Raw genomic sequence first — 57671 nt, 5'->3', positions numbered from 1 at the left:
TCATATAGGATTGGGAGTGGCGACCGGCATAAATAATATCCTGCCACTGTTTTACCATTCCTAAGAAACGGTTATTCAAATTCACTACGACAACCGGCGTATCGTATTGTTTAGCGGTCGAAAGTTCTTGAATATTCATTTGAATACTGCCATCGCCCGTTACGCAAACCACCGTTGCGTCAGGATGGGCAAATTTCACCCCGATCGCTGCCGGTAAGCCAAAGCCCATTGTGCCAAGCCCGCCGGAGTTGATCCAACGGCGAGGGAGATCGAAAGGATAGTGCAAAGCGGCAAACATTTGGTGCTGACCGACATCGGACGCAACATAGGCATCGCCGTTGGTTAATTTGTAGATCGTGCGGATCACCTCTTGCGGTTTAATAACATCGCCTTGTGTGTAAGCCAAACAATTTTTGGCACGCCATTGGGTAATTTGCTGCCACCAAGCGCTTAGATCCGCCTGATTTTTTGCAACATTTTCTTCACTAAGTAGCGCTAAAAATTCCTCTAGCACATTTTTGGCACTGCCGACAATCGGAATATAAGCCGGCACGGTTTTGGAGATAGAGGCGGGATCAATATCCACGTGAATCACTTTCGCATTCGGGCAATATTTTGCCAAATTATTGGTGGTGCGATCATCAAAACGTACGCCAATGCCGAGGATTAAATCGCTTTCGTGCATAGCAGTGTTTGCTTCAAATGTGCCGTGCATTCCGAGCATACCCAAAAATTGCTTGTCTGTGCTAGGATAAGCCCCCAAGCCCATTAACGAGCTGGTTACCGGCAAATTCAGTTTTTGCGCAAATTCGGTAACTTCTTGATGTGCTTCGGCACTGATCACACCGCCGCCAACAAATAAGATCGGCTTTTTTGCCACCATTATGGCTTTTAAGGCTTTTTTGATTTGCCCTTTATGTCCTTGTACAGTCGGGTTATAAGAGCGGAGGGAAATCTCTTTCGGGTATTCATAGTTAAATTTGTTCGCCGGATTAACCACATCTTTCGGCACATCAATCACAACAGGCCCCGGTCGTCCTGTTGCGGCGATATAAAAGGCTTTTTTCACGATTGCCGGAATATCTTCCGCCCGTTTTACCAAGAAGCTATGCTTAACAACCGGACGGGAAATGCCGACCATATCGCACTCTTGGAAAGCATCAGAACCGATCAAGCCTGAAGGAACTTGCCCCGAAAAGATGACTAACGGAATGGAATCGGAATAGGCGGTGGCGATCCCTGTGATCGCATTGGTTGCTCCCGGCCCGGAGGTAACTAATACGCAGCCGACTTTGCCGGTAGCACGGGCGTAGCCGTCTGCCATATGTACCGCACCTTGCTCGTGGCGAACCAAAACGTGTTTAATGCCGCCGTGGGTGTGAATTGCATCGTAAATATCCAACACCGAACCGCCCGGATAGCCGAAAACATATTCCACCCCCTCATCACGCAGGGAGTGAACAATCATTTCTGCCCCTGAAAGTTTTTTCATTTTCTCCTCCAACTCAAAAGAAACGGATTGATAAAGTGCTTTGGATTGTGAAGAAAATTTAGGGGCTTGTCTAGCACTATTTCAAGCCTAAATTGTGATAAATTTAGATAAATAAACTAACATTTCATAAAATTTTAGTTTTTTATAAAGTAAAAAAAGGCTAACTATCGCACTTAATCTATATTTTCTTATATTTTTTGAAACATTAAATCATTTTTAAAATGTTATGATTTTGTGAAATATATCACGTTTTTGTTAGCCTATATCGTATAATAAAACGCCATTATGCAGAAAATGAGGGAATAAAATGGTAGATAAAGAGATAAATTTAGATCGTGCGGACTCGGCTTTAGCTATTTTCTGGATATTTTTAAAATTGGGTTGCACCTCGTTTGGTGGGCCGATTGCCCATTTAGGCTACTTTCATAATGAATTTGTTGTGCGACGAAAATGGTTGGCAGAGCAGGAATATGCCGATTTAGTTGCACTTTGCCAATTTTTACCCGGGCCGGCGAGTAGCCAAGTTGGTATTGCATTAGGGTTATCACGTGCCGGCTATTTGGGGGCATTAGCGGCTTGGGCGGGCTTTACGCTACCTTCTGCCGTGATGTTGATGTGCTTAGCGCAGGGCATTATTGCCTATGGGAATACATTGCCCATCGGTATGTTACAGGGGTTAAAACTTGCTGCTGTCGCTGTTGTGGCTCAGGCAGTATGGGAAATGGGCAAAAAGCTCTGTCCGGATAGATCACGCATAGCGATTATGCTGGCTGCTGCCTGTGGTGCGCTGTTTGTACCGTCAGTGTTGGGGCAAATCGGGGCGATAAGTGTGGCTGCTGTGATCGGTTTTTGCTGTTTTCAACCGCATATAAACACGGAACACCGCAATGTATCCGCTAATAGCAATCGAGTCGCTTTTTGTTGGTTAATCTTATTTTTCATCTTACTGATCGGTTTACCATTGCTGTCAATCCTATTGCCTAATGCGTATCTTACGCAGTTTGACCTCTTTTTCCGCAGCGGATCGTTAGTGTTTGGCGGCGGGCATACTGTTTTGCCGTTATTACAGGCTGAAACGGTTGCCAAAGGAGTCATTGATCACCAGACTTTTTTAGCGGGATATAGCGTGGCACAGGCAGTGCCGGGACCGCTGTTTACCTTTGCGGCATTTCTCGGTACAAGCATTGACGGCACATTCGCCGGTATGATTGCGCTTTTCGGGATTTTTCTTCCCTCGTTTTTGCTAGTATTCGGTGTCTTGCCTTTTTGGCAGCGATTACGTCAGAATATCAGAATACAGGCGGCATTGTTGGGGGTGAATGCGGCAGTTGTCGGGTTATTACTTGCCGTGCTTTATCAACCAATCTGGCTAACGACGGTGAAAGCCCCTCAGGATTTTGCACTTACACTGGTTGCATTCTTTATGTTAAGTGTGCAAAAGCTACCGCCTTGGTTGATTGTCGCTGTTTGCGGTGGCATTGGCTGGGGGATATTTGCCTAGAAAAAGCTCGGCATATCAAATATTCATCAAAATTTAGAACTATGTCACATATCTTTCTTAACATTTACAGTAAAATATTGACACCATTTGTTATCACCGCTTTTGCAAAGGTTGCACTTAATCTGACCGCTTGCAAAAGGGGATATTAATTATTTCTCATCGCGATATAGAAGGACTTTCCAATGGACGATAAAGCGCAATTACGCCAAGCCGCACTTGATTTTCACCAATTTCCAATTCCGGGAAAAATTGAAGTTGCCCCGACAAAATCACTCACCACCCAACGAGATCTTGCCCTTGCCTATTCCCCCGGGGTTGCCGAACCTTGTTTAGAAATTGAAAAAGATCCGGCAGCAGCCTATAAATATACCGCAAAAGGTAATTTGGTGGCGGTGATTTCTAACGGTACTGCCGTGTTGGGATTAGGCAATATCGGCGCATTAGCCGGTAAACCGGTAATGGAAGGGAAGGGGGTGTTGTTTAAAAAATTCGCCGGCATTGATGTCTTTGATATTGAAATCAATGAGCGTGATCCGGAAAAACTGGTAGAAATTATTGCCGCTTTAGAGCCGACATTTGGCGGGATTAACCTTGAAGATATTAAAGCGCCGGAGTGTTTTTATATTGAGCAAAAATTGCGTGAACGGATGAATATTCCGGTCTTTCACGATGATCAACACGGCACGGCGATTATCAGTGCGGCAGCGGTTATCAACGCTTTGCGTATTGTTGGCAAAAAAATCGAAGACGTACGCCTTGTGGCATCAGGGGCGGGCGCGGCTTCCATTGCCTGTTTGAACTTATTGGTTTCGCTTGGAATGAAACGGGAAAATATTGTGATGTGCGATTCCAAAGGGGTGATCTTCAAAGATCGTGATGATCGAATGGACGACACCAAAAAACTGTACGCTATTGAGGATAACGGCTGGCGTACCCTTGGCGATGCAATGCCGAATGCAGATATTTTCCTCGGCTGTTCCGCTGCCGGTGCATTAACGCAGGATATGGTGAGAACAATGGCGGCACACCCGATTATTTTAGCGTTGGCAAACCCAAACCCTGAAATCACCCCGCCGGAAGCGAAAGCGGCACGTCCCGATGCGATTGTGTGTACCGGTCGTTCCGACTACCCGAACCAAGTCAACAACGTTTTGTGCTTCCCGTTTATTTTCCGTGGTGCATTAGATGTGGGAGCAACGGCAATCAATGAAGAAATGAAACGGGCGGCGGTTTATGCCATTGCGGATCTCGCCCTTGCCGAGCAAAGTGATGTGGTTACCTCAGCTTATGGCGGCGAAGGCACCACATTTGGAGCGGATTACATTATTCCACGTCCGTTCGATCCACGTTTAATCGTACGGATTGCACCGGCGGTTGCGAAAGCGGCGATGGAGTCGGGGGTGGCAACCCGTCCAATCACAGATTGGGAAGCCTACCACGAAAAACTCACCCAATTTGTATATAAAAGTAACCTGTTTATGAAGCCGATCTTCACCCAAGCGAAAGCGGATAAAAAACGGATCGTATTGGCGGAAGGGGAAGAGGATAAAGTCTTACACGCCACTCAAGAAATTGTTTCAATGGGGCTGGCTGCGCCGATTTTGGTCGGCAGAACCGCAATTATTGAAGCCAAAATTAAAAAATTGGGGCTACATTTAACCCTCGGGCAAGATATTGAAGTGGTGGATAATGAACAAAATCCACATTATGAAACCTTATGGAAACGTTATTACGATCTGATGAAACGTAAAGGTATCAGTGAAGCGATTGCCAAACGGGTTGCCATTTCAAATACAACGGTGATTGCCGCCCTGTTAGTGGAAATGGGCTATGCGGACGGATTGGTCTGCGGGCTGTTCGGTACTTATAGCCGCCATTTAGAAGCGATTAAAGATATTATCGGCGTAAGAGAAGAGGTAAAAGTGCCGGCAGCATTGAATAGTTTGGTCTTACCAATGGGTAATGTGTTTATGACAGATACCTATGTGAACGCCGATCCAAGTGCTGAAGAGTTGGCGGAAATCACCTTAATGGCGGCGGAAGAGATGAAACGCTTCGGCATTGAGCCTGCGGTGGCGTTGCTTTCACACTCCAACTATGGCGGTTCAAATGCGTTAGGTGCGCCGAAAATGCGTCAAGTGTTAGAATTGGTGCAGCAACGTGATCCGTATTTAATGATTGACGGTGAAATGCACGGCGATTTGGCATTATCGGAAAAACTTCGCCGCGATTATATGCCGGACAGCCCGCTGAAAGGTTCAGCCAATTTATTGGTAATGCCGAATATGGAAGCGGCGCGGATCAGCTATAACTTATTGCGTGCGACCACCACGGCAATTACGGTCGGCCCGATTTTAATGGGAATGAAAAAATCGGCACATATTCTCAATCCGGTCTCTTCCGTCCGCCGCATTATCAATATGGTTGCCTTTGCTGCTGTCAAGGCACAAAGAAAAGCCTAATCACAGCCAATCCCCCTCAGTAATGGGGGATTTTTATTTTACAAGCGGTGGGTTTACTACCGTTTTTTGCAAAAACACCGCATAGCCCAAGCCGAAATGAAATGCTAGAATAGCCTACCTTTTCTGTTTTAAGGAAATTTAGTATGAAAAAACGTCCTTTTTTTGATAATGTTATCGCTTTCTTTTTTATACTGGCAGGGTTATACAACTTGATCGGCATTCTCTATCCGACCCAATTTTTCTTTGACCAAACCATTGCCACGATTGACCCTGTTGTCTTTTCTTGGCTTGGGCAAGGGAATATTGTGTTATGGGGGCTGGCGTATTTAGCGGTGTCCTTTTCATTTTATAAAGTGCCGAAGCTGATTTTCGTTTTCTTCATCGAAAAAATGGTCTATGCGGTAACTTGGGGATTGTGGTATCTGGAAAACAGCGCGGTAATTCAGGAACTGGCAAGCAGTAAACCGCAACTGGCGACCTTTTTCCAATTTTACGGCGTGGGCGATTTGTTTTTCGGGCTATTCTTTTTCGCCGTTGTGGTGCGTTGTTCAAAATCAGCAAAAACGACAGAGAGCGAACCACCAAAGCCACGGATTGAACCGACACTCAACCCTGTTGAACAAAACCACGAGCCACAACCGAACAACCAACCTTAATAATCAACAAATAGGCACACTGCGTGCCTATTTTTCTAGTCAATCTGCCAATTATGATGCAAAGACAGGTGATACGGAAAAGCGGGCTTTTTGCGATGCCTGCCATAAATCATAGTCGGCTTGTTGATGTAGCCAACTTTCAGGGCTTGGACTGTTTTCGCCTAGCCAAGCGTGTAAACGTAACGCCATATCGGCACTAATAGCGGATTTACCGTTTATAAGGCGGGAAAGCGTTACACGATTAACGCCTAGCTGTTTGGCGGCTTGAGTAACGGTTAAACCCAACGCAGGTAAAATATCATCTCGAATAATTTCTGCCGGATGTGGCGGGTTATACATTTGCATAAAAACTCCTAATGATAATCTTGATAGTCAACAATCTCTGCGTGCCCGTTCTCTAACTTAAAGGTTATACGCCAATTCCCGTTCACTTTTACACTCCAATGATTGACAAGATTGCCGCTTAACGGGTGTAAGTTCCAACCGGGAATGTTCATATCTTGGGCAGTTTTACTACTATTTAAACGTGCCAAAATCCGTTTAAGTTTAGCAGAATGTGCAACAATAATGCCGGCAGTTGAACCCGTTTTATAGAATTTTTCCAGCCCTTTATGTTTGAATGACAGTATCATAGGCTAAGTCGTCTTAATAAACGAATAGCATTGTAGTTTTAAACACGACATACATCAATAACTTATTGATCATTTATGCAGGTAATCGCAGAGATTTCGATGTGTGCAAAAAATCCTACCGAACCGACCGCTTGCCTATGTTAGAATAGCAGCCCATTTTGCAAAGGAGTTTTTATGAGCAAGCAAGGTAAGCCTTTTATTTTACATTCTCCCTTTAAGCCATCGGGCGATCAGCCGACAGCAATTGCTAAATTAGTCGAAGGATTGAATGACGGATTGGCCCACCAAACGCTATTGGGCGTAACGGGGTCGGGCAAAACCTTCACCATAGCCAATGTGATTGCCATACTTAACCGTCCGGCGATGTTGCTTGCACCGAATAAAACCCTTGCCGCCCAGCTTTATGCGGAAATGAAAGCCTTTTTCCCTGAAAATGCAGTGGAATATTTCGTCTCTTACTACGACTATTATCAGCCGGAAGCCTATGTGCCGAGTAGCGATACTTTCATTGAGAAAGATGCCTCCATTAACGAACAAATCGAACAAATGCGGCTTTCAGCGACCAAATCCTTTCTTGAGCGGCGAGATACAATTGTTGTGGCATCTGTCTCGGCGATTTACGGTTTGGGAGATGTCGATGCCTATATGCAAATGATGTTGCATTTGCAAGTGGGAGCAATGATTGACCAACGCACGATTTTGGCTCGTTTGGCGGAGTTGCAATATACCCGTAACGATCAAGCCTTTCAGCGCTCAACGTTCCGAGTACGAGGCGAGGTGATCGATATATTCCCCGCCGAATCGGACGAAGTGGCGTTACGGGTAGAACTTTTTGATGACGAGATTGAAAATCTCTCATTGTTTGACCCGCTCACAGGGCATAGCTTAGGTAAAGTGCCACGCTACACCATTTACCCGAAAACCCACTACGTTACCCCACGGGAGCGAATTTTAGAGGCGATCGAGCAGATCAAAACCGAGCTTGCCGAACGCCGTCATTACTTCATTCAAGAAAATAAATTGCTTGAAGAACAACGTATTGCACAGCGTACGCAATTTGATATTGAAATGATGAACGAACTCGGTTATTGCTCCGGCATTGAAAACTACTCCCGCTATTTATCGGGACGAAAAGCGGGCGATCCGCCCCCGACCTTGTTTGATTATATGCCGAGTGATGGCTTGCTGATTATTGACGAATCCCACGTTACCGTGCCGCAAATCGGCGGAATGTATCGGGGCGACCGAGCCAGAAAAGAAACGCTGGTGCAATACGGTTTCCGCCTGCCGTCTGCGTTGGATAACCGCCCGCTACGATTTGAAGAGTTTGAACGTCTTTCTCCGCAAACAATTTATGTGTCCGCCACCCCGGGGGCTTATGAGTTGGAAAAAAATCCCGAAGTAGTCGATCAGGTGGTACGCCCGACCGGCTTGCTCGATCCGATTTTGGAAGTGCGACCGGTAGCCACCCAAATCGATGATTTACTGTCAGAAATTCATAAACGGGTCGCCGTTGAGGAACGGGTACTGGTAACGACACTTACCAAAAAAATGGCGGAAGATCTGACCGATTATCTGGACGAACACGGCGTGCGAGTGCGTTATCTGCACAGTGATATTGACACAGTCGAGCGGGTCGAAATTATCCACGATTTACGAATGGGAATGTTTGATGTATTGGTCGGGATCAACTTATTGCGGGAAGGACTGGATATGCCGGAAGTGTCCCTTGTCGCGATTTTAGATGCCGATAAAGAGGGCTTTTTACGTTCGGAACGCTCGCTAATTCAAACTATCGGGCGGGCGGCGCGTAATCTGAACGGCAAAGCGATACTCTATGCCGATCGCATCACCAATTCAATGCAAAAAGCGATCCAAGAGACCGAACGCCGCCGAGAAAAACAACAAAAATATAACGCAGAACACGGTATTACTCCGCAAGCACTCAACAAAAAAGTGGGCGAGTTGCTGGATATCGGGCAAACGGATAAGCCGAAACGCAGCAAACAAGCGGTCAAAAACAGCGATAATTTTGCAAATGACAGCAAACCAAAATCCCGCAAAGCACTTGAAAAAGAGCTTAAAACCCTCGAACAGCAAATGCGAGAATTCGCCCAAAATCTTGAGTTTGAAAAAGCGGCAGCGGTGAGGGATAAAATTGCCGAGCTAAAAAGTGCCTTATTGATTATGGAATAGAGCAAATACTTTATTACGACCTGTTTCACCCATTAGGTTGTTGTATATTAGTTGTACAATAAATAATCTCCAATATGTAGGAACCCAATGTTTGCGTCCATAAATGAAACGGCTAGTGCATTCCTTAAAAATCACTAAAAGTTAGTTTGATTTACGATAAAATCTTAAATTAAACTAGCTTTTTCTTTACTTTTTCACTTTTTTAGAGTTTAATTTACGATAGCATCTTAAATTAAACTGAATTTTATGATCTTTTATCCGAGACAAATGTCGGTGTTGTTAAACACCTTAATTAAACAATTCCCCGCTGTTTTAGTAACTGGTCCTCGTCAAGTGGGGAAATCCACATTGTTACAACATATTGGGCAAGATTATCAATATGTAACCTTTGATGATCCTATGCTGCTCAATCAAGCGAAAAATGATCCCTCTCTGTTTATGCTTAATCATAGCGGCAAGTTAATTTTAGACGAAGTTCAGTATGTGCCCGAGTTGTTTTCCAGCCTAAAATTAGCGATTGATAGGCAGAAAACCTCAGGTTTGTTTTTGCTTTCCGGTTCGCAAGCCTTTGAATTGATGCAAAATGTAGCGGAAAGTTTAGCTGGGAGGATTGCAGTGCTGAAATTACAGGGTTTTTCGCTGCGAGAAATTCACCAATTGGATTTCTATCTGCCATTCGTGCCAACATCGGACTATATTTCTGCCAGAGAAAAAGTTCTGAAACCGATTGAAAACCTGTGGAAAATTATTCATCAGGGCTATATGCCTCGATTGTATGAACAGGCAACGAATTGGGAGATTTACTATGCGTCCTACGTTTCCACTTATATTGAACGAGATGTGCGATCGTTAGCCAATATCAGCAGCATCACTGATTTCACTCGCTTTATGGTAGCTATCGCTGCTCGCAGCGGTGAATTGCTTAATTACAGCAACGTGGCACAAGAGGTTGGCGTGTCGGTCGATACGATTAAACGTTGGACGACTATTTTAGAAACCTCCGGCATCATATATTTACTTAAACCTTACAGTAATAATCACTTAAAACGAGCGATTAAAACGCCCAAAATATATATGTTGGATACAGGGTTGATGGCGTGGCTGACGAAATGGCTCACGCCCGAAACTATTCAACAAGGGGCTAAAAACGGGCAGTTTTTTGAAACCTTTATCGTGAGTGAAATTATTAAATCCTTTTATAATAACGGGATTGAACCGCCGATCTATTTTTATCGGGATACCAACCAAAAAGAAATCGATCTTTTGATTGAACATCAGCGTACGCTATACCCGATAGAAATTAAGGTTACTGCCAGCCCCGATAAAAAAATGGCAAAAGCCTTTGGCATTTTGAAAGCCAATTTGCAAGATACGGATATTCAGCTCGGCACGGGCGTGATTATCAATCAATATCCGCAAAAACTGTGGTTGGCGGAAGATTTGCTGGCATTGCCGATTTCAATGCTCTAACCTGCCGAAATAATGGCAAAAAATCCGCCTAAACCGACCGCTTGTTCGCCTTTCGGCAGGAAATTTTGTATAATCCACAATAAAATTAGCACATAGGAAACGAAAATGGCGAGAGAATTTAGCCGTGCCGATCGTGTGGCACAAGAGTTACAAAAAGAAATTGCAGTGATTTTACAGCGTGAGGTCAAAGATCCACGAATTGGAATGGTAACGGTATCCGATGTTGAAATCAGCCGTGATTTAGCCTACGCCAAAGTGTTTGTTACGTTTTTATTTGATAATGATGAGCAGGCGGTTGAGCGGGGATTAGAGGGCTTGAACAAAGCTGCCGGTTATATTCGTACCTTGGTCGGCAAAGCAATGCGGTTGCGGATTGTGCCGGAATTGCGTTTTGTGTACGACCAATCGTTAGTGGAAGGTATGCGAATGTCTAACTTGGTGACGAACGTGGTGCGTCAAGATGCCGCTCGTCATATTGAGGACGAGTAATGGGCAGACCTCGCAAAAAAGGGCGTGATGTTCACGGCGTTTTTTTGTTGGATAAACCGCAAGGGGTCAGTTCCAACGAGATTATGCAAAAGGTCAAACGCCTGTTTCAAGCCAATAAAGCCGGTCATACGGGGGCGTTAGATCCGCTTGCGACGGGAATGTTGCCGATCTGTTTGGGCGAGGCGACCAAATTCTCGCAGTTTTTGTTGGACGCCGATAAGCGTTATCGGGTAACGGCAAAATTAGGGGAGCGGACGGATACCTCCGATGCCGAGGGGCAAGTGGTACAAACCCGCCCCGTCAATATTGCATTAGCTGATATTTTAGCGACGCTGCCACAATTTCGAGGCGATATTCTGCAAGTGCCGACAATGTTTTCTGCATTGAAACATAACGGCAAACCACTGTATGAATATGCGAGAGCCGGTATTACGATTGAACGGGAAGCCCGCCCGATCACTATTTTTGAACTCACTTTTATTGATTACCAAGCTCCGTTTTTAACCTTGGACGTGCATTGTTCAAAAGGTACTTATATCCGCACCTTAGTGGACGATTTAGGCGAGGCATTGGGCTGTGGTGCACACGTTACCGTACTCCGCCGTTTAGCCGTGGCGGATTACCCTATTGAACAAATGATGACGATTGAGGCGTTGCAAAATCTCAGCGAAAACCAACCGCTTGCGGTACTTGATCGTCATTTATTAGCCATAGACAGTGCGGTTGCCCGGTTGCCGAAGTTGTTGCTGACCGAAGCACAGGGGCGGGCGATTAGCTTCGGGCAACGGGTAAAATTTGATAATCAGGACGGTCTTTTCGGGCAAGTTCGCCTATTTTCTGCCGCCGATGTTTTTCTGGGCGTGGCTGAAATTCGGCAGGATAATGTGATTCGCCCAAGCCGTTTAGTAAATTATGGACAAGCGGTCGGTTCGGCCGACAATATAACACAATGAAAAAATATTTAATTTCGCTCTCTTTTTTGAGCTTACTGGCAGGTTGTAGCCAGCATTATCAGGATTTAGCTTTAGATGCTAAATATGACAAGCCTCGTACTTTAAATCATTTCTCCGATTATGTGCAGTTTTTGAAACAAAAAGCGGCAGGGGCGGGGGTGTCCGACAAAGTGCTTAATTCGCACTTTAATATTACCTATGTGCCACGGGCGGTACAGCTTGACCGTGAGCAAGCCGCTAAACGCCGAGATCCGAATACTCCACCGCCTCCGCCAAATCCGCACTGCGTTACCCGGTATTTGAATAAAGTCTTGACCCAAGCGAAAGTGAATGCGGCGGTTGAGCGATGGTGGCAGGTTCAACCGCAGTTAGAAAGCGCCAGCCGCCAATACGGTGTACAAAAAGAGTACATTATGGCGTTATGGGGAATGGAAAGCAGTTTCGGGCGTTATCAAGGTAATTTTGATGTGCTTTCTGTATTAGCAACATTGGCGTTTGACGGTCGCCGTGAAGCACTGTTTAGCCAAGAATTTGTAAATGCGTTCAAAATGTTGGATAACGGTACGATTTCCCGCCGTGAAATGAAAGGCTCTTGGGCAGGGGCGATGGGGCAAACACAATTTATGCCGACCTCGTACCTAAAATATGCGGCGGACGGGGATAATGACGGCAAAAAAGATATTTGGCAGAACCGTAGCGATGCGTTTGCCTCCATTGCCAATTACCTTTCTTCTGTCGGCTGGGACAAAACGCTCCCGTGGGGCATTGAGGTGAAGTTGTCTCAACCGATTGATATGTCGTTGTCCGGCATCGAAGTCAATAAAGCAAAACGCCTTGCCGAATGGCAGGCGTGGGGAATTTATGTGGCTTACCCTAACGGGCAGGAATTGGCAAAGATGAAAGCGCTCTCCCAAACAAAATTATGGCTAGTGAGACCGGATAAAGAGGCGGGCAGAGCTTTCTTAGTTTCCAACAATTTCCGCACGATTTTAGATTGGAATAAATCCAATAATTTTGCGATTAGTATTGGAAAATTTGCCGATCGCATTTTGCAAAGCGTAGATTAGTTTTACTTGCGAAAATTTCAGCTTGGGTTAGTATGAAATCTGCTTTTGAGTGATCAGAAGCAGATTTTTTTATGAGATAAACATAACAAGCGGGTGGTTTATCCGCATTTTTTGCAAACACAAATCGAATAAGGTAAGCCTATGCGTAATACAGAATTAGTCCAATGGTTTCGGCAATCAACGCCCTACGTGAATTTACACAGCGGAAAAACCTTTGTAATAATGCTAGACGGCGAGGTGATGGAAAGTCCGAATTTTATCAATATAATCAATGATATTAGCTTATTACACAGTCTCAATATCAAATTGGTGATCGTATTTGGGGCAAGACCGCAGATTGAACATTTACTCGCCGAGCATCAAATTCCGTCCGATTATTATCAAAATATCCGCATTACCTCACCGGAAACCCTTGAGATTGTCAAACAAGCGGTCGGCAAGGTGCATTATGATTTATTGGCGAGGCTTTCACTGCGTTCCCCCAATGCGCCGGTCATCAACATCGTCAGCGGCAATATGGTGCTTGCCCAACCGATTGGGGTGGTCGATGGGATTGATTACGGGCTAAGTGGCAAGATCCGCCGGATCAACCTTGAGAGCATTAAACAGCAACTTGCAACACAGTCAATCGTGCTGCTAGGGCCGGTAGCCTCATCGGTAACAGGTGAAATGTTTAATCTTCCCTTTGAGGACGTTGCCACCCAAGTGGCGATAAAATTGCGGGCAGATAAATTGATCGGTTTTTGTGAAACGCAGGGGATTTTAGACGAACAAGGCGATGTAATCGCCGATTTAATGCCGCAAACGGCAAAATATCATCTTAATCAGCGGATTGAACGGGGGCAGTACCACTCGTCTGCCGCCCGATTCTTGCAAGCCGCGATTGATGTGTGCCAAGCGGGCGTAAAACGGGCGCATTTAATCAGCTATCTCGCAGACGGCTCATTATTGCAAGAACTGTTTTCTCGGGACGGTATCGGCACACAGTTCTCAATGCAGGAATCGGAAACTATCCGTCTAGCGACAATTCAAGATATTCCAAGCCTACTGGAATTGATTCGCCCGTTTGAGCAGCAAGGCATTTTAGTCAAACGCTCCCGTGAGCAATTAGAAATGGAAATCGACCATTACACCATTATTGAACGGGACGGTGTCGTGATTGCCTGTGCCGCGTTAAACCCGTATCCGGCAGAAAAAATGGCGGAGATGGCGTGTGTGGTCGTGCATCCGGATTATCGAGATTCGGCACGGGGCGACATTTTATTGGTGGAAATCCAAAAACGTGCCAAAAAGCTCGGGGTAGAGAAGCTCTTTATCCTCACTACCCGCACAACCCAATGGTTTCAAGAGCGAGGCTTTAAACCGGCAGACATCGCCGATTTACCTCAAGCCAAACGAAAGCATTACAACTACCAACGTCGCTCGAAAGTGCTGGTGCAGGTTTTATGAGTAAACGGCAAGTGGTCTGGGATTTACTAAAAAATAAAAAACGGCTGGAAGTACCAGCCGTTAGGGGTGTTAGAAATTCGCATTTCTTGGGGCACGAGGGAAAGGAATGACCTCGCGGATATTTTGTAAGCCGGTTACATAGACAATGAGTCGCTCAAAGCCTAAGCCGAAGCCGGCGTGCGGTACTGTGCCATAGCGGCGTAAATCTCTATACCACCAGTAATCTTCCGGATTTAAGCCCATTTCTTGCATTCGTTGATCTAAGACTTCTAAACGTTCTTCACGTTGTGAACCGCCGATAATTTCGCCGATACCCGGTGCAAGTACGTCCATTGCGGCAACGGTTTTACCGTCATCATTTAAGCGCATATAGAAGGCTTTGATGTCTTTCGGGTAGTTTTTCACAACTACCGGTGATTTGAAGTACTCTTCCGCTAAATAACGCTCGTGTTCGGAGGAGAGATCAATGCCCCATTCCACAGGAAATTCAAACGTTTTACCGGATTTTAATAAAACCTCGATCGCATCGGTATAGTCGATTTGGGCGAAATCGGAAGTAATAAACTGTTCCAAACGGTTAATGACGTTGCTATCAACGTGTTTGGCAAAGAACGCCATATCATCTTTGCGCTCTTCCAATACGGCTCGGAAAACATATTTGAGCATATCTTCGGCAAGTTTTGCATTATCCGCTAACGTTGCGAACGCAATTTCCGGTTCAACCATCCAAAACTCGGCTAAATGGCGAGTGGTATTGGAATTTTCCGCACGGAAAGTCGGGCCGAACGTATAAATTTTGCTTAATGCACAGGCGTAAGTTTCACCATTTAATTGACCGGATACGGTTAAAAACGCTTCTTTGCCAAAGAAATCTTGGCTGAAATCCACTTTGCCGTTTTCACCACGAGGCAGATTTTCTAAATCAAGGGTAGAAACACGGAACATTTCGCCTGCACCTTCGGTATCCGAGGCGGTAATCAGTGGGGTAGCGACCCAGTAAAATCCTTGTTCGTGGAAAAAGCGATGAATAGCTTGCGCTAGGCAATGGCGTACACGAGCCACTGCACCAATCAAGTTTGTGCGAGGACGTAAGTGTGCCACTTCACGCAAATATTCGATAGAATGGCGTTTCGCTGCCATTGGGTAAGTGTCCGGATCTTCAACCCAGCCAACCACTTCAACATTTTTTGCTTGTAATTCGACCGCTTGTCCCTGTGCCGGCGATTCAACAATGGTACCGGTTACGATAACAGAGCAACCTGCGGTTAAACGTAATACTTCATCTTGATAATTATTGAGATCGTTATTGACAATAGCTTGAATTGGGTCGAAACACGAGCCGTCATAAACGGCTAAAAAGGATAAACCTGCTTTGGAGTCGCGGCGGGTACGCACCCAACCACGGACAGAAACCTCTTGCCCAACGGCAATTTTGCCGGCAAGAATTTCTGAAATTGAAGAATATGTTGACATAATGTGCCTCTAATAATCAGATTTGAATCGGTTTTCAGTGAAAATATTGCATTCTACTCGAAATACACGCTAAAGATAAGGGAATTTTCGTTTTTGTAAACCTAAATTAACACCCCAGCTTTTCTTTGTAGTGCGCACGGCAGACCGATAAATAGTGATCATTACCACCAATTTGAATTTGATCGCCGTCTTTTATCGCTTCACCCTGTTCATTCATTCGGATCACAAAGTTAGCTTTGCGCCCACAATAACAGATGGTTTTTAATTCCTCAAGTTGATCTGCCCACGCTAACAAATAGCGGCTGCCTTCAAACAGCTCGGCTTGGAAATCGGTACGTAACCCATAACATAGCACCGGAATTTTTAGTTTATCGACCACTTCGGTGAGTTGATAAACCTGCGCTTTGGTGAGGAATTGGGCTTCATCAATTAAGATACAGTGTAACGCTTTTTGCTGCTGTGCGGTGCGGATTGCCGAAAAGAGATCGCTTTGTTTATCAAACAGATTTGCCTGTTGTGAAATGCCGATACGGGAAGCCACTTTACCGACCCCATAGCGATCATCAATCGCCGCCGTATAAACCAGCGTATTCATACCACGTTCTTGATAGTTATAGGAAGATTGAAGCAGGGTAGTGGATTTACCAGCATTCATTGATGAGTAATAAAAATAGAGCTTTGCCATAGTTGATAAATAAAAAACGGCTAATCAAGTTAGCCGTTTGGAGATAAACCGTGAGATTAAACGTTGTCGATTTGACCTAACAATGAACGTAAACGCTCTTGGAAGTTTTGATGTTCCGTTTTGAGTTGCTCGTGTTCTTGGCGTAATGTATCGTTTGCCTGCTGTGCCGCATCGTTTTTACTTTTTAATTCTTCCACTTCCAATTGTAATAATTGAATGGTTTCAACGGCTTGTTTAATTTTTTCTTCTAACTGGTCAAGAATAGTAACTGACATAATTTGCCCTCGCATATTGTAATTCAAAAGTGTAAAAGATTTTACCTTAGTCGGACAGCTTTTTCATCATAAAGTTTTGAAATAACGAAAAAAAATCCTCCCATCTGAGGAGAGGATTTTATCTGCCGATTTTTTAATTACTTCACGCGTGAAACATATTCACCGGAACGGGTATCGACACGAATAACTTCACCGATTTGGACGAAAAGTGGCACACGCACAACTGCACCGGTACTTAATGTAGCCGGTTTACCGCCAGTACCCGCCGTATCGCCTTTTAAGCCTGGATCAGTTTCCGTTACTTCCAATTCCACAAAGTTTGGTGGGGTTACGGCAATCGCCGAACCGTTCCACAAGGTGATGATACACTCGGCTTGATCAACCAACCATTTGTCGTTGTCGCCCAGTGCTTTTGCATCAACGGAAATCTGCTCAAATGTTTCCGGGTGCATAAAATACCAGAAATCTTCGTCTTTGTAAGAGTAGGTATAGTTGTAATCGACAACATCCGCCGCTTCAACGGATGTACCGGATTTAAAGTTGATTTCTAATACTTTGCCTGAAATCAATTTACGAATTTTGGTGCGGGTGAATGCCTGACCTTTACCCGGTTTCACAAATTCATTTTCAACGATCACGCAAGGTTCGCCATCTTGAATAAATTTTAAACCCGGTTTGAAATCATTAGTGCTGTAACTCGCCATTGTATCCTCAAATATAAAAACGCCCATCGGGCTGATAATGAAAGGCGTATATAATACACAAAATCACTCAAAATTTAAAAATTTTTCTTCGTACCAGCCCCCTTTTATTTTTTGTTTTTACGGTATAATCTACGTTTTTCAACCATAAGGAAAAGCAATGAAAAAATTAATCACACTCGGGGCGATTTTAGCCTTATCGGTTTCAACGGTTGTCGAAGCGAAAAAAGGCGGTATGCGTATGAGCAGTAAAAAAAGTACGCCGGCGGTTCAAACTAAGCCGCAAACACAGCAAAATGATGCAACCTTTAATAATACGCCGCCAATGCCAAATGCAGGGGCTCAAGCCGCGCAAAGTAACCGTTTAGGCAATTTTGTTACCGGCGCAGCGGCAGGTTATCTATTAAGCGAAGTCTTAGCACCGAACGAAGCGCAAGCACAGCAACCGGCAACCCAAGCCGAACCAATGGCGCAACTTAATCAGCAGGTTCAAACGGCTGCTCAGACTATTCCGAGCTTTAAAGCCGTTGATCCACAAAATGATCCGAATTTAATCGAAAAAACACCCGGCTATTTACGTTACTGCTTAAATGGCGTGCAATATCTAGTCAGCACGGCTAATCCGCAATTAGCGCCGACATTGATGGTAGATAGACAAAACGCACCGGCGGCGTGTGTTATTTCACAATAATCACGGAAGGAAAGGGCAGTGGAGCGTATTGCAATTCGGACGCACACGGAAGATTGGCTGGCTGATTTGGCCGAAGCCTTTCGTGATCCGCTTGAACTGTTGGCGTATCTTGAACTGGATAGCCACAAGTTTCAACAAGATATACAGGCACGCAAACTGTTTGCATTGCGTGTACCGCGCCCTTTTGCCGCCAAAATGCAAAAAAAAGCACGGAACGATCCGCTTTTTTTACAGGCAATGTCCCATCAAGACGAGTTTTTAGCGGCGGAAGGTTTTGTGCAAGATCCGTTGGCAGAGCAACAGTCGCCCGCACCGAATATTTTGCATAAATACCATAACCGTTTGCTGTTTATGCTTAAAAATAGTTGTGCGATCAACTGCCGTTACTGCTTTCGCCGCCATTTTCCTTATCAGGCGGTTAAAAGTGGGAAAGCCTCGTGGCAACAAAGCCTTGATTATATTGCCGCTCATACGGAATTGGAGGAGGTGATCCTCTCCGGTGGTGATCCGTTAATGGCAAAAGATCACGAATTGGACTGGGTCATCACTGCTTTAGAGCAGCTACCTCATATCCGTACACTACGCATTCATAGTCGCCTACCGGTCGTGATTCCCAACCGGATTACAGACGCGTTGTGTCAGCGATTGGCAAGCTCTCCGCTCAATATCGTACTGGTTACGCATATCAATCACGCGAATGAAATTGATGATATTTTTCAGTATAAAATGCAAAAACTGAAACAGGCAGGCGTTACGTTACTTAATCAATCGGTGTTGCTAAAAGGGGTAAATGATAAGGCAGAAATCCTTAAAGCCTTGAGCGACAAGCTATTTCAGTATGGCATTTTGCCTTATTATCTGCATTTATTGGATAAAGTGGAGGGCGCAAGCCATTTTTATATTGATGATGCGCAAGCCATTGAAATCTACAAAAAGTTACAACGTATTAGCTCTGGCTATCTTGTTCCCAAATTGGCGAGGGAAATCCCATTTGAGCCGAATAAAACGCTAATGGGGTAGGGGAGTAAAAGCAAGCGGTCAGATTGTCAGGGATTTTTGCACTGTTATCCTGCTAACCGAAAGAATAAAAAAGGCGATGAGTAATATCGCCTTTTTATTTTCATTAAATTAATTTTGCACCTTTTAGGCAAAATCCGACCGCTTGTGATTACTGGGTCGCTTGAATTGCGGTTAATGCAATGGTGTAAACGATGTCATCGACTAATGCACCACGGGAGAGGTCATTAACCGGTTTACGCATACCTTGTAGCATCGGACCGATAGACACTAAATCCGCAGAACGTTGTACCGCTTTATAAGTGGTATTACCGGTATTCAGATCAGGGAAAACAAAGACGGTCGCTTTACCTGCAACAGGTGAGTTAGGTGCTTTAGAGCGAGCTACATCTTCCATAATCGCTGCATCGTATTGTAACGGACCGTCAATAATTAAATCAGGGCGTTTTTCTTTCGCAATACGGGTTGCTTCTGCGACTTTCTCCACATCGGCACCGCTACCCGATGTGCCGGTAGAGTAAGAAATCATTGCCACACGAGGATCAATACCGAAAGATTTCGCCGATTCAGCCGATTGAATAGCAATTTCTGCTAATTGCTCGGCATTTGGATCAGGGTTGACCGCACAGTCTCCGTAAACTAATACTTGATCCGGTAATAGCATAAAGAAGACGGAGGAAATAATTGAGTTACCCGGTGCAGTTTTGATAATCTGCATCGGTGGGCGGATCGTGTTAGCCGTTGTATGCACTGCACCGGACACTAAGCCGTCCACTTCGTTTGCTTCCAGCATCATTGTGCCGAGAACCACCGTATCCAATAATTGCTCACGGGCAACGGCTTCCGTCATTCCTTTGTTTTTACGTAATTCAACAAGGCGATCAACATAATTTTCACGCACTTGTTCAGGGTCGATTACCGTAATCCCTTTGCCTAATGTAACACCCTGTGCATCAGCAACCCGTTGTACATCAGTCGGGTTCGCCAATAAAATACACTCGGCAATGCCACGCTCGGCACATAATGCCGCGGCTTTAACCGTTCTCGGCTCATCGCCTTCCGGTAACACAATGCGTTTTTTCGCTTCGCGGGCTAACTCGGTTAATTGATAGCGGAAAGCAGCAGGGGAGAGACGGCGAGCGCGCACTGCACCTTTTGAAATGCTTTCAATAAAGCCGACATCAAATTGTTCGGAAACATATTGCTGAATTTTTGCGATACGCTCTTTATCATCAACAGGTACTTCAAGGCTGAAACTTTGTAAATTCAAGGCGGTTTGCCAAGTTGTGCCTTCTACGCGGAAAATCGGTAAGCCGGTTTCAAAGGCTTGTTCGCACAATTTAGCAATTTGTCCGTCAATTTTATAACCGCCGGTTAAGAGTAATGCGCCTAATTCAACACCATTCATTGCAGAAAGTGCCACGGCAACAATGACATCAGGGCGATCCGCCGAAGCCACTAATAAGCTGCCGGCTTTAAAATGCTCAACCATATTTGGCAAACTTCTGGCGCAGAATGTTACACTGCGGATACGGCGTTGGTGAACTTCGCCTTCTTTAATAATGGAAGCGCCTAAATGTTTCACTAAGTCAATCGCGCGAGGCGCAATTAAATCGGCTTTCCACTGTACGCAAGCTAACAGTTTAATCGGGCTGTCTTTGAATAAACGCTCTAACTCTGACACATTATTGGCACTGTGTTGGAAAGAGTCGAAAATTTCGGTGAGATCCGGACGGGTACGACCGGATTCATCGACTGGTGCATTAAATTTATTGACCACGACCCCCAATAAATTCGGGTTATGACGACCACCAAATTGAGCGACAGCGGCATCGATGCGTTCTTTCAATCGGGCAGGGGAGTCCGCAGACGGTGCAGCAACTAAGATAATTTCCGCATCTAATGCTTGTGCAATCTCATAGTTCACTTTGTTGGCATAAGCGTGTTTGCGGTTCGGCACTAAACCTTCCACCACCACAATTTCGCTATTTTTCGCCAGACGCTGATGACGCTCAACCACTTTTTCAAGTAATACATCCGTTTGGTTTTGACCGATTAATGTTTCAGCGGCACTTAACATAAACGGTTCACCAACTTCGGTGGTTTTTGAGGTGCGGATAATGGTAGTGGAGCGGTCTAAGACATCTTCGCCGCTCACAGGTTGAGAAATCGGTTTTAAGAACCCGACCTTCATTCCTTTTTGTTCTAAAGAGTGAACGAGACCGAGGCTGATACTGCTCAAACCGACGCCGGTGCTGATAGGGATTAAAATGATTGTTCTAGACATTTTTCGTTTCCAGTGTTGTATAACAAGCGGGGAGTTAAAGTTCATTTTTGCAAAAAAACGTCATTTATCGACCGCTTGTTAATTCCAAAATAAAACCTGCCGCAAAGGGCAGGCTTGAGATTATAACGCTAAGCGTGCTGTATCTTGTGCGATGACAAGTTCTTCATTTGTTGGGATCACAAATGCACGGAATGCAGAATCGTCAGCCGTGATTTCGCCCGATTTACCGAAACGTGCCGCAAGGTTTTTCTCGCTATCCACTTTAATACCAAATAATTTCAAGTGTTTTAAGGTTAATTCACGCACCGGCCCTGCGTTTTCGCCGATACCGCCGGTAAAGACAATCGCATCTAAATGATCGCCGATTACCGCCATATATGAACCGATATATTTTGCTAAACGGTAGCAGAATACATCCATTGCACGTTTGGCTTCCGGTTTTTCTGCATAATTGTCTTCAGCATAGCGACAGTCGCTGGTAACTTCCGTTAAACCTAATAAACCGGATTTTTTCACTAATGTGTCTTCGATCTCTTTTACAGACATACCAAGGGTATTGTGCATAAAGAAAATGATTGCCGGATCTAAATCACCGGAACGTGTCCCCATAACTAAGCCTTCAAGCGGTGTAAAGCCCATTGAGGTATCAATACATTCACCGTTACGGATAGCGGCGATAGACGCCCCGTTACCGAGATGACAGGTGATAATATTCGCTTTTTCCGGCGCAATACCGACCGTTTTCGCTGCTTCACGGCTGACATAATAATGGCTTGTACCGTGGAAACCGTAACGACGAACGCCGTGTTCTTTATAGAGTGAATAAGGCAGTGCATAGAGATAAGAGTGTTCCGGCATTGTTTGGTGGAATGCTGTATCAAATACCGCAACATTTTTCTCTTTTAATTCAGGGAAAGCTTTGAATGCTTCTTCAATCCCGATCAAATGCGCCGGATTGTGGAGTGGAGCATAGGCTGCCGCTTCTTTAATGCCGGCGATAACATCATCATTAATCACGATAGAGGAGGTATATTTCTCACCGCCGTGAACGATACGATGACCGATAGCACCGATACTGTCTTTCAATTCGGCACTTAAAATGTGCGATACGATGTAATTTAGTGCTTCGCTATGCGCCGCACCTGCGCCTAAATCAGCCGCACCTTTCTCACCGTTTAATTTCCATTTAATTCGAGCATCTTCAAGGTTAAAATTTTCTGCTAGACCCGATAATTTTTCATCGCCCGAGATAGGATCAAGGATAGCAAATTTTAAAGAGGAGCTACCACAGTTAAGAATAAGAATATTTTTTGACATTGTCGAAACACCTATACAGTTGTTATTGGAATAAAAAGTAACACATTCTTTAACAATATGTTTAGCCTGCTATGATACGCTTTTCAGCCTAGAAAATAAATTCCTAAACGGAGGATAATCATACGAAAGCGGCTGATCTTATCGTTATCATTCTTTTATTTAACATAATATACATTATGCGAAATTTATAATGGATTTTAGCCTCCGGCTAATTTGACTTTAAAGCCTTTTTGTTCAAGCATTTGTTTTAATTGATCACGGTTATCGCCTTGAATTTCAATGATGCCGTCTTTAACCGAGCCACCGCAGCCGCTACGGCGTTTAAGCTCAGAAGCAAGGGACATTATCCCTTTATCATCTAAATTCAATCCGGTGATAATGCAAACACCTTTGCCTTTACGGCCACTTGTTTGGCGTTGAATTCGTACAATGCCATCACCTTTAGGTCGTTCTGCTTTTGGTGCTTCGCTTTTTATTCTGCCGATTTCCGTTGAATAAACTAAGGTCATTTACAAAATTCCTGTTTAAACTGACCGCTTGTTAAGCAATGGATTGGTTTATAGCGGTTAAAACTGCCAATGGATCTTGTGCTTGTGTGATCGGGCGACCGATAACAAGGTAATCAGAGCCTGTTTCGATGGCTTGTTTTGGTGTCATTACACGGCGTTGATCGCCAAAATCGCTGCCTTCTGGGCGAATCCCTGGTGTTACCAGTTTAAAATCTTTACCACAGTGCGTGCGTAATACTTCAACTTCTTGAGGGGAACACACAACACCGTCTAAACCGGCACGTTGGCATAAATGAGCGAGGCGGATAACTTGTTCCATCGGTGAGGCGTTAATACCAATCTGTAATAAATCGAGATCTTCCATACTGGTTAATACAGTTACGCCAATCAATAATGGGGCGTCTTTGCCATATGGTTCAAGAATTTGTTTTGCGGTTTCCATCATTCTTAATCCGCCGCAAGCGTGTAAGTCCACCATCCAAACGCCTAAATCGGCGGCTGAACGAACCGCTCTTGCCACTGTATTTGGTATGTCGTGATATTTTAAATCCAAAAAAACATCAAAGTTGCGTGCTTGCAACTGTTTGACAAAATGTGTCCCTAAGGTTGTAAACATTTCTTTGCCGACTTTCAAACGGCATAAAGAGGGATCGACTTGATCCACAAAATTAAGCGCTTCACGCTCGGTTTCATAATCTAATGCGACAATAATTTTATTATCCATTTCGGACTCCTTATTAAATAACGTCCACAATACTGTGGAGCGGTTTAATCGTTTCCCATTTTCGACAAGACGGGCAATGCCAGCTTAGCCGATAGCTTTGATAGCCGCAATGTGTGCAGCGGTAATGAAAACTTTTTTGAATACGATCACCAACCATTTTATGTAGCAGGGCTAAACTTTCCTTACCTCTACCCTGCTCGGCTTCGTGCATTTGGTAATAGATAAAGCGATGAAAGGTAAACAAATTAGGATATTGGCGAACTTGTTGATATAAACGGGTTTGTGCCGTCTCCATACCGTCTTTTTGTTCGATCCATTCGGTTAATGCTAAATCAATACTGCTGTTATGTTTAATTTGATTTGCTCGGATAAGAAACAGCTCAAAGTGCTCTAATTGATCGAGCTGCTGATAGCACAGTTTAATTTTGTCTAACACTTCGCTAATGTAGTCGGGATCTTGACTCAGTATCTGTTCAAAATGCGTAAGTGCTTGTGAAAACTGTTGGTTTTGCAGTGCATACTCCCCTAACAAAAGGGAGGCTCTTGCACAATTTGGCGCATAAGTTACCGCTTGTTGTAATGCCTCTATACGCTTTTGCTGTTCACCCTCTTTAAAGGCGTCAGCGTATTCACAATAAAAATGTGCCAAAGGTGTTCTATCGGTATTCGGAGCAATTTTGAGCAGTTTTTCTGCCACATTGATCGCTTTTCGCCACTCTTTTGTCTTTTGATAAATAAGGCTTAACTGTTTTAGCGAGTTGATCGCAAAATCCGGTTCGTCTAAAAGTTGAATATAATAGTTTTCAGCACGATCAAAAAAACCGGCAGCCATAAAATCTTTGGCAAGCTGTTGTTTAGCAAGCAGTTTTTGTTCAAAGGTATAATCGGGATTACTCTCTAGCCCTTGATGAATACGGAGCGCACGATCGACCTCTCCCCTTGAACGAAATAGATTACCTAAAGTTAATTCCGCTTCAAATTGAGAATCGTGCGTAATACGATGTTCGGTCTCTTGCTTTTGCAGCATTGAGAGAAAAATATCAACCGCTTTTTCGTGTTGATTAGAAAGAAGAAAATTCAATCCCGTAACATAATCACGGGAGAATTGATGATGAATGGCATCTTGATCCTTTTTTGCACTACGTTGCCCCATATACCAACCATATAATGCAGCAATGGGTAATAAAAGGAACAATAATTCCAGCATTACTCAACCTTTGGTAAAGTCAGTTCACTGATTTGTTTTGCTTGACGTTTAAGTTTGCGATTTAATGCGATATTTTGCAGTTTCACTTTTAAATAGAAAAAAGCGGTAATAAACCAACCTAAAATTAACCCAAAGCCAAATAAGATTGCAACTAAGCTGGATAAACGTAATTCACTTTTTGCAATTAAGTAGTTGAATGTAATAAGTTGATCGTTATTTGCACCAATCGTAACGCCAACAATAATAATCGCTAAGATAATTACCGCAATGAAGATATATTTCATAAAGACTCCGTTTATTACACTAAGGGCGAAAAGATAAATTATGCATCAACACGTTCTTTTAGTTCTTTGCCTGCTTTAAAGTGAGGCACATATTTTGCACCTAATTTCACCGATTCCCCTGTTTTAGGGTTACGACCCATTCGAGGCTGGCGGTAATGGAGAGAGAAACTGCCAAATCCTCTGACTTCAATGCGTTCATCTTTTGCCAAAGAAACCGTCATTTGCTCCAAAATTTCTTTAACGCTGTCATCGACAATTTTCATTTGTAATGAAGGAAATTTAATTACTAAATTTTCAATTAATTCGGACTTAGTCATTTTTTCTCCTTTATTTTGATAAATCTAGGCGGATATGCCTAATACATATCCGCCTTAGGTCAAAGGATTAATTATTCACCTTTTGCAGCTTTAAACGCTTCAGCCATTGCATTTGGAATAGCTTCTTCTTGTTTATTCACTTGCGCAAGTGCGGCAGACTCCTCTGCTTCATCCTTAGCACGAACAGACAAATTAACGACACGTGCTTTACGATCTACACCGGTATATTTCGCTTCAAGCTCATCACCTACGTTAATAACCGCTGTAATATCTTCTACACGATCACGTGTTGCTTCCGCTGCACGAATGTAGCCTTCAACACCATCAGTCAGTTCTACTTTTACGCCTTTTGCATCAACATCGGTTACTTTACCTTTAACGATAGCACCTTTCTTAGTACCATCAACAAAGTTAGTGAAAGGATCAGATTCTAACTGTTTGATACCTAAAGAGATACGCTCTTTCACTGCATCAACTTGTAAAACGACTGCTTCTACTTCGTCGCCTTTTTTGTATTGGCGAACCGCTTCTTCACCGGACATATTCCAAGAAATATCGGATAAGTGAACTAAACCGTCAATACCGCCTTCTAAACCAATGAAGATACCGAAGTCAGTGATTGATTTGATTTTACCTTTCACTTTGTCATTTCTGTTGTGTGTTTCAGCAAAGTGTTCCCACGGATTTGGTTTGCATTGTTTTAAACCAAGGGAAATACGGCGACGCTCTTCATCAACTTCAAGCACCATTACTTCAACGACATCGCCTACGTTAACAACTTTAGACGGGTGGATATTTTTGTTTGTCCAATCCATTTCTGAAACGTGAACTAAACCTTCAACACCATCTAAAATTTCAACGAAACAACCATAGTCGGTTAAGTTGGTTACTTTACCGCTTAATTTGCTGTTTACCGGGTGATTTTGTGCAATCGCTACCCAAGGGTCTTGACCTAATTGTTTTAAGCCTAAAGAAACACGGGTGCGATCTTTGTCAAACTTCAATACTTTAACCGTTACTTCATCGCCGACATTCACCACTTCGCTTGGGTGTTTAACACGTTTCCAAGCCATATCCGTGATGTGAAGTAAGCCGTCTACACCGCCTAAATCAACGAATGCACCGTAGTCAGTTAAGTTTTTAACTGTACCTTTAACTTCTGAACCTTCAACTAAGTTCGCTAATACTTCTTCACGATCTTGGCTGTTTTCAGATTCAATTACCGCACGACGAGAAACAACAACGTTGTTACGTTTTTGGTCAAGTTTAATCACTTTAAACTCTAATTCTTTACCTTCAAGGTTGATAGAATCACGCACCGGACGAGTATCAACTAATGAACCCGGTAAGAATGCACGTACACCGTTTAACTCAACCGTGAAGCCACCTTTTACTTTACCGTTTACTAAACCGACTACCGTAGCTTGTTCTTCAAATGCTTTTTCTAATGCAGCCCAAGATTCGTTACGTTTCGCTTTTTCACGGGAAAGTTTAGTCTCACCAAAACCGTCTTCAACAGCGTCAAGTGCTACATCAACAACGTCGCCAACTTGAACTTCTAATTCGCCTTGTGCGTTTAAAAATTCTTCAGCCGGAATAGCAGATTCCGATTTTAAACCGGCATCAACTAATACATAGCCTTTTTGAATAGCAACTACAGTACCTTTAACAATTGAACCTAAACGGGTTTCTTGACCTTTTAGTGATTCTTCAAAGAGTTGAGCAAAAGATTCAGTCATAATAAAAATTTCTTAAATAAATAAAACGTCCACCTAGCATCCGTCTAAATGGGGTTAGTAATAAAAACCTAACAATCCGTTGTTAAGCAATAACATTAACGATACTGACGGATATGATCCAATGCTTTTTGAATCACTTCATCAATCGATAAATAGGTTGAGTCTAAAATCAACGCATCTTTAGCCGGAATAAGCGGCGCAACTTCACGATTTCTGTCGCGAAAATCCCGTTCTTTTATCTCGGCTAAAATCTCGTCAAAGTTAGCATTAAATCCTTTTTCTTGCAACTGTTTTACACGCCTTTTTGCACGTTCTTCCGCGCTGGCGTCTAAAAAGAATTTAATTTCCGCTTCCGGAAACACAATTGTACCCATATCTCGCCCATCGGCAATCAAACCTCGCTCACTGCGGAAATCACGCTGACGTTGCAATAATGCTTTACGCACATTAGGAAAAATAGCAATTTTTGAGGCATTTTGACCCGCTTGCGCCGTGCGAATGAGATCCCCGACATTCTGACCGTTTAAGATTACCTCAATTTCACTGCCTACCAGTTCAAATTTAACATCTAATCGGCGAGCCAACTCGGCAAGCTGTTCTTCATTGTCTAACGCAATATTTTCTTGTTGGGCAGCCAAGGCTAAGATACGATAAATCGCTCCGGAATCTAAAAAATCAAACCCCAATTCTGCGGCTAGCGCGTGGCAGAGTGTACCCTTGCCTGCGCCGCTTGGGCCATCTACGGTTATCACCATATTTGTCATTTTATCACCTTATTATATGTCCGGAAATTCACCGATAGTTACTTGAACTTCCTGTGTTTTACCGTCTCTCGAAATAAGCACATTCATTTTTGTCCCCGGAATTGCATCGGCAATCAACTCCATCATTTGTGCAGGACTTTCTGCATCAATATCATTGATACGTAAAATCAAATCACCTGTTTTAATGCCGGCAAGTGCCGCCGGGCCATAGTCGGCTACTCCTGTGATCAGCACACCGTTCTCGCCTAAGCCGAGTTGTTTTGCAGAATAAAATAGCGAGCTGTTTACCCCAAAGTAGCCACGGATAACCCGCCCGTCTTTGATAATTTTATTCATCACTTTATTGGCGAGGTTAATCGGTATGGCAAAGTTAAGCCCTTCCGCTAATTCTTCGCTGGTTTTGCCTAATCTCAACGTGTTAATACCGATTAGCTCCCCGGCTGAATTGACTAACGCGCCACCTGAATTACCTTGATTGATCGAGGCATCCGTTTGGATAAAATTTTGTCTGCCGGTTTCTGATAGTGCATTTCGCCCCGTGGCACTCACAATACCCTGTGTAATGCTCTGCCCTAAATTCAACGGGTTGCCGATTGCCAAAACAACATCACCGATATTCGTCAGCCGTTTTTCATTTTGCGGGATAGTCGGTAGATTTTCCGCTTCAATCTTTAAAACCGCCAAATCCGTTAAAGCGTCCGAACCAACCAATACCGCACTATGAATTGCCCCTGATTGCAGCGCAACAATAATCTGATCGGCATTTTGAATAACGTGCTTATTCGTTAAAATATAGCCGGTTGGAGTCATAATCACCCCGGCCCCCAAATTGTTAAGCTGTAATTCGCTGGCAATACCGGAACCATTCACATCAAAGGCTTGGTTATATACATTTACAACTGCAGGCGAAGCGGTACGCACAGCATTGTGAAAGCTAATGACATTATCGGTTTCATTACGATATTGCTGATTAATCCAAGGGGCGACGTAAAGAACCAAGCCGGCACAAAAAAGCCCAAAACCTACCGCTTGCGCAACTTTCTTTATTATTTGTTTATCGCCCATTTCATTACACTATAACGTTTTCGCCAATTTCTTAAGATAGGATTTGAAATCCGCTCCGCATTTGCTGTGGTTTAAACTGTACTCGACAAAGGCTTCCATATAGCCTAACTTATCGCCACAATCAAAGGTTTTACCCGTCATATGAAATGCTTCAACGTCTTGCTGCTGAATTAGCATATCAATGGCATCGGTTAATTGAATTTCATCGCCCACACCAATCGGTGTTTTTTCTAATAAATCCCAAATCGCCGCAGAGAAGACGTAACGACCGACAACCGCAAAGTTAGACGGTGCTTCGTCAATAGACGGTTTTTCCACGACCTTGACAATCTTTGCCGTGCCCGCTGGGGTAAGTTCTGCCCCTTGACAGTCCACGATACCATAGCTACTGACTTCCTCTTTTGCCACCGGTGCGACCATAATCTGGCTATTCCCAGTCTCTTTAAAACGTTGAATCATTGCAGAAAGGTTTTCTGTTTTTTGATCGGCACTGAAATCGGCAAGTAACACATCGGGTAACACCACGGCAAAAGGTTCGTTACCAACCAACGCCCGCCCGCATAATACGGCGTGCCCTAACCCTTTTGCCTGACCTTGACGCACGTGCATAATCGTAACATCTTTTGGCACGATAGAACGCACTTCGTCTAATAATTGGCGTTTTACCCGTTTTTCGAGCATTGTTTCCAGCTCAAATGAGGTATCAAAATGGTTTTCGATAGCATTTTTTGAAGAATGAGTAACCAGCACAATCTCTTTAATCCCTGCCGCCACACATTCGTTTACAATGTATTGAATTAAAGGTTTATCCGCAATAGTCAACATTTCTTTTGGGATAGCTTTGGTAGCAGGTAGCATACGTGTGCCTAAGCCCGCCACAGGAATAATTACTTTCATAAAAATCCTTAAAATTAAAGAAAGACAAAACCGCCTGCCCTGTGCAAGCGGTCTGTTAAGTTAAAAAATAGGCAAATTACTGACGTAACAGTGCCAACACTTCGTCCGTTTTTTGTTGCATTAACGCTTTATCACCTTTCGTTTCAAGATTTAAGCGAACGACCGGTTCGGTATTTGAACTTCTTAAATTAAACCGCCAGTTGTCAAATTCAACACTAATCCCGTCTAAACGATCCACGGATTTTGCCTGATCTTGATAAGCGTTTAAAACGCGATCTAATGCCACTTTCGCATCGGCTAATTTACTGTTGATTTCGCCCGGTGATGGGAATTTCTCTAAACGTTCGCCAACCAGCTCACTTAATGTTTTACCGGTAGTGCAAAGTAATTCAAGGGTAAGTAGCCACGGAATCATACCACTGTCGCAGTAGAAGAAATCACGGAAATAATGGTGCGCGCTCATTTCACCGCCATAAATCGCATCAACTTCACGCATTTTCTCTTTAATAAATGAATGGCCTGATTTTGACATTACCGCTTGACCGCCGGCTTGAGAAACCAATTCTTCCGTATTCCAAATCAAACGTGGATCGTAGATAATTTTTGCCCCCGGATTTTTTTGAAGAAACGCCTGAGAGAGCAAGCCGACAACATAGTAGCCTTCAATAAAGCCGCCTTTTTCATCAAAGAAAAAACAACGGTCGAAATCACCGTCAAAGGCAATCCCCATATCCGCTTTATTGGCAAGCACAGCATCAATCGAATCTTGACGGTTTTCGTGCAGAATCGGATTAGGGATACCGTTAGGGAAATTGCCGTCCGGATTATTATGCACTTTGACAAAGGTTACCGGTACATTATTAGCTTTAAATTGTGCTTCAATCGCATCAATAACTTTACCTGCCGCACCGTTACCGGAATTAATCACCAAGGTTTTCGGCGTTAATTTGCTTAAATCAATGTAGGATAATAAGTGGCTAACATAGTCACCCAATACACTTTTTTGCGTATAAGTTCCACGCTGGGCGACCGGCGGAAACTGATTTTCTTCCGCTAAGCGTTGAATATCTGCCAAACCCGTATCTGCACTGATCGGACGAGATCCAGCACGGACTAATTTCATTCCGTTATAATCCATCGGATTATGGCTTGCCGTTACTTCAATACCGCCGTCCGTTTTTAAAAATGATGTTGCAAAATAGACTTCTTCCGTACCGGTTTGCCCCAGATCAATCACATCTACACCGGAGTCCAATAAACCGTTTGTTACCGCATTTTTGAGTTCGTTACTGGTTAAACGGACATCCCCCCCAACAACGATACTTTTAGGTTTTAAAAACTGCCCGAAAGCACGCCCGATACGATACGCAATATCGACATTAAGCTCCGTACCTAATTGACCTCGAATATCATACGCTTTGAAACACGTGAGTTTACTCATAATATTTTCCTTATGTTGTTGAGTTGAATCCTGTATAAAGTGCTACCCTTGTTTTGTTTCTTCCGAGAGTGCTTTGATCCGTTGATAAATTTCTTCTCGATGAACGGAAATCTCTTTGGGGGCTTTTACGCCTAATTTCACTTGACTGCCACGAATACTGAGTACGGTAATTTCAACATCATCACCAATTAACAGGCTTTCGCCAATTTTCCTAGTCAGAATAAGCATTGTCATTTCTCCTTTTATTTTTATTGTAAGCGGTAAGGCATATCCTGCCTTACCTGAATGTTGTCATTATTAGAGTTTTGCCTGAATCCATTTCATCGCAATGTCTAACGCTTGCTCAATATTTTCCGGCTGCGAACCGCCTGCCATTGCCATATCGGCACGGCCACCGCCTTTACCGCCCACTGCTTGAGCCATTACCCCCACTAATTCACCCGCATTTATCGTTTTCGATAATGCAGACGTTACCCCAACAATAAGATTGACTTTATCTTGTGTCGGTACGGCAAAGGCAATCACCGCCGTTTCAAGTTGATTTTTTAGATCATCTACCATCGTACGCAATGATTTCACTTCCACATTCTCTAAACGTTGTACAAGGACATTCACCCCGCCAATTTGTTGCACCTGTTTAGCTAACTCACCGCTTGCTTGCGAAGCCAATTTATCCTTGAGCTGTTGCAACTCTTTTTCGGTACGTTTGGTTTTCTCTTGTAGCTGTTGAATTTTTTCAACTAAATTACTGCTATCCGCTTTCAGCAACTCGCTACTCTGTGCTAAAACCTGCTGTTGTTGGAAGATAAGATCCAGTGCATTCTCGCCCGTTACCGCTTCAACACGGCGAACACCGGCAGCAACTGCCCCTTCGGAAACAAACTTAAATAAGCCGATTTCACCGGTTTGCTTAACGTGCGTACCGCCACAAAGCTCCATTGAGAAATCGGACATACCGACCACTCGCACTTCATCACCGTATTTCTCGCCGAATAGTGCCATTGCACCTTTCTGTTTCGCCGATTCAATATCCATAATATCGGTGGTAACGTTAATATTTTCACGGATTTTACGGTTAATGATACGCTCAATTTCGTCTAATTGAGCTTTTGAAATCGCTTCCGGTTGAGAAAAATCAAATCTCAAGACACTTTCAGACACTAACGACCCTTTTTGTGCAACGTGATTACCCAGCACCTGACGTAATGCGGCGTGTAACAAGTGAGTCGCACTGTGATTTAAGGTAATAGCGTGACGGCGTGCCGTATCGACTTGCGCTGAAACACTGTCACCGACCGAAAGTGAACCGGAGACAAGCTGCCCGATATGTCCAAAAACGTGGCCGTATTTTTGTGTGTCGGTTACATTGAAATGGCAAATTTCCGTGCTGATCTGACCGCTATCGCCGACCTGACCGCCTGATTCACCATAAAATGGCGTTTGATCCAACACAACCACAGCATTCTCGCCGGATTGAATCGTATCAACCGCTTTGCCATTACTGAATAACGCCACAACTTTTGCCTCACACTGCGTAACAGTGTAGCCTTTGAAGAGAGTTTCACCCTCTACTTTGATAACATTGTTATAATCCGTGCCAAACTGACTACTTGCCTGTGCTCTGGCACGCTGTGCCTGCATTTCACGTTCAAAGCCGGCTTCGTCAATGCTAATCTCACGTTCACGGCATACGTCTGCGGTTAAATCCAGTGGGAAGCCGTAAGTATCATACAGTTTGAATGCCACTTCGCCGGAGAGGGTTTTTCCGTCTAATTTTGCCAACGCCTCTTCCAATAGCGCTAAACCCCGTTCGAGTGTACGAGCAAATTGCTCTTCTTCCGCTTTTAGAGTTTTCTCAATGTGGGCTTGTTTTTCGGTTAAAATCTCACCCGCCTGCCCCATTGCTTTGGCAAGGGTCGGCACTAATTTGTAGAAAAATGCCGATTTTGCCCCCAAAATATTTCCGTGGCGAACGGCACGACGGATAATACGGCGTAAAACATAACCCCGCCCTTCGTTAGACGGTACGACACCATCGGCAATTAAATAAGCACAGGAACGAATATGGTCGGCAATCACCCGCAGGGATTTATTGTCTAAATCCGCCACATTTAGCAATGCCGCCACTTCTTTGATAAGGGTTTGAAAAATATCAATTTCGTAGTTTGAATTGACGTGTTGCAATACGGCACTGATCCGCTCTAATCCCATTCCGGTATCCACGGACGGTTTTGGCAATTTTTCCATTGTGCCGTCCGCTTGACGGTTGAATTGCATAAAAACCACGTTCCAAATTTCGATATAACGGTCGCCGTCTTCTTCCGCCGATCCCGGCGGGCCGCCCCAAATATGATCGCCGTGATCGTAGAAGATCTCGGTACAAGGCCCGCAAGGTCCGGTATCTCCCATTTGCCAGAAATTATCCGACGCATAAGGCGTACCTTTGTTATCGCCAATACGGATAATGCGTTCTGCCGGCACACCAACCTGTTTATGCCAAATATCGTAGGCTTCATCATCCGTCTCATAGACCGTTACCCACAATCTTTCCGCCGGTAATCCTAACCAGTTCGCCGAAGTTAAGAACTCCCACGCATACGCAATCGCATCTTGTTTGAAATAATCGCCGAAGCTGAAGTTACCCAACATTTCAAAGAAAGTATGGTGGCGAGCGGTATAACCGACATTTTCGAGATCGTTATGTTTACCGCCTGCACGCACGCAACGTTGAGAACTGGTCGCACGGCTGTAATGGCGTTTGTCCAGCCCTAAAAACACATCTTTGAATTGGTTCATTCCTGCATTGGTGAAAAGCAAGGTTGGATCGTTTTCAGGCACAAGGGAGCTACTCGGCACAATCGTGTGCCCTTTGCTTTGGAAAAATTCTAAGAACGATTGTCTAATTTCGGAAGTTGTTTTCATTCAAGTTACTCTAAATACATAAAAAATTGTGGTACGCTACTGTTAATCGGCTTAACAATAAATTCGGCATATTTTACACACTTTTTTAGATACTTTGTAGAGCCTATATTTGACGGCTTTATCTCCTTTGCAAATTTTGTCTGAAAAAAGACCGCTTGCATCTGAGCCGACGCAAACGGTTTCTTACTATTCATCAATACCGAGCGGTACAACCAACATATCTACCGACACATTGTTCATCACTTGACGGGTTGAAGACATAAATTTGCTCCAAAAGTCTTGGTGATGACCGGTAACCAAGAGATCGATGTGATATTTATCCACCGCTTCTTCCAAGACTTGACTGAAATCCCCGCTGCCGTTGAGGCATTCTTCGACGGGGTAATCAATCTTTTCCGCCAAATCGGCTAACGCTTTGCCCGTTTCTTCGGAAACGGAATCTTGCACTGAAGACATATTGATATCAATCAATCCGGTATAGAGGTCGGAAAAATTCACATCAACGTGAATAATCGACAGCTTCGCTTGGCATTTTGCTGCTAAACTTGCGCCTTTACGCAATAAAATCAAACTTTCCTCAGAAAGATCAACCGCCACTAAAATATGTTTATACATAATGAACTCCTTAGTTACCTATCTAGGATATTCGGATAGTACCACACTCTTTCCTTAGAAAATTTGAACTACTTCTCAATTTTGAACATTGCCCGAAAGAAAATGCGTAACCACCCAAGCAAGCGGTTAGTTGGCTGATAATTTTTGCAACATTACTCATCAAACAAATCGATTATCCAGATAAATCGCATTGGGAGAACAGCAGCAGATATTTGCACCTCTCAATGATTTCTCGCCCTTCAAAGTAGAAAAAAGGACGCCTAATATAGCGTCCCAATAGCTTACATCATTACTCTTTATGAAAAGTGTAATCGACAAATTTTCAATATTATGTAGCAGTTGCACAAAGTTGTTTTTTTATTCTCTTGTAGGGACACACTGCGTGTGTCCGGATTTTAACCTATTGAAATACTTTGATTTTTATAAAGGACACACGCAGTGTGTCCCTACATTCTGTTAAAATGTCTATTTTGTGCATTTGCTACATAGTACCGCAAATTTTGCTAAAAATCTCTCAAAACTCACCGCTTACTCACGATGACTGATTTTTTCAAATGCCTCAAAAAAGGTTGGGAAGGTTTTAGCAGTACATTGTGGATCTAGAATTGTTACCGGCGTAGGCGATAGCGCCACCAACGCAAAGCACATTGCCATTCGGTGATCGTTATAAGTCGCAATCTCGGCGTGCTGCAAATCGCCGAGATTTGCCGGCGGTGTTACTCGGATAAAATCTTCCCCCTCCTCGACATTCACCCCCAATTTTCGCAACTCGGTCGCCATTGCGTTTAAACGATCGGTCTCTTTGACCCGCCAATTATAAATATTGCGGATCACCGTTTCCCCTTTAGCAAACAGTGCGGCGGTCGCAATCGTCATTGCCGCATCGGGGATATGGTTCATATCCATATCAATGCCGTGCAACTCTCCCTGCTCCGCTTGGATAAAATCTTCACCCCAAGTGATATTCGCCCCCATTTTTGCCAGTACATCAGCAAACAAGCGGTCGCCTTGGATAGAATGTTTACCAATCCCTGTTACTTTCACCTTACCTTTAATCGCACCGGCGGCGAGGAAATAAGAGGCAGACGAAGCGTCCCCCTCGACTAAAAACGTCTTAGGCGAAATATAACGCTGCCCGCCTTTAACGAAAAAGATCTGATAATTTTGATGACTGACCGCCACGCCAAAGGCTTTCATCATCGCTAAGGTAATATCAATGTAGGGCTTGGAGACCAACTCGCCGATAATGTGAATCGTCATATCGCCCTCGGCAAGCGGTGCTGCCATTAACAGTGCGGTTAAAAATTGGGAGGAAATCGAGCCGTCAATTTGCACGCTTCCGCCCGTTAAACCGCTATTACGGATTGCAATCGGCGGATAACCTTCATTTTCCAAATATTGAATATCCGCACCCGCTTGACGTAAGGCATCGACCAAATGCTGAATCGGGCGTTCTTTCATTCTCAGTTCGCCGGTTAAGATAATCTCCGCACTGCTCTCGCCTTTCAAACATAATGCGGCGGTTAAAGGCCGCATCGCCGTACCGGCATTACCTAAAAAGAGCGCCAAGCCGTCTTGTCCCTTAAATGCGCCACCTAAACCGGCTACCGTGCAAACGGTTTTGTCGTCCGATAGTTGATAGTCCACGCCCAACGCTTTCAACGCATTGAGCATATGACGCACGTCATCACTATCCAACAGGTTATGAACCTGCGTTGTGCCTTCGGCTAACGCCGCCAATAATAACGCACGGTTTGAGAGGCTTTTTGAGCCAGGTAGATTGATTTCCCCCTCAACACGAGAAATTGGTTTTAATGTAATTTTTTCCATTTTTTACTCTATTTAATGCGATCCCACACGGTATAATTTAATTTGTTTACATTGCTTATCTCTTTGATATATCAATAATAAATTTGCAACGTTTCAATGCTTTTTGACCGCGTGTTAAACTGATAAGCCTAATACACGATGCAAAGCCGCAAAACAACGCTCGTTTTCCGCCGGCAAACCAATACTAATGCGTAGGTGATTTGGCATTCCGTAACCGGCGATCGGGCGGACAATAATGCCCTCCCGCAGCAATGCGTCATAAATCGGCTGTGCCGGTCGGTTGAAATCAATGGTAATAAAATTACCCATTGAGGGAATATAGCTTAGCTGATGCTGTTGGCAAAATGCTTCGTAACGTTGCATTTCTCGGCGGTTATTTTCGGCAACAGCGGCAATAAACTGCTCGTCTTGGATCACCGCAACGGCTGCCGCCAACGCAAGACTGTTACAGTTAAACGGCTGGCGGACACGGTTCAGCAGATCGGCAATTTCCACATTTGATACCGCATAGCCAATGCGTAACCCTGCCAAACCGTAGGCTTTCGATAAGGTGCGGCAAATAATCAAATTGGTGTGTTTTTGCAAAAGTCCGAACGCATCGACCCGCTTGCTCGGCTCGGTAAATTCAGTATAGGCTTCGTCCAACACCACAATCACCTGCTCCGGTACTTTGGCAAGAAAGTCGGCAATCTGTTGGTGGCTTAAAAATGTGCCGGTCGGATTATTCGGGTTGGCGAGATAGATTAACTTCGTTTTGGATGTGATCGCCTGCAAAAAGCCGTCTAGATCGTGTCCCCACGCATTTGCCGGAATTTCACGGGCAACCGCATTGATCGCCTTAGTAACCAACGGATAGACAATAAACGCATATTGAGAATAGATAATTTCATCTTCCTCACCGGCAAAGGTGTGGGCAAACAATTCCAAAAGATCATTTGAGCCGTTACCAAGGGTGATTTGCGTTGGACTTACCCCAAATTTCTGCGAAATTGCTTGCTTAAGTGCAAAACCGTTAGCGTCAGGATAACGGGTGAGATCGTTAAGTTTAGCCAAAATTGCCTGTTTGGCACTGTCAGGCAAACCAAACGGATTTTCATTCGATGCCAGCTTGACGATATTTGAAATCCCCAGCTCCCGTTCTAATTCCTCGATCGGCTTGCCCGCTTGATAAGGGGATAACGATTTCACCCCTTCATTTACGATGTTGATGTATTGCATTGTTCATCCTTGTTATAGTCAGATAAAGTGATAGTTAATCATATTTAAATAAAATTGGCTAGCTTACCGAGCGTGTTTTGGTCTATGATCATACTTTAAATTGTGTTAAGGATAGTGATGAAAATGTATAAAACGATAGTGTATTCGTTGCTGAGAGGGATTTCCCAAATAATGTTGGTCAATTCGGCATTTGTCGGGTTACTGTTTATACTCGGCTTTAGCTATGGTGCGTGGCAAATCGGGCTTGCGGCACTGATTGGCAGCGGCGTGGGCGGACTATTCGCTTATGTTACCAAGCAAGATCCGAACGAGATTGAGCAGGGGCTATACGGCTATAACTCGGCATTAAGTGCGATTGCCTTTGTAACATTCTTCAACACACCTTGGTGGATAGCAATGGTTATTGCCGTTGCTCTCATCACTGTGTTACTACAACAGGGTTTGCAACCGCTGTTTCAGCGAACCAAACTGCCTATTCTCACGTTGCCTTTTATTCTTGCTACTTGGTTAATGTTTATTATTCACCCCTATTTACCAATGGTGGACGGTATTATCTTACATAGTACACCGCAAACCGGCACACTTTTAGATGCTTTCTTTTTACCCTTTGATGAAGTCTTTTTAGCGGCAAATAGAGAAGGCAGCCTTTTAATTGCATTAGGGTTACTGATAGGGAATTGGCTTTACTTTTTAGCTGCCGTGATAGCACTAAGCTGTGCTTATCTAATGACATTAATATCACCAGAAGCACATTATTTAATTGCGGCGGGCATCTATGGCTTTAACGCAATTTTAATCGGCATCGCTTTTGCTGCCTTTTTCTCTCTTAAACGTCCGCTTGCTTGGCTGGGGCTTATTATTGCTGCAATGCTTTCCACTTGGGTGATTGTGGGGTTAGATCATCTTTTTGCCCCACTCAATTTACCCTCATTAACATTGCCGTTTGTGGTGATTATCTGGGGCGTGTTTTTAGGGAAACGGCTGTGGAAAGCAAACTAAGTTATTAGAATACAATCACTAACAAGTGGTGAGATCCTGTTAATTTTTCGGTATTATGTAGCAAATGCACAAAAATAGACATTTTAACGGAATGTAAGGACACACTGCGTGTGCCCTTTATAAAAATCAAATTATTTCAATAGGTTAAAATCCGGACACACGCAGTGTGTCCCTACAAGCAAACAAAAAACAACTTTGTTCAACTGCTACATAATATTGTTAATTTTTGACAGGATCTCACTAGACTACCCTCTATTTTCAGCCTCAAATTTCCGCATAAACGCAATTAACGCTTCGACCCCTTCAATCGGCATTGCGTTGTAGATAGAGGCTCGCATTCCGCCCAGCACTTTATGACCTTTTAAGGCTTGTAAGCCGCAAGCGGTCGCTTCAGCGACAAATTTTGCATTTAACTCGTCATTGTCGGTGGTAAAGGTAACGTTCATTAATGAACGATTGGCTTTGGCGACTTTGTTACGGTAAAACCCGCTTTGATCGAGATATTGATAGAGCAAGTCGGCTTTGGCGATATTCCGCTGCTCTACCGCTTTCACTCCGCCCAATGCTAAAAGGTGCTTGAAGACAAGCGAACACAAATACCATGCGAATGTCGGCGGTGTGTTGATCATCGAGTCGCTTTTGCTTTGTACTGCATAATTCCAAATAGACGGCGTCGCAGGGCGGGCATTGCCGATTAAATCTTCACGCACAATAACAATCGTGATCCCCGCCGGTCCCAGATTTTTTTGCGCGCCGGCATAAATTAAACCGAATTTGTTGATGTCGATTTCACGGGAGAGAATATTAGACGACATATCCGCCACTAACGGCGTATCGCCCACGTCCGGAATATCAAAGATCTCTACACCACTAATCGTTTCGTTCGGGCAGTAGTGAACATAGTCGTATTGCGTGGCAATGTCACGCAAATCTAAGGCTTTAACTTGCAGTGTTTCGTCCTGTTCTAAAATATCTATTTCATCAATATCGCCGAACAGACGAGCCTCTTTGGCTGCCGTTGCCGACCAATGTCCGCCGTTAAGGTAGAGCGCTTTGCCCTTTTTATTGAGCAAATTCATTGGGATAGCAGCGAATTGTCCCCTTGCTCCGCCTTGGAGAAAGAGAATTTTGTAATTATCGGGAATTGCGTAAAGTTGGCGAAAATCCTGTTCGGCTTGGGTGATCATTTCCATAAACAGTTTGCCACGGTGGCTGACTTCCATCACAGAGGTGTGTTGATCTTGCCAGTTAAGTAACTCTTGTTGAGCTTGCTCTAAAACGGCTTTCGGCATCATTGCCGGGCCGGCACTGAAATTAAATACTTGGGTCATTGTGTTTGTCCTTCCATAACATAGAAAAATTTATTCTAACCAAAAAGGCGGAGCGGTTAAAGACGGCTGTCTGCTATTATGGCTTCGATCTCGGCGATCTCTTTCGGGGCTGCTGAGGTTAAATTTTTATTGCCGTATTCGGTGATGAGCAAATTATCTTCAATCCGCACGCCTATCCCTTTATATTGCGGCGGCACATCGGCATCGCTCGGAATATAAAGCCCCGGCTCAACGGTTAACACCATTCCGATTTGTAACGGACGATCCCGCTCTACGCCGTAATCACCGACATCGTGGACATCTAAGCCGAGCCAATGCCCCAGCCCGTGCATATAGAATTGGCGGTAGGCTTTTTCTTCAATCAGCCTATCAACATCGCCGTTTAAAATGCCCAGACGCACTAATCCTTCCGTCATTATCCGTATGGCACAATCGTTCGCCACTTTAATCGAACTGTTTGGCACTAATAATTTCACTGCCGCTTTCATTGCATCTAATACGAGCTGATAAATTTCCCGTTGTGCCGTATTAAATTTGCCGTTAATCGGAATGGTACGGGTAATATCACCGGCATACATTGCAAATTCCGCACCGGCATCAATCAGCAATAAGTCGCCGTCTTTTAAGATTTGATCGTTCTCGTTATAGTGCAAAATACAGGCATTTTCACCGCTGGCGACAATTTGATTATAGGAGGCGAACCTTGCCCCGAAACGTGAAAATTCATACTGAATTTCCCCTTCAATCTCCATTTCATAGCGGTTCGGACGGGTGGTTTTCATCGCCCGCAGATGGGCAAGGGCGGAAATTTGGCACGCTTGTTGCAGGAGTGCCACTTCATTTTCGGATTTGATTAAACGCATTTCCGACAGGATCGGCCGCCAATCAAGCCGCTGACAATCTCTATTTTGAGCGAGTGTGAATGCGGCAGACACTATCTTATCCCCCCATTCTTGCATACCTTCGGCAACATAGCAGGCGGTCAGATTTGCCAATTTTTTTGCAAACACTGTTTCAATATCGGCAATATCAAAGGCTTCATCTATCGCTAATGCCGTTGGCGCATTCTCTACGCCCAATCGGCGACCGTTCCACGTTTCCATTAGCGGATCTTTCGAGCGTAAAAACAGCAGACTTCGGCACTGCCCTGCCGTTTTGATGAGCAGCAAAGCGGCTTGCGGTTCGCCAAATCCGGTCAGATACCAAAAATAGCTATCGGGGCGGAACAGATAATCGCAGTCGCTATTACGCCGTTTTTCCGTTTCGGTAAACACAATCAAGGCAGTGTTATCTTGCATTTGCTCAAAAAGACGCTGGCGGCGGGCGCTAAATTCAGCTTGCGGGAGTTTTTGTAGGTAGGTTAAATCCATATCAATGATCCGGTTAAGTGAGAGTGGTGAAATTCTAGCACAATAAATTGACAAATTTCATAGACAAATTCAGCCGACAACGCCAAAATAGGCTTCTTTACATTGAGGGGATAACAATGACAACAATTGACCAATTTCTTGACGTGGTGGCGAAACTACGTGATCCAAAAACCGGCTGCCCGTGGGATATCCAGCAAACCTTTGACTCAATGCTACCCTGTTTATTGGAAGAAACCTATGAAGTCGCTGAAGCCATTCACACCAACGATCGCCGTGCATTACGGGAAGAACTCGGCGATTTGCTGTTACAAGTGGTATTTCTTAGCCAATTAGCACAAGAAGAGGGAACATTTAGCTTTTATGACGTACTAAGCGATATTCACGACAAGCTGATTTATCGCCATCCGCACGTGTTCGGTGATAAAACCGCCCAAAGCGGCGAAGAAGCCTTGCAAAACTGGGAAGCACAAAAGGCTAACGAGGCGAAACACCGTGAGCAAGCATCTATTCTTGATGATTTACCCTTTGCACTCCCTGCACTCACCCGTGCCCATAAATTGCAAAAACGCTGTGCGAAGGTCGGCTTTGATTGGGATAACCCCAATGATGTTTTAGCCAAAGTGGAAGAAGAGTTGCAGGAAGTCAAAGCCGAGTTAGCGCAATCGCCGATAGTCTCAGCTAAACTGGCAGAAGAATTGGGCGATTTGCTGTTTGCTACGGTGAATTTATGCCGTCATCACAAACTTGACGCAGAAACCGGCTTACGCAATGCCAATGTAAAATTTGAAAACCGTTTCAGACAAATTGAGAAGATCTTGAAATCACAAGGGAAATTACCTCAAGATTGTACGCTTCAAGAACTTGATTTTCTGTGGAATCAAATAAAAAATATAGAATAAATTGACAAAATTCGGTAAAGTAGCCGAATGGATTTGCTTATGTAAAGATACCCGAGCAAATGTTTAAAAAACAAACGCAGTGGAATAGGAAAAACAGCTATGCCAAAAATTTTATTAGTTGATGATGATGTTGATCTTACCGAGTTACTTGCCGAATTACTTTCTCTCGAAGGCTTTAAGGTGCATACCGTTCATAACGGTCAAGATGCTCTTGAAGAGCTAAAATTACAAAGCTACGATCTGATTTTACTGGACGTAATGATGCCGGTTCTCAACGGGATTGAAACCTTAAAACAAGTGCGTCAAAAATATAACACGCCGGTGTTAATGTTGAGCGCCAGAGACGATGAAATCGATCGGGTACTGGGCTTAGAGCTGGGGGCGGACGATTACCTGCCAAAACCGTTTAATGATCGTGAATTGGTTGCCCGTATTAAAGCGATTTTACGCCGCACCGTCAATTCAGCCAAACCGCTCAATTTAGATACACTTCCCGAGAGTGTTTACGAAGATCGCAAATTATTGCAATTTGGCGGTGTGCAACTTCACCCCGGCCGTCAGCAGGCAATGTTTGAGGGGCGGGATTTGGATCTCACCGGCACGGAATTTGCACTATTGCAAATGCTAATGCGCCATCCGGGGCAAATTTTATCCCGTGAATTACTTAGCCTTGAAATTCTTGGCAAACGGCTCACCCCTTACGACCGGGCGATTGATATGCATATTTCTAATCTGCGTAAAAAATTACCGGAACGCAACGATAACCTGCCTTGGTTCAAAACCTTGCGGAGTCGTGGTTATTTGTTAGTTACCGAGCAATAATCGGTTTTGCGTAATCCCTCACAGTTGTGGGGGATTTTTTCATTTAACGGGAAGAACAATGCTAAACAAAATCCGAAATTTAAGAAACTATCTTGCCTACCAAATTTTTCTCTCCTTTATGATTATTATCGCCACAGTATTTGCGATTGCCCTTGTTTTGCCGAATTTTGATGCACGGGTATTTAATCATATTGAGCTAGGCAAACGTCTCTATTTTGAAGAAGAAAGCCGCTATACCGAAGAGCATTACAACCTTGATGATATTTTTCAGAAAAACTTATCGGTTACTACCCCCAACCGCTTTGATATTATTCTCTTAGAACAGGGATCAAACCGCTTGGTTGGCGTGAACAAACAGCACCTCAATGCACTACAAGCCTTCATCTATAAAGCGAATAGCCCTGCCGAGCCGCTCCAACGCCGTTTTGGTAAATTTGAATTTTACGGCCCGTTTTTCATCAAATCGGATACCCGCAACTATTACCAATATTTTGTGCAAAAAGTCAGCCCGCAACGTGATTTCATCAACTATATGTTTGACTCGCCGTGGATGATGATTTTGCTGCTACTGATCGTCAGCACCCCGATTATGCTTTGGCTCTCCCGCCGTATTGCCAAACCGGTGAAAAAATTACGCCTTAGTGCCAACGCTGTGGCAACCGGTAATTTAACCACCAACCCGCAACTTGAGCAGGAAGGCATTATGGAACTCCGTCAAGTCGGCAAAAGTTTCAACCAAATGATCACCGCCTTACAGCGATTAACCGGCTACCAACAACGGCTGCTTTCGGATATTTCCCACGAGTTGAAAACGCCGCTGACCCGAATGCAACTTGCGCTCTCACTGTTACGCCGCCGCAACGGTGAATCCAGTGAGATCACACGCATTGAAGGGGAAATTCAAAAGCTCGACACAATGATCCACGATCTGCTGATGCTCTCCCGCAACCAAGCCAACCACCACTTAAAACGGGAAATTTTTCCCATTGCTAAAATTTGGGAAGATGTGTTGGCAGATGCCCAATTTGAACTAGAACAAAATGAATTAACCTTGTTTGTGAGCCAACGTATCGTCCACCCGGAACGCTATTTCATTAACGGCAATGTGGCAATGTTAGCCAGTGCGGTGGAAAATGTGATCCGCAATGCGAAAAAATACACAGCGACAACGGTCAAAGTAACGATTTACCTCGACCAAAAAAATCTCTTTATCACCATTGACGACAACGGTGCCGGCGTACCGGACAGCCAATACACCGAAATTTTCCGCCCGTTTTATCGGGTGGAAGAAGATCGAGCCAGACAAACGGGCGGCACGGGCTTAGGCTTGGCAATCGTTGCCAACGCTATCCAACAACATCGAGGCACGGTGTCCGCTGAAAAGAGCGAAATGGGCGGTTTGAAGGTTAAAATTCAACTACCGCTTTGGTTAGAATAATACTTGCAAGCGGTTGGTTTTGTTCGTTTTTTTGCAAAACCAACCGCTTGTTGAACCAACCTTGCCCGTATCTGTCCATCATTCACCCATTTTAATTTTCTCGGAAATAATGAAACTGATTGAAATTTCACAACTGAATAAATGGGTCGGCAGTGCCGAATCGCCGACCCACATTCTCAAAAATATCCGTTTAACCATCGAAAAAGGGGATTTTGTTGCGATTATCGGCGCATCGGGTTCGGGGAAATCGACCTTGATGAATATTCTCGGCTGCCTCGATACCGCCTCGGACGGCTCTTATAAAATCAACGGCACAGAAACGCAACAGCTCTCCGGCGATCAACTTTCCCAACTACGCCGCCAACAATTTGGCTTTATTTTCCAACGTTACAATCTGTTATCCAGCCTCACAGCGTTAGAGAATGTCGCCTTACCAGCAATTTATGCCGGTGTTGAAAAACACAAGCGGTTAGAAAAAGCAAAAATTTTGCTAGAGAAGCTGGGGCTGGGCGACAAACTGCATCACAAGCCGAACCAACTTTCCGGCGGGCAGCAACAACGGGTCAGCATTGCACGGGCGTTGATGAACGGCGGTGATATTATCCTTGCCGATGAACCGACAGGGGCGCTAGATTCCCACAGCGGCGAAACAGTAATGGCGACCTTACAAAGCCTGCACCAAGAGGGGCATACCTTAATTTTGGTAACTCACGATCCGAATATTGCCGCCCACGCACAACGGGTCATTGAAATTAAAGACGGCGAAATTTTGCGGGACGAACGGCAAAAACCGTTAAACACGCCGCCTGCGACTGCTGACGCACCACACCGTTCACCACGGCTTTGGGATCAACTATACGAATCTTTTAAAATGGCGACCAGTGCGATTATGGCGCATAAGTTGCGTGCCTTGCTGACAATGTTGGGCATTATCATCGGCATAGCGTCCGTCATTTCGGTAGTGGCGTTGGGAAAAGGCTCTCAACAGCAGATCTTATCGAATATCAATAGCTTGGGGACAAATACGATGAGCATTTTTAACGGCACGGGATTTGGTGATCGGCGGGCGAATTTAACCAAAAATCTCACTATCGGCGATGTCTCGGCACTCGCCCAACAACGTTATATCGAAAGCGTTACCCCAAACAGTATGCATAGCGGCACTATTATTGCCGGCAATATCGCCGTTACCGGTCAAATCAACGGCGTAGGCGAACAGTATTTTGACGTACGGGGAATTAAATTACGGGACGGGCGATTGTTTAATCCGGACGAAGTACACAGAGCGGCACAGGTGATCGTGATCGACCCGAATACGCAAAAAAGCCTTAAGCTCAATCAGCCAATCGGCAAGCAGATTTTAATTGATAAGAAGCCCCTTGAGATCATCGGCGTAGCAGAACAGGCAAATAATCCGTCCAGTAACCTCAATCTTTGGACGCCCTACACCACGTTAATGCAACGTATTTCAGGGGCAAAAAACATTGATTCCATTGCCGTTAAAATCCGGGATAATGTGGAAAGCCAAACCGCCGAAAAAAGTCTGACGGATTTTCTCACCTATCGCCACGGCAAAAAAGATTTCTTCGTGATGAACACCGACACGATTAAGCAAACCATTGAAAGCACGACCAACACAATGACCCTGCTGATTTCGTCCATTGCCTTGATTTCATTGATAGTCGGCGGCATTGGCGTGATGAACATAATGTTGGTGTCTGTTACCGAACGCACCAAAGAAATCGGAGTGAGAATGGCGATCGGCGCAAAACAGGGGAATATCCTGCAACAATTTCTTATCGAAGCGATGTTGATCTGCCTATTGGGCGGGGTCATCGGCATTCTGCTCGCCGTTGGCGTTATCCTCGCCTTTAACACATTGGGAACGGACTTTAAAATGGTACTCTCCGGCTCATCCGTCATAATCGCCGTCCTCTGCTCTACCCTTATCGGCATTGTATTCGGCTATATTCCCGCCCGCAACGCCTCCCGCCTCAATCCGATTACCGCACTGGCACAAGAGTAATTCTGCAATATAAAAGGACACATTGCGTGTCCTTTTTCATCTAAAGTATAACTTCGTAGCTCAAAAATCGCTGCATAAAACGGATAATCTCCGGCGTGAAATAATGACGAACTTTCGCCTTATTTTCCGGCGTATAGCTCAAATATTGGTATCGGTAAGCACTACCGTAGTTAATTGCCGCAATACGCTGTAAGTCTATCAGCATTTGTTCATTCGCCTGCACAGCACGCTGTTTTTCATAGAAACTAATGAATAATTGGCTCACCTCAAACAGATTGACTAACTTGGCAATATCGTTTTTCGTGGTCGTCAGACTGTGTGGACGTAGGCGATAATGGTAAAAGACCCGTCCGACTTCAATCACGGTTTTTTCCGGCTCGCAGGTCAGCACTTCGGTCATAAACACGGCATCTTCACCGATTTTTATATCTTCTCGAAACTGCAAACCGTGCCGGCGTAAAAACTCGGTATTAAAAAAGCCAAAGCAGCAACTTGGCAGCCAATCTCGGCTGAGCATATCGTGCAAATGGCGATAGCCCGTCATTATTTCATATTGATTGTTGCCAATATTTTTTGATTCAAACGGGCGAACATAAGGCACTCAGCCCGATCCATCTTCATAGCTATAAGAAGCCGTCCCTTTAAGTAAAACGGCATTATGCTGATCGGCAATCTCCACCATTTTGTCAAGGTGAGGCTCGACAATCCAATCGTCCGAATCAACAAAATAGACATAACGCCCCTTTGCCAGTTTCAGCCCGGCATTGCGTGCCGCAGAAATGCCCTGATTTTTCTGATTCAGCACAGAAATGCACGCATAACGGGCAAAATAAGCTTGTGCCACTGCCAGACTATTATCCGTTGAACCGTCATTGATAATAATGATCTCTTTACTCACCGTTTGGGCAAGCAGGCTGTCTAAGCAAGCAGCAAGGTATTTTTCGACGTTGTAAACGGGGACAACGAAACTGATATTAATGTGTTCCATACTGAATTTTGTCGGCTAACAAGCGGTAGGTTCAAAACATTTTTTAGCAAAATGGTAACATTATATTCGCTTTCTCTAGCACATACATAATATTTTGGGGAAAAAATAGCTCTAACCTACCGCTTGTGTATCAAATTTGATCGCCTAAGGTGGCAACCATTACCGCTTTAATGGTGTGCATTCGGTTTTCCGCTTCGTCAAACACAATTGAAGCCAGTGATTCAAACACCTCATCTGTAACTTCCAAACCGTTCATTCCGTATTTCGCGGCAATTTCTTTACCGACAAGGGTTTGATCATCGTGGAATGCCGGTAGGCAGTGCAGGAATTTAACCTGCGGATTACCCGTTGCTTTCAGCAATGCCGTATTCACTTGGTAGGGCTTCATCAATTTAATCCGCTCTTCCCACGCCGATTCCGGCTCGCCCATTGACACCCACACATCTGTGTAGATGAAATCGACATCTTTAACACCGGCGGCAACCTCTTCGGTACAGGTAATTTTCGCCCCCGTTTGCGCTGCCATATCCGCAACTTCGTCCAGTAAGGCTTGCTCCGGAAAAAATTGTTTTGGCGCGACCAAGCGTAAATCAATGCCCATCAATGCCGCCCCTTCCACAAAAGAGTTACCCATATTGTTGCGGGCATCGCCTAGGTAAGCGAGTTTCATTTGGTTGAGCGGTTTGTTGCAATGCTCTTGCATCGTCAAAAAATCGGCTAAAATTTGGGTCGGGTGGAATTCATCGGTTAAACCGTTCCACACCGGCACGCCCGCATAGTCGGCAAGGGTTTGCACCAGCGCTTGCCCGTAGCCCCGATATTGAATGCCGTCATACATTCTGCCCAATACCCGTGCCGTATCTTTCATTGATTCTTTATGCCCGATTTGCGAGCCGCTCGGCCCGATATAGCTCACATTCGCCCCTTGGTCAAACGCCCCCACTTCAAAGGCGCAACGGGTACGGGTCGAGGTTTTTTCAAAAATTAACGCAATATTTTTGCCTTTCATTGTCTGTTTTTCCGTTCCCGCTTTTTTGTCGGCTTTGAGTTTGGCGGATAAGGCAAGCAAATAGTGAATTTCGGCAGGGGTGAAATCCATTAGGCGTAAAAAATGGCGATTTTTTAGATTTGGCACTGACATAATGACCTCATTTAATGAATTTAGATGGGAAATAACCTAAGATTCTACTCAAAATACGGCATTTGTGGTATCTTTTCCGCACTTTATTCTGTCGCACGCGGTCAGATTTTTTCCTTTTTTTGCAAATTGAGGCTTGATTATGTCAAAACACCTTACAGAACAACGGTTTATCGATTTTCCGATTCACGATAACGTCCTTGCTGCCCTCGACAGTAAAGGGTTTGAATTCTGTACGCCTATTCAAGCTAAAACCCTGCCCTACACTTTGGCAGGACAAGATATTGCCGGACAAGCGCAAACCGGTACGGGCAAAACGCTGGCATTTTTAGTTGCCACTTTTCACCATTTGCTCAGCCAAGATATTCAAACCAAAGCTAATCAACCTCGCGCCTTAATTCTTGCCCCAACCCGTGAACTTGCCGTGCAAATTGCCTCCGACGCGGATATTCTCACCCGCCATACCGGCTTAAAATTAGCGTTGGCTTACGGAGGGGACGGTTACGAAAAACAACTGCAAGCGATTGAAAAAGGCGTTGATATTTTAGTCGGCACAACCGGCCGGGTGATTGATTATGTCAAACAAAATATTATTGATTTAACCCGCATTCAAGTGGTGGTGTTGGACGAGGCAGACAGAATGTTCGACCTCGGTTTTATCAAAGATATTCGCTATTTAATGCGTAAATGTCCGAAACCGGAAAACCGTCTCACAATGCTGTTCTCTGCTACGCTCTCGCACCGTGTGCGTGAATTGGCGTTTGAAGATATGCACAACGCCGAGTATATTGAGATCGAACCGTTACAACGTACCGGACATCTGATTAAAGAGGAACTGTTCTACCCTTCTAATCAGGACAAAATGGCACTGCTACTCACCTTAATTGAGGAAGAGTGGCCGGATCGCTGCATCGTATTCGCCAATACGAAGCATAAATGCGAAGAAATTTGGGGCTATTTAAGTGCAGACGGACATCGGGTCGGGTTACTGACCGGCGATATTCCGCAGAAAAAACGATTAGCGCTGCTGGACAGTTTCACCCAAGGGAATTTGGATATTCTGGTGGCAACCGATGTGGCGGCTCGTGGCTTGCACATTGCCGATGTTACCCACGTCTTTAACTATGATTTGCCCGATGATCGTGAAGATTACGTCCACCGTATCGGGCGTACCGGACGAGCCGGCGAAAGCGGGCATTCTATCAGCTTTGCCTGCGAACGTTATGCAATCAACCTGCCGGCAATTGAAGAATATATCGGACATCTCATTCCAGTCAGCCAATACGATAGTGCCTCGCTGCTGAATTTGCCAAAGCCAAACCGTATCGGTGCAAAAATGCGAACACCGCAAGCGAATAAACGCCGTTAATCTTTTAATCACTTCGGGGACGTTACAAAACGTCCCCAACCATTTAGGAATACAATGAAATTAACTTATCTCTGCGGGCTGCTTGCCTGCGCTATCGGGCTAACGAGCTGTGTAACGACACAGCAACAAGGGGTTGGGGTCGCAAAAGGACACTCACCCGTAGCCACAAATCTTCACCATAAACGGATCAATACGACTGAGTGCAACGATGCGGACGATTGGTATTTAGACGGCTACCGTGTCGGCAAGTCATTTGCCCCGCAAAAAACAGAAATGTTTCAACAACGTGTCAATTATTGTCGCTATACTGCCAATAAATTACCCAACGCATTTAAACGCAACTGGGAAAAAGGCTATGCTATCGGCAACAAAGGGGCGCTAACCGCTCAGCTTAAACCGAAAAAACGCCGTTAATTTGAGAAAAAACACCCACATTCGACCGCTTCAAGCTAAGGAGAACACAAATGAGCTACACTATCGCACAAACCCATTCAGGCACACCGCTATCCCTGACGGCAAAAATGGCAAACCGGCACGGCTTAATTGCCGGTGCAACGGGTACGGGAAAAACCGTTACCCTACGCAAAATGGCGGAAACATTCAGCAATGACGGCGTACCGGTTTTTTTAGTTGATGTGAAAGGTGATCTTTCCGGTCTGGTACAAGCGGGTAGTTTTCAAGGCAAAATTGCAGAACGGATTGAGCAGTTCGGCTTAGGTGGTGAGGCCTATTTGGACGGTTTTCCCGTCTCTTTTTGGGATGTCTTCGGCGAAACGGGCATTCCGCTACGCACCACGATTTCGGAAATGGGGCCAATGCTACTCTCCCGCCTGCTGAATTTAAACGATACCCAAGAAGGCTTGCTTAACCTCGTTTTCCGTGTCGCCGATGATAAAGGCTTACTGCTTATTGATCTGAAAGATCTGCGAGCAATGCTCAAATTCGTCGCAGAAAACGCCAAAACCTTTCAAGTAGAGTATGGCAACGTCTCTGCTGCGAGTGTCGGGGCAATTCAACGTGCCTTGCTCGCCCTCGAAAACGAAGGAGCAACCAACTTGTTCGGCGAACCCGCATTAGATTTGCACGATTGGTTTCAAACCCGTAACGGACGAGGCGTGATCAACATTCTCAACTCGGAAAAATTGATCAACTCCCCAAGAATGTACGGTGCGTTTTTACTCTGGTTTATGGCGGAATTATTTGAACAATTACCGGAAGTCGGCGATCCGGATAAACCGAAATTTGTCCTGTTTTTTGATGAAGCTCACCTCCTGTTTGACGGCGCACCGAAAGTTTTGGTCGATAAAATCGAGCAAGTCGTACGGCTGATTCGTTCAAAAGGCGTAGGGGTCTATTTTGTTACCCAAAACCCGCTGGATCTGCCGGAATCCGTACTAGGTCAGCTAGGTAACCGTATTCAACACGCCTTACGGGCATTTACCCCGAAAGATCAAAAAGCGGTTAAATCCGCAGCGGAAACTTTCCGTGCCAATCCGGCGGTAAATGCGGTAGAAGCGATTACCCAACTAGGGGTCGGCGAGGCGTTAATTTCCGTCTTAGATGAAAAAGGAATGCCGACACCGGTGGAAATTGCTTACATTTACCCGCCGCAAAGTCAGCTCAAACCGATTAGCGAGGCAGAACGTCTTAACCTCGTCAAGCAGGACGATCTTTATCTGCATTACAGCCAATATGTCGATAATGAATCCGCCTTTGAAGTGCTAAATGCCCAAACTCACGCAGCGCAACAAGCCGCCGAAGAAGAAAAAGCACAAGATAACGGCTTCTTAGGCGGAATGTTAGCCTCTATTTTCGGCACGAAGAAAAAAAGCGAACAAAGCGTTGCCGAACAGCTGGTCGGCAGCGTTGCTCAATCGGTCGGCAGAAACCTCCGCAACCAAGTTACCAAACAAATTATGCGTGGCATTTTAGGGGCGATTAGTAAGAAATAGCGTATATGTCTTTATAAAAAGAGGGTGGAGATCAGCTACTCTACCCTTACATTTACCCTATCTAAAATGAACGTCCCACCAATTTGGACTATTCTTCAACCAAAAAACCTTGCAGCAATTCATTTAAAAATAATTTGCCGTGTTGGGTGATTTGCCAATGGTCGGCGGTTTCGGTTAGATAATTTTGGGTTAAAGCCCAATCGATTGTCGGGCGGACAATATTGTCGTTCAGTCCGGTATAAGCCTCAAATTCGGCTTTTGGGGTGGCTTCCAGCAATCGAAAACGGTTCATAAAAAATTCAAAAGGGCGATCCGCTAAGGTGATTTCGTGCTGTTGATAACGGTATTCCCCCCGCATATAGCCTTTCGGGTGCTTGGTTTTGCTAAACCGGTAGATTTCGCCCGTCGGGTAGCTGATTTTGCCGTGCGCGCCGCAACCAATGGCGAGGTAATCACCAAACCGCCAGTAGTTTAAATTGTGTCGGCATTGGTAGCCTGCCTTAGCATAAGCAGAGGTTTCATACTGCTGATAGCCGGCTTGAATGAGGCGTTGATGCCCTTGCTCGAAAATATCCCACAACGCATCGTCATCGGGCAAAGTCGGCTGGCGATAGTAGAACATTGTGTTCGGTTCAATCGTAAGCTGATACCAAGAGAGATGCGGCGGCTGGAGGGCAATCGCTTGTTCCAAATCTGCTAAGGCTTGTGCGACACTTTGATTCGGCAAGCCGTGCATCAAATCCAGATTGAAACTCTTCAGCCCAAATTTTGCGGCATTTTGAGCAAATCCGACCGCTTGTATCGCTTCATTTCGATCGTGAATACGCCCTAATTTGAGCAATTTTTCCGGCTCGAAACTTTGAATGCCCATTGAGATCCGGTTAATGCCCGCTTGTGCATAGCCGATAAACCGCTCCGCTTCCGCCGTACCCGGATTGGCTTCAAGGGTAATTTCGATCTGGTCGGCAAACGCAATCCGTTGGCGGATAGCGGTGAGTAATCGGTGAATACCGTCCGCTGAAAACAGGCTCGGTGTGCCGCCGCCGATAAAAATCGAGTGAATCGGGCGATCGGCAATCGCCGTGCGGTAGAAACGAAGATCCTGATCTAAATCCGCCAATAAATGCGTAATATAGTCGGCTTCGGGAATGTCGCCTTTTTGTGCGTGCGAATTAAAATCGCAATAAGGGCATTTCTGCACGCACCAAGGGATATGAATATAGAGGCTTAAAGGGGGTAACGTCAGTTTCACAGTTGCGTTTCGGGCTATTTTTCAGCCATTTTCATAAAGAGTTCTTCAAGTCGGTTGGATTTATTACGCAGACTCAGCACTTCAACCTGTTGGGCGGAGAGCTGTTGAAAGAGCCGATTCAGCCCTTGTTTGCGTTTAACCTCCACTTCAAGGGTGGTGTCATCCAACCATTTAAACGGATAATCCTGAATGGCAAGCGGTCGGTTCTCGGCTAAATCCAGCAAAAAGGTTTCCGTCTCCAGCTTAGCTAATAGGGCTTTCATTGAGGTATTTTCAATTAAGCGCCCCTGCTGAATGATACCGATATTGCGGCACAGGGTTTCGGCTTCCTCAAGATAATGGGTGGTTAAAATAATGGTCGTGCCTTGTTGGTTCAGCTCCCGCAGAAAATCCCACAAGCTGCGGCGTAGCTCAATATCCACCCCAGCTGTCGGTTCGTCTAAAATCAACAATTTGGGATTGTGCATCAACGCTCTGGCGATCATTACCCGACGTTTCATTCCGCCGGAGAGTTCACGGGTAAAATGATGGCGTTTTTCCCACAAATCCAAGCGTTTCAGCCAGTATGCCGCCCGTTCTTGCGCAACGTGGTAAGGTACGCCGTAAAAACCCGCTTGCTGAAGCAAAATATCAAGTACTTTTTCAAATTGGTTGAAGTTAAATTCCTGTGGCACAAGCCCGATTTGCTGTTTTAATTGCGTTTTTTGCTGATCTAAATCGTAGCCAAATACGCTCACTGTGCCGCTAGTTTTGTTAATTAACGAGCTGATGATGCCGATAGTAGTCGATTTGCCTGCGCCGTTATGCCCCAGTAGTGCATAAAAATCGCCCTGCTCAACGCTCAAATCTATGCCGTTCACCGCTGTAACGCCTGTGGCATATTGTTTTACTAACTGTTTGATTTCTAAGGCTTTCATTATTCTGCTACCGCTCTAATGGTGGATTCGTCAAGATCGGCTGAAAAGGTCTCACGCAGCAGTGCCAACTTGCTATCTGCCAATAACGCTTCCTTTGCCTCAAGGGTTAATTTTGCAAATAACACACGGCGAAGTTCAAGGGGGGTATAATGTTCACTGCTCTCCCCAATACGCATTTCGTAGTCTAGACCTTGTTCTTTCAAGGCTTCGCTCAAATTATGGCGGGCTTCTTCGCTGTCTAAGTGGGTCATTTCGGGCTTTAATACCAAAGTCAGCCGATTGCCCGTTCTTTCCGCCAAATAGCTGTTGAGGGCGAGTTGTCGAGAAAATCCGCCCAATTTGAGCTCGTTGGCAATGCGACTCCATTCATCTTGTTCACACGCCAGCTCAATGGTTTTGCGTACTAATTCAGGGGTGCGTTCCTGCAAAATCGCTTGTTTAATTTCAGAGGGTTTAATATTTTCTTGCTGCTGACTTTCCAGCTCCGGATTCAGCCACGTCCAGCGATAATCTTCATCGTTTATCGGTTGCGCTTGCTGAATCGGCTGTATCGGCGATTTGGTTTGCTTCTGATAGACTTTATCCCGAGTCGTGGTCAGTTCGGCAAAATTTTGCGAAAGCGTTGTTTTTCCTTTTGGAACGGCACTTTTCGGCACAATCGGCGTCGCTAACTCAGACTTTTTTTTTTCGTTATCTTGGCTTTTCGATTTTAGTGCATTACGAGCCTGCAATGCTTGCAGTGCCGGCGAGACAGACGGTGTATCTGTGGCGTGCGTGGTTTGGCAAGCGGTCTGTTGCGCCAGATTATTTGCATTATTTGTGGCAGAACTCACCGCTTGCGCAGGCATTTGAGGCGGCATTGCTTTACGTTGCTGCTCCAATGCTTCACGCATTCGGCTTAAACCGCTCGGTTGCGGTGCAGACTGAACCGGCGTTGGCACGGGCATTGATTCCGGCTGTGAAGTAATATGTTTTGGGTGAAATGCCAGAGCTCTTAATACCGTCATCTCCACGCCGCTGCGTTGTTCGGGGGCAAGGGGTAATTCCTTTTTCCCGGTCAGCACTAATTGGTAGAAAAATTGCACATCTTCCGGCGGCATTTGGCGGGCAAGAAAGTGCAACGTCGTTTCCTGTTCGTGATCGTGGGGTAAGAGTTGCAACATTGCAATTTGGTGGAGCGTCTCCGCAGTATCATTGAGTAATTGCTGCCAGTCCACGCCCTTTTGTGCCACGTGTTGAATCACCTGCATTGCCTTTTCACCATCGGCATTGGCAATAGCTTGCACTAATTCAAGCGGCTGATGGTCGTCAATTAAGCCGAGCATTTGGCTCACCACCTCTAACGTAATATGAGCATTACTGGTGGCAATCGCTTGATCGGTCAGACTTAACACATCTCGAATACTGCCTTGTGCCGCTTTGGCTAATTTTGCCAAGGCGGGTAATTCATAGGCAATCTGTTCTTGGTTTAGCACATACTCAAGATGATCTTGAATTTGCTGTGGACTTAATGCCCGCAGGTGAAATTGCAGGCAGCGGGATAAAATCGTAATCGGCAACTTTTGCGGGTCGGTGGTCGCCAGCAGGAATTTGACATACTCCGGCGGCTCTTCCAATGTTTTAAGCAGGGCATTAAAACTATGGCGGGAAAGCATATGCACTTCGTCAATCAGATAGACCTTAAAACGCCCGACTGTCGGCTTATATTGCACATTGTCAAGCAATTCTCGGGTATCTTCCACTTTGGTGCGAGAGGCGGCATCAATTTCAATCAAATCAATAAAGCACCCTTCCTCAATCGCTTTACAGTTGGCACATTGACCGCACGGATCGGCGGTAATGCCCGTTTCACAGTTCAAGCCTTTGGCAAAGAGGCGGGCAATCGAGGTTTTACCGACCCCTCTCGTGCCGGAAAATAAATAGGCGTGATGCAGGCGGTTCTCTCTCAACCCGTTTTCAAGGGCGGATAAAACGTGCTGCTGCCCCACCACATCGGCAAAACGTTGTGGTCGCCATTTGCGTGCCAGAACCTGATAACTCATTGTCAAAACCCTAAACTATTACCCGCAAGCCACGGGCGGATTAGTGCCCGTCAAACTCGACTAAGCTGAAAGATGTAATGCCCTGTTGTGCAAGGCGTTCCGCCCCTTTTAATGCCGGCAATTCAATCACAAATGCGGCATTTTCAACCGTGCCGCCTAATCGGCGAATCAGTTTTACCGTGGCTTCAACCGTACCGCCGGTTGCCAATAAATCGTCGATAATCAAGATATTATCGCCCGCTTGAACGGAATCACAATGAATTTCCAGCGTATCTTCGCCATATTCTAGCTCATAGCTTTGCGAAATGGTTTGGCGGGGTAATTTATTCGGTTTACGCACCAACACAAACGGTACGCCTAACGCCAATGCTACCGGTGCGCCAAAAATAAAGCCTCTCGACTCCGTACCAACAATTTTGGTAATGCCTTTCTCTTTAAATTGGGCAACAATCGCATCAATACAGGCTTGAAAGGCGCTCGGCACTTCAAGTAGCGAGGTAATATCACGGAAAATAATGCCGGCTTTCGGGTAGTCGGGGATCGATTTAATCGCAGATTTGATTAACTCAAGGGATTGGCTCATTTTTAAACCTTTATAAATTCAGAAAAATAACCGCAAGAATTTAGCAAAAATGGCAAGAATTACAAGGAAAAATTGACAACACGCGGTGCGTTATGGCGAAAAATTAGCAATTTTGTGTTGCTATCGCCCGAACTTACAGCGCCTGTCGTTTGCGCTGCATAATGCCAAAAATACGGCGTTATGTAGCAAATGCACAAAAA

At 44.8% G+C, this 57671-nt stretch carries 52 protein-coding genes (1 of these 52 running past the window's edge); 19 read left to right on the top strand and 33 right to left on the bottom strand.

Going from position 1 to position 57671, the window contains the following annotated elements; translation table 11 throughout:
- Window positions 1–1492, bottom strand: the 5' portion of a protein-coding gene (locus tag RO21_RS04375; RefSeq protein ID WP_047976577.1) for an acetolactate synthase 3 large subunit. 230 nt of this gene lie to the left of the window's left edge; only the first 1492 of its 1722 coding nucleotides appear in the window; the start codon lies at window positions 1490–1492; its stop codon lies off the left edge, out of view.
- Between the two features lie 307 nt (window positions 1493–1799).
- Between RO21_RS04375 and chrA the strand changes: the two genes are divergently transcribed.
- From chrA to RO21_RS04360, 3 genes are all read left to right on the top strand, one after another.
- Window positions 1800–2993, top strand: coding sequence for a chromate efflux transporter (gene chrA / locus RO21_RS04370; protein ID WP_047976576.1), 1194 nt, complete (start codon window positions 1800–1802; stop codon window positions 2991–2993).
- 182 nt (window positions 2994–3175) lie between these two features.
- Window positions 3176–5455 (top strand): NADP-dependent malic enzyme, encoded by a 2280-nt coding sequence (locus tag RO21_RS04365; protein ID WP_047976575.1) that lies wholly within the window; start codon window positions 3176–3178, stop codon window positions 5453–5455.
- Window positions 5456–5598: 143 nt separating this feature from the next.
- Window positions 5599–6111: a hypothetical protein gene (locus RO21_RS04360; RefSeq protein WP_064774263.1), complete on the top strand. Its 513-nt coding sequence runs from the start codon at window positions 5599–5601 to the stop codon at window positions 6109–6111.
- A gap of 51 nt (window positions 6112–6162) precedes the next feature.
- On the opposite strand, the gene RO21_RS04355 is transcribed toward RO21_RS04360, so the two are convergent.
- Window positions 6163–6456, bottom strand: a complete 294-nt coding sequence (locus RO21_RS04355; RefSeq protein ID WP_047976574.1) for a HigA family addiction module antitoxin — start codon at window positions 6454–6456, stop codon at window positions 6163–6165.
- Window positions 6457–6464: 8 nt separating this feature from the next.
- Entirely contained in the window at window positions 6465–6743 is a 279-nt protein-coding gene (locus RO21_RS04350) for a type II toxin-antitoxin system RelE/ParE family toxin (RefSeq protein WP_047976573.1), read from the bottom strand.
- 174 nt (window positions 6744–6917) lie between these two features.
- Here RO21_RS04350 and uvrB point away from each other — a divergent pair, with 174 nt between their 5' ends.
- The 6 genes from uvrB (at window position 6918) to argA (ending at window position 14367) form a co-directional block, all read left to right on the top strand.
- Window positions 6918–8939 carry an excinuclease ABC subunit UvrB gene (gene uvrB, locus RO21_RS04345; RefSeq protein ID WP_047976572.1) on the top strand — a complete coding sequence of 674 codons (2022 nt, stop codon included), beginning with the start codon at window positions 6918–6920 and terminating at the stop codon, window positions 8937–8939.
- A 246-nt stretch (window positions 8940–9185) separates the two neighbouring features.
- Window positions 9186–10409 carry an ATP-binding protein gene (locus RO21_RS04340; protein WP_047976571.1) on the top strand — a complete coding sequence of 408 codons (1224 nt, stop codon included), beginning with the start codon at window positions 9186–9188 and terminating at the stop codon, window positions 10407–10409.
- A gap of 105 nt (window positions 10410–10514) precedes the next feature.
- Window positions 10515–10898: a 30S ribosome-binding factor RbfA gene (rbfA, locus tag RO21_RS04335; protein ID WP_047976570.1), complete on the top strand. Its 384-nt coding sequence runs from the start codon at window positions 10515–10517 to the stop codon at window positions 10896–10898.
- Window positions 10898–11851 (top strand): tRNA pseudouridine(55) synthase TruB, encoded by a 954-nt coding sequence (gene truB, locus RO21_RS04330; RefSeq protein ID WP_047976569.1) that lies wholly within the window; start codon window positions 10898–10900, stop codon window positions 11849–11851. Before rbfA ends, truB begins: the two co-directional genes overlap by 1 nt.
- Complete coding sequence (locus tag RO21_RS04325) at window positions 11848–12918, top strand: lytic murein transglycosylase (RefSeq protein WP_047976568.1); 1071 nt, start codon at window positions 11848–11850, stop codon at window positions 12916–12918. Before truB ends, RO21_RS04325 begins: the two co-directional genes overlap by 4 nt.
- 141 nt (window positions 12919–13059) lie before the next feature.
- Window positions 13060–14367: an amino-acid N-acetyltransferase gene (gene argA / locus RO21_RS04320; RefSeq protein ID WP_047976567.1), complete on the top strand. Its 1308-nt coding sequence runs from the start codon at window positions 13060–13062 to the stop codon at window positions 14365–14367.
- A 69-nt stretch (window positions 14368–14436) separates the two neighbouring features.
- Here argA and asnS read toward each other — a convergent pair whose 3' ends face one another.
- From asnS to efp, 4 genes are all read right to left on the bottom strand, one after another.
- On the bottom strand, window positions 14437–15840 hold the full coding sequence (asnS, locus tag RO21_RS04315; protein ID WP_047976566.1) for an asparagine--tRNA ligase: 1404 nt from the start codon (window positions 15838–15840) through the stop codon (window positions 14437–14439).
- Between the two features lie 106 nt (window positions 15841–15946).
- Window positions 15947–16525 (bottom strand): thymidine kinase, encoded by a 579-nt coding sequence (locus RO21_RS04310; RefSeq protein WP_047976565.1) that lies wholly within the window; start codon window positions 16523–16525, stop codon window positions 15947–15949.
- A gap of 56 nt (window positions 16526–16581) precedes the next feature.
- Entirely contained in the window at window positions 16582–16800 is a 219-nt protein-coding gene (gene zapB, locus RO21_RS04305; protein ID WP_047976564.1) for a cell division protein ZapB, read from the bottom strand.
- 137 nt (window positions 16801–16937) lie between these two features.
- Entirely contained in the window at window positions 16938–17504 is a 567-nt protein-coding gene (gene efp / locus RO21_RS04300; RefSeq protein WP_047976563.1) for an elongation factor P, read from the bottom strand.
- 157 nt (window positions 17505–17661) lie between these two features.
- Between efp and RO21_RS04295 the strand changes: the two genes are divergently transcribed.
- Together RO21_RS04295 and epmB are read left to right on the top strand one after the other, a co-directional pair.
- Window positions 17662–18192: a hypothetical protein gene (locus RO21_RS04295; protein ID WP_047976562.1), complete on the top strand. Its 531-nt coding sequence runs from the start codon at window positions 17662–17664 to the stop codon at window positions 18190–18192.
- A gap of 18 nt (window positions 18193–18210) precedes the next feature.
- Complete coding sequence (epmB, locus tag RO21_RS04290; RefSeq protein ID WP_047976561.1) at window positions 18211–19212, top strand: EF-P beta-lysylation protein EpmB; 1002 nt, start codon at window positions 18211–18213, stop codon at window positions 19210–19212.
- A 148-nt stretch (window positions 19213–19360) separates the two neighbouring features.
- On the opposite strand, the gene pta is transcribed toward epmB, so the two are convergent.
- The 17 genes from pta to hisC form a co-directional block, all read right to left on the bottom strand.
- Entirely contained in the window at window positions 19361–21496 is a 2136-nt protein-coding gene (gene pta, locus RO21_RS04285) for a phosphate acetyltransferase (protein WP_047976560.1), read from the bottom strand.
- Window positions 21497–21616: 120 nt separating this feature from the next.
- Window positions 21617–22813, bottom strand: coding sequence for an acetate kinase (locus RO21_RS04280; RefSeq protein WP_047976559.1), 1197 nt, complete (start codon window positions 22811–22813; stop codon window positions 21617–21619).
- Window positions 22814–23010: 197 nt separating this feature from the next.
- A complete protein-coding gene (gene yciH, locus RO21_RS04275; RefSeq protein WP_047976558.1) occupies window positions 23011–23322 on the bottom strand; it encodes a stress response translation initiation inhibitor YciH in 312 nt (103 codons plus the stop codon).
- A gap of 31 nt (window positions 23323–23353) precedes the next feature.
- Window positions 23354–24046 carry an orotidine-5'-phosphate decarboxylase gene (gene pyrF, locus RO21_RS04270; protein WP_047976557.1) on the bottom strand — a complete coding sequence of 231 codons (693 nt, stop codon included), beginning with the start codon at window positions 24044–24046 and terminating at the stop codon, window positions 23354–23356.
- A 13-nt stretch (window positions 24047–24059) separates the two neighbouring features.
- Window positions 24060–25253, bottom strand: coding sequence for a lipopolysaccharide assembly protein LapB (lapB, locus tag RO21_RS04265; RefSeq protein WP_047976556.1), 1194 nt, complete (start codon window positions 25251–25253; stop codon window positions 24060–24062).
- Window positions 25253–25537: a LapA family protein gene (locus RO21_RS04260; protein ID WP_047976555.1), complete on the bottom strand. Its 285-nt coding sequence runs from the start codon at window positions 25535–25537 to the stop codon at window positions 25253–25255. Before RO21_RS04260 ends, lapB begins: the two co-directional genes overlap by 1 nt.
- 38 nt (window positions 25538–25575) lie before the next feature.
- Window positions 25576–25854, bottom strand: coding sequence for an integration host factor subunit beta (locus RO21_RS04255; protein ID WP_047976554.1), 279 nt, complete (start codon window positions 25852–25854; stop codon window positions 25576–25578).
- Between the two features lie 71 nt (window positions 25855–25925).
- Window positions 25926–27593 carry a 30S ribosomal protein S1 gene (rpsA, locus tag RO21_RS04250; protein WP_047976553.1) on the bottom strand — a complete coding sequence of 556 codons (1668 nt, stop codon included), beginning with the start codon at window positions 27591–27593 and terminating at the stop codon, window positions 25926–25928.
- A gap of 95 nt (window positions 27594–27688) precedes the next feature.
- Window positions 27689–28357, bottom strand: coding sequence for a (d)CMP kinase (gene cmk, locus RO21_RS04245; protein WP_047976552.1), 669 nt, complete (start codon window positions 28355–28357; stop codon window positions 27689–27691).
- Window positions 28358–28369: 12 nt separating this feature from the next.
- Window positions 28370–29407, bottom strand: coding sequence for an outer membrane-stress sensor serine endopeptidase DegS (gene degS / locus RO21_RS04240; RefSeq protein WP_047976637.1), 1038 nt, complete (start codon window positions 29405–29407; stop codon window positions 28370–28372).
- Between the two features lie 24 nt (window positions 29408–29431).
- Window positions 29432–30319 (bottom strand): UTP--glucose-1-phosphate uridylyltransferase GalU, encoded by an 888-nt coding sequence (gene galU / locus RO21_RS04235; protein ID WP_047976551.1) that lies wholly within the window; start codon window positions 30317–30319, stop codon window positions 29432–29434.
- A 76-nt stretch (window positions 30320–30395) separates the two neighbouring features.
- Window positions 30396–31760, bottom strand: a complete 1365-nt coding sequence (locus RO21_RS04230; RefSeq protein WP_047976550.1) for a phosphohexomutase domain-containing protein — start codon at window positions 31758–31760, stop codon at window positions 30396–30398.
- 42 nt (window positions 31761–31802) lie between these two features.
- On the bottom strand, window positions 31803–31988 hold the full coding sequence (gene csrA, locus RO21_RS04225) for a carbon storage regulator CsrA (RefSeq protein WP_047976549.1): 186 nt from the start codon (window positions 31986–31988) through the stop codon (window positions 31803–31805).
- Between the two features lie 69 nt (window positions 31989–32057).
- On the bottom strand, window positions 32058–34682 hold the full coding sequence (gene alaS, locus RO21_RS04220; protein ID WP_047976548.1) for an alanine--tRNA ligase: 2625 nt from the start codon (window positions 34680–34682) through the stop codon (window positions 32058–32060).
- Window positions 34683–34868: 186 nt separating this feature from the next.
- Entirely contained in the window at window positions 34869–35297 is a 429-nt protein-coding gene (locus RO21_RS04210) for a universal stress protein (RefSeq protein ID WP_047976546.1), read from the bottom strand.
- A 528-nt stretch (window positions 35298–35825) separates the two neighbouring features.
- The gene (aroA, locus tag RO21_RS04205) at window positions 35826–37127 is read right to left on the bottom strand and encodes a 3-phosphoshikimate 1-carboxyvinyltransferase (protein WP_047976545.1); all 1302 of its coding nucleotides are present in this window, start codon (window positions 37125–37127) and stop codon (window positions 35826–35828) included.
- Between the two features lie 114 nt (window positions 37128–37241).
- Window positions 37242–38345, bottom strand: coding sequence for a histidinol-phosphate transaminase (gene hisC / locus RO21_RS04200; RefSeq protein WP_047976544.1), 1104 nt, complete (start codon window positions 38343–38345; stop codon window positions 37242–37244).
- Between the two features lie 117 nt (window positions 38346–38462).
- Between hisC and RO21_RS04195 the strand changes: the two genes are divergently transcribed.
- Window positions 38463–39344 (top strand): urea transporter, encoded by an 882-nt coding sequence (locus tag RO21_RS04195; protein WP_047976543.1) that lies wholly within the window; start codon window positions 38463–38465, stop codon window positions 39342–39344.
- Window positions 39345–39589: 245 nt separating this feature from the next.
- Here RO21_RS04195 and serC read toward each other — a convergent pair whose 3' ends face one another.
- The gene (gene serC / locus RO21_RS04190; RefSeq protein ID WP_047976542.1) at window positions 39590–40675 is read right to left on the bottom strand and encodes a 3-phosphoserine/phosphohydroxythreonine transaminase; all 1086 of its coding nucleotides are present in this window, start codon (window positions 40673–40675) and stop codon (window positions 39590–39592) included.
- A 56-nt stretch (window positions 40676–40731) separates the two neighbouring features.
- Complete coding sequence (gene pepP, locus RO21_RS04185) at window positions 40732–42045, bottom strand: Xaa-Pro aminopeptidase (RefSeq protein ID WP_047976541.1); 1314 nt, start codon at window positions 42043–42045, stop codon at window positions 40732–40734.
- A 116-nt stretch (window positions 42046–42161) separates the two neighbouring features.
- On the opposite strand from pepP, the gene mazG reads away from it, so the two are divergent.
- The 4 genes from mazG (at window position 42162) to RO21_RS04165 (ending at window position 47230) form a co-directional block, all read left to right on the top strand.
- Window positions 42162–42944, top strand: a complete 783-nt coding sequence (mazG, locus tag RO21_RS04180; RefSeq protein ID WP_047976540.1) for a nucleoside triphosphate pyrophosphohydrolase — start codon at window positions 42162–42164, stop codon at window positions 42942–42944.
- A gap of 99 nt (window positions 42945–43043) precedes the next feature.
- Window positions 43044–43766 carry a response regulator gene (locus RO21_RS04175; RefSeq protein WP_047976539.1) on the top strand — a complete coding sequence of 241 codons (723 nt, stop codon included), beginning with the start codon at window positions 43044–43046 and terminating at the stop codon, window positions 43764–43766.
- 58 nt (window positions 43767–43824) lie between these two features.
- Window positions 43825–45204 carry an envelope stress sensor histidine kinase CpxA gene (gene cpxA, locus RO21_RS04170; protein ID WP_047976538.1) on the top strand — a complete coding sequence of 460 codons (1380 nt, stop codon included), beginning with the start codon at window positions 43825–43827 and terminating at the stop codon, window positions 45202–45204.
- Window positions 45205–45313: 109 nt separating this feature from the next.
- The gene (locus RO21_RS04165; protein ID WP_047976537.1) at window positions 45314–47230 is read left to right on the top strand and encodes a MacB family efflux pump subunit; all 1917 of its coding nucleotides are present in this window, start codon (window positions 45314–45316) and stop codon (window positions 47228–47230) included.
- Window positions 47231–47270: 40 nt separating this feature from the next.
- Here RO21_RS04165 and RO21_RS04160 read toward each other — a convergent pair whose 3' ends face one another.
- The 3 genes from RO21_RS04160 to argF all read right to left on the bottom strand — a co-directional run bounded on the left by RO21_RS04160 (window position 47271) and on the right by argF (window position 49359).
- Window positions 47271–47831 carry a hypothetical protein gene (locus tag RO21_RS04160; protein WP_047976536.1) on the bottom strand — a complete coding sequence of 187 codons (561 nt, stop codon included), beginning with the start codon at window positions 47829–47831 and terminating at the stop codon, window positions 47271–47273.
- Window positions 47832–48218 (bottom strand): glycosyltransferase family 2 protein, encoded by a 387-nt coding sequence (locus RO21_RS04155; protein WP_053067705.1) that lies wholly within the window; start codon window positions 48216–48218, stop codon window positions 47832–47834. It abuts the gene before it with no gap.
- A 130-nt stretch (window positions 48219–48348) separates the two neighbouring features.
- Window positions 48349–49359, bottom strand: a complete 1011-nt coding sequence (argF, locus tag RO21_RS04150; RefSeq protein WP_047976535.1) for an ornithine carbamoyltransferase — start codon at window positions 49357–49359, stop codon at window positions 48349–48351.
- A 139-nt stretch (window positions 49360–49498) separates the two neighbouring features.
- Here argF and rhlB point away from each other — a divergent pair, with 139 nt between their 5' ends.
- Genes rhlB through RO21_RS04135 form a run of 3 tightly spaced genes read left to right on the top strand, consistent with a single transcriptional unit; the run spans window position 49499 to window position 52677 of the window.
- Window positions 49499–50725, top strand: a complete 1227-nt coding sequence (gene rhlB / locus RO21_RS04145) for an ATP-dependent RNA helicase RhlB (protein WP_047976534.1) — start codon at window positions 49499–49501, stop codon at window positions 50723–50725.
- A gap of 54 nt (window positions 50726–50779) precedes the next feature.
- On the top strand, window positions 50780–51139 hold the full coding sequence (locus RO21_RS04140; protein WP_047976533.1) for a hypothetical protein: 360 nt from the start codon (window positions 50780–50782) through the stop codon (window positions 51137–51139).
- A gap of 50 nt (window positions 51140–51189) precedes the next feature.
- Window positions 51190–52677 (top strand): helicase HerA-like C-terminal domain-containing protein, encoded by a 1488-nt coding sequence (locus tag RO21_RS04135; RefSeq protein WP_047976532.1) that lies wholly within the window; start codon window positions 51190–51192, stop codon window positions 52675–52677.
- An 88-nt stretch (window positions 52678–52765) separates the two neighbouring features.
- Here RO21_RS04135 and hemW read toward each other — a convergent pair whose 3' ends face one another.
- The 4 genes from hemW to apt are packed head-to-tail and all read right to left on the bottom strand — an operon-like array spanning window position 52766 to window position 57471.
- Window positions 52766–53929, bottom strand: a complete 1164-nt coding sequence (gene hemW, locus RO21_RS04130; protein ID WP_047976531.1) for a radical SAM family heme chaperone HemW — start codon at window positions 53927–53929, stop codon at window positions 52766–52768.
- Between the two features lie 14 nt (window positions 53930–53943).
- The gene (locus RO21_RS04125; protein ID WP_047976530.1) at window positions 53944–54846 is read right to left on the bottom strand and encodes an ABC transporter ATP-binding protein; all 903 of its coding nucleotides are present in this window, start codon (window positions 54844–54846) and stop codon (window positions 53944–53946) included.
- Window positions 54846–56888: a DNA polymerase III subunit gamma/tau gene (dnaX, locus tag RO21_RS04120; protein ID WP_047976529.1), complete on the bottom strand. Its 2043-nt coding sequence runs from the start codon at window positions 56886–56888 to the stop codon at window positions 54846–54848. Before dnaX ends, RO21_RS04125 begins: the two co-directional genes overlap by 1 nt.
- Before the next feature lie 40 nt (window positions 56889–56928).
- Window positions 56929–57471 (bottom strand): adenine phosphoribosyltransferase, encoded by a 543-nt coding sequence (apt, locus tag RO21_RS04115; RefSeq protein ID WP_047976528.1) that lies wholly within the window; start codon window positions 57469–57471, stop codon window positions 56929–56931.
- Window positions 57472–57671 lie beyond the last annotated feature (200 nt).

It is taken from the genome of Muribacter muris, assembly GCF_001038205.1.
In the GTDB taxonomy this organism is placed as follows: Bacteria; Pseudomonadota; Gammaproteobacteria; order Enterobacterales; family Pasteurellaceae; genus Muribacter; species Muribacter muris.
This window is presented reverse-complemented; position numbering and strand designations above follow the sequence as displayed.

What these genes read in the sequence shown, in the direction of transcription:
- chrA (WP_047976576.1), top strand. Translation starts at nt 1,800, where the DNA reads ATGGTAGATAAAGAGATAAATTTAGATCGTGCGGACTCGGCTTTAGCT.
- RO21_RS04365 (WP_047976575.1), top strand. Translation starts at nt 3,176, where the DNA reads ATGGACGATAAAGCGCAATTACGCCAAGCCGCACTTGATTTTCACCAA.
- RO21_RS04360 (WP_064774263.1), top strand. Translation starts at nt 5,599, where the DNA reads ATGAAAAAACGTCCTTTTTTTGATAATGTTATCGCTTTCTTTTTTATA.
- RO21_RS04355 (WP_047976574.1), bottom strand. Translation starts at nt 6,456, where the DNA reads ATGCAAATGTATAACCCGCCACATCCGGCAGAAATTATTCGAGATGAT.
- RO21_RS04350 (WP_047976573.1), bottom strand. Translation starts at nt 6,743, where the DNA reads ATGATACTGTCATTCAAACATAAAGGGCTGGAAAAATTCTATAAAACG.
- uvrB (WP_047976572.1), top strand. Translation starts at nt 6,918, where the DNA reads ATGAGCAAGCAAGGTAAGCCTTTTATTTTACATTCTCCCTTTAAGCCA.
- RO21_RS04340 (WP_047976571.1), top strand. Translation starts at nt 9,186, where the DNA reads ATGATCTTTTATCCGAGACAAATGTCGGTGTTGTTAAACACCTTAATT.
- rbfA (WP_047976570.1), top strand. Translation starts at nt 10,515, where the DNA reads ATGGCGAGAGAATTTAGCCGTGCCGATCGTGTGGCACAAGAGTTACAA.
- truB (WP_047976569.1), top strand. Translation starts at nt 10,898, where the DNA reads ATGGGCAGACCTCGCAAAAAAGGGCGTGATGTTCACGGCGTTTTTTTG.
- RO21_RS04325 (WP_047976568.1), top strand. Translation starts at nt 11,848, where the DNA reads ATGAAAAAATATTTAATTTCGCTCTCTTTTTTGAGCTTACTGGCAGGT.
- argA (WP_047976567.1), top strand. Translation starts at nt 13,060, where the DNA reads ATGCGTAATACAGAATTAGTCCAATGGTTTCGGCAATCAACGCCCTAC.
- asnS (WP_047976566.1), bottom strand. Translation starts at nt 15,840, where the DNA reads ATGTCAACATATTCTTCAATTTCAGAAATTCTTGCCGGCAAAATTGCC.
- RO21_RS04310 (WP_047976565.1), bottom strand. Translation starts at nt 16,525, where the DNA reads ATGGCAAAGCTCTATTTTTATTACTCATCAATGAATGCTGGTAAATCC.
- zapB (WP_047976564.1), bottom strand. Translation starts at nt 16,800, where the DNA reads ATGTCAGTTACTATTCTTGACCAGTTAGAAGAAAAAATTAAACAAGCC.
- efp (WP_047976563.1), bottom strand. Translation starts at nt 17,504, where the DNA reads ATGGCGAGTTACAGCACTAATGATTTCAAACCGGGTTTAAAATTTATT.
- RO21_RS04295 (WP_047976562.1), top strand. Translation starts at nt 17,662, where the DNA reads ATGAAAAAATTAATCACACTCGGGGCGATTTTAGCCTTATCGGTTTCA.
- pta (WP_047976560.1), bottom strand. Translation starts at nt 21,496, where the DNA reads ATGTCTAGAACAATCATTTTAATCCCTATCAGCACCGGCGTCGGTTTG.
- RO21_RS04280 (WP_047976559.1), bottom strand. Translation starts at nt 22,813, where the DNA reads ATGTCAAAAAATATTCTTATTCTTAACTGTGGTAGCTCCTCTTTAAAA.
- yciH (WP_047976558.1), bottom strand. Translation starts at nt 23,322, where the DNA reads ATGACCTTAGTTTATTCAACGGAAATCGGCAGAATAAAAAGCGAAGCA.
- pyrF (WP_047976557.1), bottom strand. Translation starts at nt 24,046, where the DNA reads ATGGATAATAAAATTATTGTCGCATTAGATTATGAAACCGAGCGTGAA.
- lapB (WP_047976556.1), bottom strand. Translation starts at nt 25,253, where the DNA reads ATGCTGGAATTATTGTTCCTTTTATTACCCATTGCTGCATTATATGGT.
- RO21_RS04260 (WP_047976555.1), bottom strand. Translation starts at nt 25,537, where the DNA reads ATGAAATATATCTTCATTGCGGTAATTATCTTAGCGATTATTATTGTT.
- RO21_RS04255 (WP_047976554.1), bottom strand. Translation starts at nt 25,854, where the DNA reads ATGACTAAGTCCGAATTAATTGAAAATTTAGTAATTAAATTTCCTTCA.
- rpsA (WP_047976553.1), bottom strand. Translation starts at nt 27,593, where the DNA reads ATGACTGAATCTTTTGCTCAACTCTTTGAAGAATCACTAAAAGGTCAA.
- cmk (WP_047976552.1), bottom strand. Translation starts at nt 28,357, where the DNA reads ATGACAAATATGGTGATAACCGTAGATGGCCCAAGCGGCGCAGGCAAG.
- galU (WP_047976551.1), bottom strand. Translation starts at nt 30,319, where the DNA reads ATGAAAGTAATTATTCCTGTGGCGGGCTTAGGCACACGTATGCTACCT.
- RO21_RS04230 (WP_047976550.1), bottom strand. Translation starts at nt 31,760, where the DNA reads ATGAGTAAACTCACGTGTTTCAAAGCGTATGATATTCGAGGTCAATTA.
- csrA (WP_047976549.1), bottom strand. Translation starts at nt 31,988, where the DNA reads ATGCTTATTCTGACTAGGAAAATTGGCGAAAGCCTGTTAATTGGTGAT.
- alaS (WP_047976548.1), bottom strand. Translation starts at nt 34,682, where the DNA reads ATGAAAACAACTTCCGAAATTAGACAATCGTTCTTAGAATTTTTCCAA.
- RO21_RS04210 (WP_047976546.1), bottom strand. Translation starts at nt 35,297, where the DNA reads ATGTATAAACATATTTTAGTGGCGGTTGATCTTTCTGAGGAAAGTTTG.
- aroA (WP_047976545.1), bottom strand. Translation starts at nt 37,127, where the DNA reads ATGGAAAAAATTACATTAAAACCAATTTCTCGTGTTGAGGGGGAAATC.
- hisC (WP_047976544.1), bottom strand. Translation starts at nt 38,345, where the DNA reads ATGCAATACATCAACATCGTAAATGAAGGGGTGAAATCGTTATCCCCT.
- RO21_RS04195 (WP_047976543.1), top strand. Translation starts at nt 38,463, where the DNA reads ATGAAAATGTATAAAACGATAGTGTATTCGTTGCTGAGAGGGATTTCC.
- serC (WP_047976542.1), bottom strand. Translation starts at nt 40,675, where the DNA reads ATGACCCAAGTATTTAATTTCAGTGCCGGCCCGGCAATGATGCCGAAA.
- pepP (WP_047976541.1), bottom strand. Translation starts at nt 42,045, where the DNA reads ATGGATTTAACCTACCTACAAAAACTCCCGCAAGCTGAATTTAGCGCC.
- mazG (WP_047976540.1), top strand. Translation starts at nt 42,162, where the DNA reads ATGACAACAATTGACCAATTTCTTGACGTGGTGGCGAAACTACGTGAT.
- RO21_RS04175 (WP_047976539.1), top strand. Translation starts at nt 43,044, where the DNA reads ATGCCAAAAATTTTATTAGTTGATGATGATGTTGATCTTACCGAGTTA.
- cpxA (WP_047976538.1), top strand. Translation starts at nt 43,825, where the DNA reads ATGCTAAACAAAATCCGAAATTTAAGAAACTATCTTGCCTACCAAATT.
- RO21_RS04165 (WP_047976537.1), top strand. Translation starts at nt 45,314, where the DNA reads ATGAAACTGATTGAAATTTCACAACTGAATAAATGGGTCGGCAGTGCC.
- RO21_RS04155 (WP_053067705.1), bottom strand. Translation starts at nt 48,218, where the DNA reads ATGGAACACATTAATATCAGTTTCGTTGTCCCCGTTTACAACGTCGAA.
- argF (WP_047976535.1), bottom strand. Translation starts at nt 49,359, where the DNA reads ATGTCAGTGCCAAATCTAAAAAATCGCCATTTTTTACGCCTAATGGAT.
- rhlB (WP_047976534.1), top strand. Translation starts at nt 49,499, where the DNA reads ATGTCAAAACACCTTACAGAACAACGGTTTATCGATTTTCCGATTCAC.
- RO21_RS04140 (WP_047976533.1), top strand. Translation starts at nt 50,780, where the DNA reads ATGAAATTAACTTATCTCTGCGGGCTGCTTGCCTGCGCTATCGGGCTA.
- RO21_RS04135 (WP_047976532.1), top strand. Translation starts at nt 51,190, where the DNA reads ATGAGCTACACTATCGCACAAACCCATTCAGGCACACCGCTATCCCTG.
- RO21_RS04125 (WP_047976530.1), bottom strand. Translation starts at nt 54,846, where the DNA reads ATGAAAGCCTTAGAAATCAAACAGTTAGTAAAACAATATGCCACAGGC.
- dnaX (WP_047976529.1), bottom strand. Translation starts at nt 56,888, where the DNA reads ATGAGTTATCAGGTTCTGGCACGCAAATGGCGACCACAACGTTTTGCC.
- apt (WP_047976528.1), bottom strand. Translation starts at nt 57,471, where the DNA reads ATGAGCCAATCCCTTGAGTTAATCAAATCTGCGATTAAATCGATCCCC.